The following is a 44,372-nucleotide window of genomic DNA, read 5'->3' as shown; positions in this document are numbered from 1 at the left end:
TGTCACTTCCGGTATCACCCACCGGTGAGATACACATCCATCGACATATCCTGATTGTCGATAAAAAAGATTTTTACCGTTTCATCAGGGATTACGCCCTGATAAATTTCTGAAAGCATCTCGCTTGTGCCATTCCAGTGATTTGCTCGGATTTTTGCTCTTAATATGAAGCGGTAGGTTTCGTCATCAAGCTCAGTAAAACCACTATCAGCATCAAAGCGCCGTTTCCAGCTCCCCTGGTCAAAGCCACCTTTTCGGTATCCAGTGAAAAATAGACCCCTTTTATCAGCGTTTGACAAAACGTGATAAGCCTATCCATTCGCCGACGGCATCCAGTTGTTTACCCGTTGCCGTATCAATACTGAAAAACGCATTAAGCTGTGAGGCTAAGGCTGAAATATCCCTCAAAGAGCGTGTCATTAACTCAATATGTTGTGTAAACTTATCTGCTTGACGATGTTGTGGGGTGATGTACTCGGTGTAATCTCTCATGAGGCCACCACCAGTTTGACGTTATCCTCACGACAACTAACGGCTTCATTAAAAGCCACGATTAAATTTTCTCTTTCACGCTTTCTGGTGTTCTACCAATCTTTAACGACGTAATATCAAACGTTTTCCCTTCTTCATCGCGCAGGTAGATTTGCCGGTGAATAAAGACGGGTCAGATACAGATTGTCGCCAATGAGTTGTTGGTTGATATAGCCTGCAACTTTACGTCGGATTTTATCACCGGTGAGGGTGGTAAACCCCAAAAAAGCGGTTAAGTCGATTTCCACAATGCACATCGACAGTTTTAGGCCGGGAAAAGCGAATCGTAATTGGCATATCGTAACGGTCTTTTACTGTCACGGCGGTATCACCATACGTGCCTGCCCCTGGGGTTTTCTTTTGTGCGATTGCGTTGGCAATCGTGTTGACATCGCCACCGTCCACAATCATCGCAATGGAATGGGGAGAAATACCGTTTTTATCCGTTTTACTAGTGTCATTCTCAAAACCGCGTTGCCTCGTTACCCCTGGTATCAGGCTAATCGCGCCCTGTATACCTTCCAGTACCGTACGTGAAGGGAGTGAGACCGATTTGCGCTGCCGCTCCCGTAATTGATTATCCGTTTCAATCGGCCTACCTTGTGTTGCGGGTTTGGGATTGTTCACCGTTTGCCAGCCTCGTGTGGGCGTGGCTATCTCGGTTATTTCACCCACTAATGCGGTAACACTTCCAGCAACCAGACAAACCGCTGTCACCGTCGCTTCGCCATGGATGTCCAGTGTGACGGTTTCAGGTAATCGCCAGATATTGCCGTTTTTATCCCGTACGCGCCCATTCGTAATCAAAGTGCCGACCTGACCGGTTAACACCACGTCCACATTAGAGTAGCCTGATGCATGACGTGAAATGCCATTAATGGCGACATTATTTGATAGCGCAGCCCCTTTACTGGTACTTGGGCTAAAACTGTTATAGGTGGCGATAAGCGCATTATTCGCATCATGGATGGCTAACGCGTAAATCGCTATCATCTGGCCATCTTTACTGTCCGGCGTTAAATACGCATCCTGCCCATAAATTTGATGAAAAAAATCAGTTAATCGCATCAGTATGCTTTGATAATCGGGCGCACTGATGCCGTCGTCAGTGACTTTCGCTGACAACCCTAACGTATCAAGATTTAACATTATGCCTCGTGGATAAAGGAAGTTTCGCCATATTGGGTTTGTACTTTTGCGGTGATGGTGAGTTTTCGCGCCGTTGAGTCTTGGCTGACATTGAAATCGGTTAACGTGGTTACGCCCTGTGTACCTAGTATGCGCTCTTTGATGGTCATGCCGTAAGCATCAAGATAAGGTTTTCCCAATACCGATTGTAACCAGGGCGTACCTTCCTCACTGTCTAAAAACCATTGCCCCTGCCAGAGTGACAAACGGGTTTTAATCGCCAGAGCGACAGCATCAGGCGTATTGGTTAAAAATGTGTTATCCCCTGACCAAAGCTGTAGTCACCTTTTTCTGTTTCTCGTCGATAACGCATCAATCGCACCCTTTTAATGTTGTTTTTTATTTTTTTCAACTACCTTGATGTCTTCTAACTTTAAGGATGGCTCTTCATTGATTATTAATAAAAAAATCACGCCCATAAGTCGCCATGCGGTTTTTAGTTTGTGTAAATAAGAACCGCCAAAAAAAATGTTAACACTTTCTTTCATTTAATTTACCTCACCTGAATTATCACCACCGGCTTTGACACCTTTGTGGGTATGTGTTTCGTCAATCCGTTTGCCATTAGATGTCAATGTGCCCAAAAATTCAATCGCACCGGTGATTTTTGCAGCCACACCGGAGACCGCCGAACCCACCATACCACCTAACCAACTCAGTAATCCTTTAATGGTGACTCTATCCGAAAATGTAGTCTCTGGTGTCACAATTTCAAGCCCCCCAGGGGCAACAATTTTCATTTTTTGCGTTGTCGGGTTTAATTCAAAATAGGTTGCGCCATCGTCACTTCTTAACTGCATCGCATCCGTGCTAATTTGGCTTATCTTCTGTTTTTGTGATTGCACACCGATGAAAGCGAAGGCATCCGATAAATCATGTTGTCTTGGGTCAATCGCTTCTTGTACTCCGCCGTTTTGCCACCAAAAATCAATGCATCTATCTGCAAAGACCACCAGACACTCATCACCGCTTTTGACGGGGAAAGTCATTGTCACACCGCCACCACGCGGGAACACAACTGGCACGTCAACCAGTAGCGGTAAATTTACCGACTGCACATGCCCTTGGCTATCCGTTAAGGTTCCTTTAATCGCCGGCTGAACCACACAAGTGACTTTGCTGGCATCAAATGACTGAATAATCCCCGGCATCGCAACACGAAGCTGTGATGAGATTGTATGGCGAAAGACTTCAAGTAGTTGTTGTGGGTCACCGGTACGTGCTGCTACAGAAATCGCCATTATCCCACCTTTTTAATATCAATTCGATCATTCGACCCTTTGGCAATACACACCAAGTCCATGTACCACGGTTTACCGCGTGTATCACCGGTGTAAGTGATATTTTTCACAATATAATCCCCATCGGTGGAAAGACTCGCCGGTTGTGAGACAGCGCCTTGCGTTTGCCGCAAATTATTGTCATCGCTTTCACTAATTTTGCTATATCCCAGGGCGATATCACTGTTGGGTAACATCGTCCTATAGATTAACGCCTGGTCAAGACGGATAAGCCCGTTTATTTGGATGTTTGGATTAATCAAACAACGCACATTTACCCCCGCCTCAATCGTTTGCTGAGGAAGACCGATCAAACCGGTTGCGCTATTAAGCACAATTGCCTCTTGGACGTACTTGTTTTCTGGCACCATCACAAGCTGGCCGTTAAGGTATTGCCACGAGGCAAAGCATTGCGCTGCCAGATTATCTGCGGCATTTCTGACCATACCAAAGTACACTTTACCCCGAGGAAAGCGGGTATTATCGAACTCCGGCGTCACCCCTTTGACAATCCCATAAGGCGCAAGCCCTGTGAGTAACGTGTTATGTTGTTCTGACTGAGTATGCCCTGCGCTTAATGTGGTATTGAGTGTGGCATAATCATAAGCCTCGTGCGAGTCAATCGCCTGAACAATCACAAACGTATCGGTGGGGTTATCTCTGCCTGAAATCGTATAGCGGATTTTCCCGGTAAATATCAGACCCACGTTATCCTGATAGCCCGCCATAAGCTGCACGTTAACAAATTCCTCGGCCTGAATTTTGCTAACGGTTTCTTTTTTTAGATTCCAGACTTTAAACACCGCCGTACGAGGGTAACGCGTATCTGGCCAGGTGATATTGAATGTAGTGCGAAAATTTGACAGCTCAATGCCTTCACCCTTTTCATCACTGATAATCAGTGAGCATTTTCGTATCCAGTTTTTTGACATGGAGATAGATTCACTTATTTATCTGCCAGCGCATTAATAATGTCGGCGTATTTCTGCTGAGTTAGCTGCAACGCTTTTTCGAAAGACATAAAAGTATTTTTACGTTCAATTATTTTATTTGCCTGCGGTGTTTTAGGCAGTGATTCACTCATTTTTTTATTCATCATCCCGTCAATCCTCAATCGGTTATCCAGTACAATTTTACGGTTGTGCCCAAGGTATTGGGATTGATGTCGCTTTCCTCATCCGACAGCAAGACAAGCTTCCCTTCACTGATAAGGTGTTGATATTGAGCCAGTAGATTTTCACCTATGACTAGCGGAATACCCTGTATCACTCGTTGATTATCAACCGTGAGTATATCCAGCACCCATCCTGCACTTTCACGCCAGATAAGGTGAAACTGCCAAACAGTATCGGATAGCTTAATCGTAAACTGCTGGTTGGTGGGAGTAAGCGGTATTTCGTTAATTTCCATTTAGCAATCCTAAACCTCGGTTTAAAAGGCTGCGATTATCAACGGGTTTTGGCGTTTTCATACCGGTATTGCTCACACTACCGGTTGTGTTACCTTCTCGCATATTTTTTGCATCGGTAGATTTGATATTAACCGTTTGGGTTTGGGTGATGTTAAGCTCCCGTAAGGTTAATATCGCCATCAACACGGTTTCCGTGTGTTTATCGGTGGTCACTTCGATTGCCCGAATGAGCATATTCTGGTATTTGCGCTTACCTGTTATCACATCAAACGGTTGACGGCTGGCTTGAAGTGATAAAATTTGCTGGTAAATTTCTGGCGCGCTTAACCCAACGCGAATACCCACTTTTGCCGTGTCCCAAAAATCCAACAGCGATCCACTACTTGAAAACCCAACCTCCATCGTGACTTCTGCTGGACGCTTATAAGCGTGATCGGCAATTTCAGCGCCGAGTTCAACCGGATGTTCTGTTATTTCTAACGTATCTTGATGTTTTTCAGAAATCACCACATCCGGTACTAGTAAACCAATTTTGCGCGATCGTTGTGAAAAAAGCGTAGAAAGGATATCCATCAGTAGGCTCGCTGGGTTAATTGTCCAATCAGTCTGGCGTTAACGCCCGTTTGTTTATCGGCAATCGCATTGGCAGTAGAGCGGGGATCTAAGGCACCTTGAACATAAATATTCGTTTCCTGAGCAACTGAATTTCCGCTAGATCCAGGCATGTTGCCTAATACTTTCGGAATGTAATTGCGGGTTTCCTGTGGCATTAACGCCATACCATGCCTTTGCACATTGCCAATCCCCCAATTGTAAGAAGCTAATGTCTTTTCAATATCCCCACCGTTCATCTTAAACAGTTGAGCGAGATAACGCGCGGCCGCTTGCGCTGATTTAACCGGATCAAATACCTCATTCCCGTTTAGCCCAAGATCACGGGCGGTGCCATCCATTAACTGGAATAATCCTTTTGCGCCAGCGCGGGAAATCGCAAACTGATTGCCGCCAGACTCTGTGATGGCCACACTGCGAAGTAAGCCTTCAGGGAGTCGATAAAGCTGCTCCAGTTTGCCCAGTGTCGGTTGTAGCCATCCGAGTAATTGCCTGCCTGATGTACTGGGTTTAGGTCTTCCCGTAGGCACATCAGCGATATTATCCGGTATATTGCCACCTTGATTTTTGTTTGCCCAGCTATTATCAATGCCGAAAAAATCCAAACCGTTACCAATCGCGCGTTTGACTTGACGGGTGTTGTAATCCCATGATGCGTTTGCGCTATCGCTGATATTCTCTTTATCTGAAATCAGATACCCTGCATAGAGACCCCACAATTTCAGCCAGGGTGGGATAGGTAACTTGGCAATTTTGCCAAAAGCCGCTAACACCTTGCTCACCCATGCACCCGCGATAAAAATAGCCAATAGCTCAAGCGCATTTTGCCAACCACCTACCAGGTCAACCAATCCTGTTAATTTTTCACCTAACCACTTAAATGCCGCTTTTACTTGGTTTATTTCACTTTCCCACTTAGACCAGTTGATAAAGGATTTTCCACCTTCTTTCCACGTCTGGTAGTCTTCCCAAAGTAACAGTAAAGCAGCAATCAGGCCGGTGATAATCCCGATGGGCGAGGCAAAAAACGCGCGATTGAGCAACCAGATAGCCGCTGCCAATCCGCTAAAGGTAGTGATGAGGGTTTTAGATTTTTCGTCTAAATTGCGCCACCAATCAAAAACCTGTCCTATCACCTGACTGACTCGCCAGATAACCCGACTCACCATTCCACCGGCCTGATTGCTGCCTTTGATTATACTGGTTAATACCCGCTCAATTTTCGGGAAATTATCCAGTAGTCTTTTTTGGAGATTGTCTATCTCTCTGCTCAATCCCCCTGCAAGATGAGATCCGATTTTATCGCGAAAAATGCCAAACAACCCCGTCAATCCTTTCATCGAGATCATAAACTGGTTTGACTGTTTGGCAGCAAGATCGGCGGTAAATCCCGTTTGCTTGAGCATCCGCTGGTAATCCGCAGAAAAGGCATTAATGCCTCTGCGCATTGCCATTAGCGTATTTTCATCAATGCCGAGTAGTTGAGCATATTGATTGGCGCGGTAATAAGGCATGGAGGTCAGTTTATTACCTACACGGGTAAAAATAGCGCTCATATCCTGCAAATTGCCATTGGCATCTCGGGTCTGCACCCCAAGGCGATTTAAAAACCCCTCCGCACCCGGACTGTTTCTTAAAAATCGTGCCAGATTTTCAAGTGAACCGCTTGCCGCTTCTGCGCTACTACCGGTGAGACTGGCGGCATACCCCAATGCTTTTATGCCGGCGACACTGGCGCCGGTACGCTGTGACGCCCAGTACATCTTATCTAGTCCTGCCGCAATTTGTGTGGTAAACCCCACGACGGCCAGCGCTGCTCCCTCAACAGTCGCCCCCAGTTTGATAACATTGGCACTCACCCCGGTAACAACGGACTGAAATTTTCGCATGCCACTGTCATCAATTTTAAAACCTAGGCTGATGAGAAAGTCCCGCAATGTTTCAGCATTCGCCATGGCGATTCCTCCAACGCGCAATTCGCGCTTCGTTATCTTGCTTAATATCTATCCAATCGTTAATTTCGGCTAAATCTGCCAGGTCAACCGAGCCGTCTTTTAATGCGGTAAAGGGAATGTAGCCATACTCAACGGGGAAGCGTAAAAAATCTTTGCCGTCAGGCAGTGAATCGAGGGTTAGTCCTGCGATGGGAGGCTGGCTGTCTCGTCGCCTTGGGGTGCGTGAAAAAAATTACCGAGGGAGTCTCCAATCACCTGCGCCACAATCTCAAGCAGGCTCTTCAAGTTAATATCATCAAACATCAGTTCACCCTGGCGAAAAATCGGCGTCCATGCCTTGGCATTTTTGCGTGAAACCACGGCTAAACAAGGGTGTAAAATCGCGTTACAGTCTTCATCGCTCATTTGGGCAATGGCATTAGCCATAACAGGTAACACCGCTGCCATTGGCATTTGCCCTTGCTGTAATTTTTGCAATTCACCCGTTAAACCGGATAATACGGGTAATAATTTTCGCGTTACTTTAAGCTGGTCAAAGACACTCAGTTTCGTCGCGCGATACTCGTGACCGTTAATTTCAATTTCCATTAGAATTCTCCTAATAAAGCGTCGATCTTAATGCAGTCAAAAATCCAAGCAAGCACATTCGCCTCTTTTGCATTTTGCAAATCCGGTATTTTCTGAAAAGCACAACTACGCGCGGTGATGATATCGCCGGATACCGGATTACGTATCACAATCACATTATTACCCCAAAGCGCTGATGACACGCTTTGCGCGTTATAGGCGATCATCAGTTTTTTGTTAACAGGCGAGGCTTTAATCAGACTTACGGTTACCGTACCTGACTTCCCCCCGTGTAGTGTGTGCATCCCTTCTCCATCAGCACCAATGGTCATGGTGTTTTTAGCCTCGGTCATCGTCACCACAATGCCCTCTTCTGAGTTGGCTGAACCTGCACCTAAATCTATCACCCCCGTGGGGCCGGTTAGCGTGGCGGAAACATCAATAAAACTATAAGCGGCCATTTTCTCTCCTTATCGAACAATGGTAATCAGGACATCCGCGAAATGCACCGCACCCGCTAACTTACAGGCAACCTGAATCGGCGGCGCTTTGCGTTTCTCTCGTTCAGATTGCGCCTGCTCCGCAAGCGGTTGGATATAGACGTAATACCCTTTGGTGAGCGTATCTCCGCTTGCCAATTGACCTATACTGCCGCCGTTCCAGATACCCGGTGCAAGTAATCCATTAGTGACCGCCTGCGCTAGGGATTGCTCAACATTGGTTAAAAGCGTCGTGCTGCCTTGCTCCGTTTGAGAGACTTTGGTGGTACTGGTATACAAAAGATTGTACAAATTGGTTTGCACAAAATTTTGCAACCAATCCAGGCCGTGGCGTTCATCGAAAAAATCACCATTGGTCATCACGCCTTCCTGCATGATGGCGGTGTCGTTATCGTAATTAACAAACACATTGCAGTTTTTTGCTGCCAGCGTATTCGCCTGAGACGTAGTCAACGTCTCCGCTTTAACACCAGGCTCCTGTTTGAATTTGAGCGTAATGGTGGTGTTATTGCCGCCAAAATTGACAGAAAATGCACGACCAAAAGCAGAGGCTGCTGCATAGGGGGTTGATGAAGAATATTGTGTAAAGACCCGTTGATATTTCGCTTTTTTCAAAATCGAGGCGATATCATCTTCTTTCGTACTATCCAGTACGGCGGTATCTTGCGTAGTGTAACCAAAAATGCGTGAACTGCCGGCCGCACCAATAAAGTTGGCAATACCTTTGACTTCATCGGTAGAAAGGGCAGCGGTTACCACCAGTCCATACCAGTTGCTCGAAAAATCCGCCAAGGTTGTCACCGCCTCAACGATAGTTTCACCGTCCATACCTGAAACAGGGGTTGCGCCACTCTCTTGGGTGAGTTTCAGCAACGCCGATAAATCGGTACCTGATTCCGGTGCGGAAGCAAAACCCACTGCGCTTGTTTTGCCAGCCGTATTCGAGGTGACAACAAAGCGGTGATCACTGTTATTCCACGTCATCGTGGACGTGTTCATTTTTTCACTAATTCTTGCGGCAACCCCGTTTAAATTGGTTTCTTGTGAAAAATCAATACCGGTTAGTTTCACATTCTTGCCATTAACACTGATAACCATTGCACCATCAGTGATCGCGTTGAAGTTGCGGATTTTAGCCTCATCTTCGGACAAAATGCCACCGCGCAATAATGCGGGTGAGGCTGCTTTTACCCAGCGTCCCACGTATAAATCGACGGGCTTTGGTGACTGCTGGTAATAGAGTGAAGCCGCCTGATACTCGGGTGCGGTTGTACCAAAATCATTGGCGACTTCCTCAATATTGGAATACGCCCGTAATCGCTCAAGCGGATCGATAACGGGTGAGTCACCGACAATTAGCAGTGAACCAAAATTACGGCGACTTGCGGCACGCGGTGACATATCAAGCGTGACCTTAACCACCCTTGAAACGGGTAAACCTGTTGACATTATTTGTCTCCCAAAAACGTGACGTGGGCATCTGTCACTGATTTTATGTGATAGCGACGCACCACTTTGCGACGTAGATAAACGGTTATATCAAACCGGTTTACCCACTGATTGTTGATAAGCTCAGGAAACGCCGTAATTTGACTGTGGCTCCCGAGTGTAAGATTGGACTTATTCAGTTCCGCGTTATTTTGACTGAGCATAATGCCATCTCGAAAACGGGCGGCATAGACCATGCCGTCTTTTCCGTAGAAAGAGGCCATACACGTTAAGGTCTCGTACTGCCAAAGTTCGCTTAGTTCATCACGTTGATTGACCATGGAGGGGTTTGGCTCACTGGTAATATCAATGATACCGAAGGCACACCAGTTAGTATCAGGGGATGGCAACGGTGCCGGATCGCGTTGCCAGCGGGGTAAAACATGTTTCGCTGGCAATCCAGAAACGCCACAAACCCAAAGACTTAACAGACGATTTAAGCCTTCATTATACAGGGCATTCTCATCAAAGGGCGTTAGCCATCCCGCCTCCGTACTGCTGTTATTGCTCATGAGAGATTCCTCCGTCAAACGGCATCAGTTCACAATGCGCCTGAACAAATCCCGCGCCATAAGCAGTGTAAGGATCCACGGATTTCACCAGATATTTGCGCCCCTGATAGGTAACTATATCGCCAATATGATGGGTTTCACCGGCTATTAATCGGGTGGTGGTCACCACCAATATTCGACCACTAACGAGTTGTCCGGATGTGCGTATTTGCGCTTCAATTGAACTATCTACAGTAACGACACCTGAAAAAGGGTAAGTACTTTCTTTTGTCGAGGTAATACCTTCATCATCAATCAAAATTTCCCGTCGTGTGTAAGTGAGCGAGGTATCGCAAAAATCTGGATCAAAAAGCACATCGGTTACATCAAGCATTGGCATTTTTCTTTCTCACTAAATAGGTGATTGCACGCCGATAGGTTCCTGTATCAATCAGTGGTCTGGCATTGGCATTATCCGGCGGTAAACCGGCTTTTCGATTTTCAAGCGCTTGTGCCGCACCTTTGCGTCCCCGTCTTGCCCGGGCAGCTAATGTACTGTCAGCCAGTGGGGTAAAATTGCTTTGGGTAATGACGGTCTGTACCCCTTGAACGGCGATTTGACCTGCTCGATTTAATCCTTGCTCTGCTTTATCCGGTTGAGAATCCAAAATGGCTTTAGCGGCTATTTTAAGTTCCGCGCTAGTTTTGGTGTGCACTGAACGAATACCCGGTATTAGATGGGGTCTTGCCGGAATGTTTTTAGCGGGCGAACCAAATTCGTTGAGATATCCAATCGCCGCATTGCTAAAGGAAATATCCTCGCGTTCACTCTTTTCAGCCGGAATACCGACTAGCACGTCCTGTTTGCCAAGTTGAGTAAGGGCATCAAATAATTTACCCGTGTTGTCAATGCTTAAGGTGACGCCACTTTTCATAATTGCCGTCCCCCTGCGCCAAACATCAGTACCCACTGATAAAACTCCGCGCCAAATCGGGTATTATTCCAAAATCCCGCATTGGGGTTGAGTGTCATACTGTTGTCATAACTGACGCTGACCTTATCCACTGACTTAGCGGTTGCCACGCCTGAACTTGATCCCCCGACTCCCCCTGCCTGTAAAGATCGTGTATCCATGGCATAAAGCGTGAGATAATGCGCAACAAATAACCCCACCCAGTACGGAAAAACATCACTCCCTGAAACATTTTCACTGAGAAATTTGTCTGCTAAATTTAAACGAAGCTGAATTTGCGCGTCAGGAAATTTAACCGCATCCTGAAACGGGGGAAAATCATTACGGAATTGCTGTATCGTTGGCAGGTGTTTGTTCCGTTGGCTCATCAATACCCTCTTTATTTTCAGTTTCCTGGTTGATTTTCTCTTTCCCTTTTTTCCCGGTCTTGGTACTCACGTTTTCGTTGGTTTGCGCTTTAACGGGATTAAGCACGATGCTATGTACCTTGGCAAACCAATGCTCCGCCGTGCTTTTACTGACCTCATGAATACCCACATCAAAATCGGTTCGATCACCCGATTCATGAGTAAGCGTAAAAGGGGTATGTACCTGAATTTTCATAATCAACCTCTAAAAATGAAGCCCCATATTGGGGCTTAGATACCATCACAGTAAGCAAGTGTTTCCGGATAAACCGCTTCAACCGCACCCAGACGACCATAATAAGTCACCAGTTGATACAATCCGCGGTATTGGATAGGGATACTCTGTAACGGTACCATTGGGAAGCGAACATACTGTTTATCATTGGTATACGCGATCATGCGATCTTTGTTGCTGACACCTCGCCCTTTTAACCATTTCACCGCATAAATATTGAGTGGCACTCCGTTTTGATGATACGCAATGGTATTAGTTTTGAGATATGTCAGTAATGACTGGTTACCCGCACTAGAGACGATAACACTAGATATGTGAGCAAACTGTTCTGGCGGAATAAGTAAGTCTGTGGGAACCATCGAGTAAGCCGATGCAGCCCATGCATCGCTTAAGATTTTGTTGATACTGTCGCGAATTTCATCGGCAGTCGACTGGCTCCACGCTTTGGCAGCATTGTTAGTCTTGATATTGTCAAGATTGAGCAAGCCTTTAATACCCAATCCGGTATCACCAATATAGACCTGTTCGTCCATATCCATATTCCATTTCAAACGCATCCCTTCATGTTTCTGTGCATCCACGGGGCGACCTACTTGTCTGGCGGACTGTAATTCCACGACCGTCCAGCCCAGCTCCATTCCCCAAAGCGGCAAAGGGAAGCCATATTTTTGAATATCAATATTGACACCCGCTAATGCGGTGGAATCTATGCTAATCCAGTTTTTACCGTTAGGATTAGCGCCACTGCCTGCTGCTGCAAATCCTGTACGGGTAAAGCTCGAAATTTCATCCGCAATCGAGACATCTTCACGACGTTGGACATCCCGACTGTTGGTGTATTGCACCAAAGGCATATTAATCGTTTGGTCTAAACGCTCGAGTTCCCCAATCAAAAAAGCACCGGTTGAGTCAAACGTGCGTTGGTCATATGTTAACATGGGTTAATTCCTTAAATTTTGTACGAGATTTCAACGTTGCCGTCAGCATCACCGTGGCCGGTAAACTCAGCATTCGCCAATATCACGGTATTGATTTTTTCTGACGCCCCTGACCCCGTTTTTTCTTCGGCAATCAAAATAGCACCCAGTGGGCTTTTATCCGTTGCTCCTGCCACTCGCACATAGACCTTGGCGCCTTTTTTAACCTGTTGACTATCCACGCCAACATTCACCACGACATAGCCTCGCTTTAGCGCATCGCCGGTAAAGTTCTTTTCAGTGCCAACCTGCCGGATAAAATCTTGTGTTTGCGTGGTGGGATACGGGCGAATATAAATGCCTTTGATAACGTCTGCGGTATCATTTTCAGCAAGCGGCACAAAATAATCGCCGTCATATTTCCCTGCCAAGCCATAGGCGGGAAAACCATCTTTAGATTTTAGTAACACCGGTTCAGTGGTTAAATCACGGTAACGGGAGATTGCACCGGCGATACCCACTGGCATCCGGTATAAATAAGGTTTCATCATCATCATAGATTTTTACCTCGTGTCGCCCAAAATTCGGCATTTGACTTGTTTAAATCCGCAATCGCATTGCCGGATTTTCGGATTGAATCGATAGTGGGGGTATTGGCGATATTGCGGTTTTTCGAAAGTTCTGCGACCGCATTAAACGCCATATCCACGGTGCGCCTGGGTAAGCGGTTAATTTCCGCATCGCCGACAATAGCGCGCACAATAGTTTGGTCTGCATTGGCTAACACCTGACGTTTAAAGGCCGTGGGTTTTACCGGTGTTGAAAGGGCTACCCCTGGCATAATCAACTCTGCTTTATATGCCGCATCGCCGGTGATGGTTTCTGCCTTTTCGTTTTTTTCCTCGTCATCAACAGTACCTGTTGTTTTATCCTCCGGTTTATCGCCACTATCAGCGGTTTTACCCTCAAGGGCATCTAACCTTGTCAAAATGGCTTGAATGTAATCCGGTACCGCCTCATCACGGGTCAATTCTTCGGGTTTTTCCGCTGGCATCGGATGTTGCGGACTAATATTAATGTTGATTGCCTTGGGTAATTCACCCGTGCCTTCATCCCCAGTAAGGGATTCAGGCGGATTATTTAAGGCTGATTCCATGGCTACGGCGTCTTTCGTGCGATGGGCACTTAGCAGCCGTTTGAACCAGGTTTGTGTTTTGTTTGACATACTGTCTCCAATTGCACATCGTATTCCCGCTCGGCCTTTAGGTACCAGAGCGACATGATTGCCAACGATTTCATACTGACGGGCGATGCCAGGCGCAATCTGTTCGTATTGCGCGTCATAGCCACACGAGACTTCGTCGTTGCCGTGATTAATTTCCTCGATTGCGAGCGCATCTTTGATAATTAAATCCGCGATTATCAAATCCGCCTGTTCACCCTCTCCGCGTCTCACATTTTGCACATGCCCTTGCGCCAAATCGCGCCAGTTGTCGGTATCCACAAAAATCACATTGCCTTCTGCATCTTCGGGGTGGCTCAACGTGACGCTCATCCCCTCAAAAGAGGCCAGCGTTTCAGGACGAAAGACTTCATCTTCGCTTCTTTCAACTAGAATTTGGCCACGATTGTCAGGCGTCAGATTCGGCAAATCCAATGCGGAGTAAACTTGCGTGCCTGTTCGAGCTATCGGTACGTTTTTACACAATAGCGAGCCATCCGCCATTTGGTAACGGGTGTTACCAAGACGGGTTTTAAAGAAATATTTCATATTTTTTTCATTCAGAAAAAGAGACTTCACAATAACAGCGGCAATTCGGCAACGCACCCGCGTGCCCTGTCATCCCGTCAAGTGTGGGTGGGTTATGCCAATCAATAAATTGACCTTCCAGTTTTTTATGCGAATGGCGTACATCACCATCATTAGCCGTGCGCCAGATATAGCCTGTTGAGCCTATCGCTAATGCTCTCGCTTGTGTCAGTGCTTGTGTTGCGCGACCTAACTCGGTGCGGGCTATCATTTTTGCCCGCGATGCCGTCACATTGCCGGAATTCGCTATCATTGCGGTAAAATGTTCAGGGCGCTCACCGTTCACAACCGCCTCAATCGCCCGGTTTTGAATGTCATAGACTCTATCGGCAGCCTCAATCGGTAAGGATTTGATATACTTGATTTGCTCATGAACAAGTGATTGCATCACATGACCTATTGGCGCTTGAGCAATCAACTGTTTGAGTTCTTTGCTCATTTCACGGCTAGTTTGCTGCCACAATCTCGCGTTGTCTTGTGATACCGTGTCGACAAATTTTGTCGCTATCCGCTTTGCCCAGCTATCAATGAGTGCGCTGTAATCCGCTAATGCTTGCTGAATCTCCAGCACTGAATCATTCGTTCCGTCGTAACGCTGATTGATGATAGCCCCAATTTCGTGGGCGACCTTACTCAGGCTCATTCGATATTGGGTTTCCGCCCGTTTTGACCGTTGGTGCGTGGACAGAACTGAGCCTTGGCGGTGCTTCTTCTTCCGCATTCGCTATGTCCTCATCGGTGATGGTACTGCCTATACTGATTACATCGGACAAATCCCGTAGCGAGGACATGGCCGCTTTTACTGACAGCATGCCGCCATCCTGCGCGGCATTGAGCGCATTAATCATGTTAACCGCGACGTTAGACTTATCCATGTCTGACATTTGCCACAGCGGATTAAAGGCAAAACTAAAATCATCCGGTAAGGGTTCACCTAATGCCGATTGATGGAGGATTTCAAAGAGTTTGCGTAACGGTTGCTTGAGTCGCCTTGCTTGTTGTGTCGCGATATTGTCATAATAGTTAGCTAAATCCGCATCGCCGGTATTGAACCCTGACGGTGATTGACCAAACAATCGGACTAAGGGAATACCAGTTGCCCCACTGATTTGCTCAGCAAAGCGCGCCAGCACGTTATCCAATCCTGAAAACGAGTAGCTATGCGTTTCAAATTCATCGTCAGAATCCATCAGCGTCATCCCTTCATTACTTTGGTACTGACGTATCATGTCCATGTGCTTCATCAGTGCTTCATAACGTTGACCACCGGTGCCAATGATTTCACGTAATTTTGTTACCTTAAAAGTTCGTAAATGCGCTTTGTATACCAGTTGCGCAATACCGGTTGTGGTGCTGTCAAAGGCGGTTAACCGGTCAAAAATACGTTCAATGACCGACATGCCCCACTCATTCTCGGTTTTGGCTTGCTGATAAGGGAGCGTCACCCCATCAAAACGGATCAAGCGGCTATGATGCACTTTCCAGGCGGGGATACCATTCTCAACAGTCACAATGTCGTAGAACTCTGGCTTGCCTAAGTCCTTGCTTAACGTTTTGATACGACGATTCAAATCGGGGTTAACCTGCCAACGGTCAAGCGGTAAAATCCCTTTAAATTTACCTTGCCCTATCGTCTCGACGCGCAAGGGGGTTGAAGGCGCTTGCCCTTCTATCATAATAAGCCCTAATGCGCCGCCGTAGAGCCGTGACCACTTAATGGCGTTATTCAGGCTTTCCCATATTTCCAGTTCATCAAATAAGGATTCGATTGCACCTTTATCGCTCGACTCCATTTGCGAGGTGATCCGCACGCCTTTTCGGGTCATGTCATCAGCGACGGTATCGACCGCCGCACCAATGATCCACGATGAGCGGTAGGCATATTCCAGTAACAACCGGTTTCGACTTGTCCAATCAGGGCGATAAGTGGAATCAGCATGTTGATTGGGTGTTTGCATCCCGACCCGGGCGGTAAAATTCTCATACCCATCAACCGTTCTTTGATGACGTGATTTTTTCTTTTTTGTCATGCGTTTCTACCCAATAATGACCAAATTTCAAGTGCCGTATTCATCGGCGCAAAATTAATCATCACCGAATCCGCCAGATTGGGTGATTTTGTCCCATCCGGTTGTTTATCTATCACGATTTTCCCCACGGCGTTAATGGAATAGGTTGGCTGCGATAGCTCAACAATCAGTTTGTCTTTGAGTCGCATTGCACTATTAATGGCAATGAGTTCATCCGGTTTAAATGGCTGTTTTTCGACTACCGCTCGGTAAACATTTTGAAAGCGTTTGCGTAAATGCCACCAACTTTGTGCTTTGGCATTGGCGAAAAAATCCTTGTTTAATCGCGCATTCTGGCCGTCAAATCCAGCGACTGCCTCCTCCTCGGGATCAAACACGCCACCACTGCCGCGAAACGGCACCGCGTCGATGCGTGTCGCTCTTTTTTGTCTGCGCTGGTCATTGATAATTCGCGCATCGCCTCGTACACCTGCCCCGAGTCCATCTTCATCAAAGCGAAAACTTTCAAGCTGATATTTATCGGCTAAATTGAACACCTGCTCAACGCTGCCAAAAATATCACTGCCTTTTCCCGACCATTCCTCAATACCTTCAAGCAAGAAGCCATGGCGCCAAGAAAAAGCGTTCTTGTCTCTGCCTTCGTCCGCCACATCAAAGGCACCCAGGCGAATACCGGTTGGGTTAATGCCAAGTTTCGTGTGGGCATCAATCGCCGCCTGTACCCATTCTGCCGGAATCAACACTCCTTCAACCGACGCCTGATAGTTCAAATCCAACTCTTGCGCCACAATGACCGGATTATCAATTTTCTGGCACTCTTTTTCGTACCACTGCTCATCTTTACGGGGGTCACTGCGCCAATGAAAGGTAAACACCGGAATACGGCCACTATGACGTTTTTGAGCAAACGGATTAGCCATGCCATTGACCGAGCTTAAATCAATGCGACAACGTGTCGTTTGCGATAAGGCGGCATCAATCAGTAACGGACGAGGCAAAAAAGCGGCTTCATCGACAAAATAGAGTGTCGTGCGGTCACCCCGTCCGATATTATCCCCTGCTTCACCTTTGATAATTGCTCCCGTATTTGGAAAGTTGACCCGCATATAAGGCGCATGCTTTTTCGCTTCCCATCCCCCTCTGAACTCTTGAGGGAGCGTTTCAACAAATTTACGCGCTTTCCAAAATAGCGCTTTCGGGTCACCGGTGCTGTCAACGTACTCTTCTTTGCGTGACCCAAAGCCAATCACCATTTCATTGTTGAAGAGACACAACGCACAGGCTAACGCAATTGACGTCCAGCTTAACCCCATCTCGCGGCTTTTTTCGGTAATACCATTTTCACGCCCACGCCAACGGGTCATTATCCAATCAATCCATTCTTCCTGTTTGGGGAACAACAAAAACGGGATGGTGACCGGTAGCCTATAATCAATGTTACGTGGGTCTGTGGTCATGCCCCAGTCGATAATAAACTGCGCGGGATTGTCCTTGTAAAATCGGGTTAATGGTTTAAGTCTTTCGGGCTGCTCACGAAGGCGTTTTAATCGCTCAGCGCGCCACTCAAACACCTGGACATAATCCGGTTTTTTAAAGTCAAAAGGAAACGGTAAAGGCATGGAAATTTGTCCGGGAAAAGGGGAGTCAAAAAAATATATCGCACATAAATGCGTACATAAAAAATATAAAATAGGAAGTTAATTTACATAATATATTGATATTAATTGATACTTTTACTTTAACATTATTTGTAGTAGAAATAATATATCCATTTTAACCCGTTACCCCATCAATTTTTTATAGGCTTCTGCTGCCTGTTCAGGGGTCATGTCATGGGTAATATACTCGATATGATTACCCTCTTTTCCTGTGTGCTCATTACTGACCTGTTCACGAAAAGCCTGAACAGTGATATGCTTGCCGAGTAATTCAAGGTTCTTGATTTTATCCGGCCACTTTATCTTTTTAAGCAACGCATCTTTGCCTTTCACCTGAATAGTCGCTATATCCAAACCGCTTAATGTTGTTCGCCAGACTTTAGGCCATTCTTTTATTGGTTTTAAATCGCCTGACTCGTTCAGAATGTCTAATACGTCCATCTGGTCGATATCAACCAGTCGCTTAAGAACGTAGTCAGCATTAACCTCAATGCGATTTTTGCGCTCCTCCATGAGGTCTTGTATGCGTTTTTGGATGTCTAGTTTTGTAACGTTCTCACTCCCTATTCTACGGGCTGTTTTTTCGCTATAGCCTGCTCTTATTGCCGCCTGTGTTGCGTTTAAATCAATCAGATACTCTCGACAAAAGGCTTCCTGTTTATCTGTGAGAGTCATAATAGCTACCTTACTTAATGTTTATTTTTAGCCGCACTCTTCGCCCATCGTTTAGCCTGATTGAGACAATCCGCTATCATCTTTCCTCGTCTGCTAGCTGGCTGTTTGCGGTAATACCGGATAGCTTCACTTGTGGCTAAGCTAGCGACAGAAGAAGAAAAGCCGAGCTTGATTAACTCGGCCTTAACATTGGCTTCGATGAATTGCTCAGGAGTCATCCTTCTAACCTCATGCTCCCACCAATTAAATCAAGGGGGATTTGAGATAACTCCATTACTGTTTTTTCAGCTTTTTTAAGAATGGGTAAATCATCTTGACGCTTACGTAATCGACGACCAGCATCCGAAGAGTCTTTATCAGACTCTTTTCTGGCTGTAGCAACAATATTTTGTAATTGCTCAATAGTAAAAGCTAATCCTTTATTTTCTTCCAACTCCGTCATGTAGTCATAGATTTTAGCCTGCAACTCATAGCTGTAGCTCATTGCCATTAGACAGGCTTCACGTTTTGGAAATCGGTAAATTTTTCGAATAGACTGGGCACCGTTTCCAGTGGTGAAAATATCATCAGCTAAAAATTTAGCAGATGTTTCTCCAAGAACTTTGGGTACTTTTGCCATAAAATTATTGTGCTGTAATTTACGATATTTTTTGCAAGGAAACGTTAATGCTTCTGCTTCCGCTTTTGATTTCCGGTCAGCATTAATGTAATCCACCATTTCCAGACTGGTCATTGTTGGCATTTCTGTTACTAAAAAATTGTCATTTTTAGTTGTTACTAATTTCATCGTACTTTTCCTTATAGACAATCGAACCTGCGCGCACAGAACAGCCGCCCACAGAAAAGCACCATTTTAAACGGCGTTCTTCAGGCTCGACTTTCTATAAGGTTCTGTGTTTTATTGATGCGCGTGCGTGGCGCTGAGATTGTTAAGATTTGAACGTGCCAATGACCGATTCAGTAACACTGTGTTTTGATGTACTGCTGTAGATATTCCGTCTGCTTTTCGTTCTCAGCTATCATCGCTCTGAGACGGAAATAATCTTCTCGAGCTGCCTTACTAAGTTGTGGGGTGGCTTCATTATGTCGGCTCTGGGTGGTAGCGGTTTTGGGTATTGGACACACGGCATTGACGTGCAACCGCTTAACGCCAGCACGCACAGCATCATTGAGCTTATCAATTTCCGCTTTGGCATTATTGAGTTCCTCGGTGTGTTTAATATCGAGTTGGCGCAAGGCTTCTATCTTCTGCTGCTGCAATTCCAACGCTTCAATTTGCTCGTGATATTTCTGTTTTAGCGTTTGATAGTTTTGCTTGACGGTTTTGTAACGGCTGTTGAGAAAAACGAGTGATAAAACCAATGCGACAATCATCGCTACGACAAATGCGTAAGGTCTCCATAACATATTACGCTCTCTATTTCCCGACGGGTCATTAGCCCTTTCCAGACTTCGCCTTTTACGTAAATCCATCGTTTCATCTCATCACATGCCCCTTTTCGGTCATTGTTGTTGAGCTTTTTGAACAAGGTCGATTTGGCAAAATTACCCACTCCCACGTTATAAGCAAATGAGTAAAGGGCTGCCTGTGTTAGCGTGTTGATATTGACCTTAATCAACGGGTCAACATAACGTTTAACGGCTTTTAAATCGTCATTAAGCCACTTATCGCAGTCTTCTTGCGTGTACATCCGGTTACGCACAATATCCTTGCCTGTGTGCCCGTAGCAAACAGAAAGAATACCGCCACCGTCAAAATAGGGCTTAAGTCTCAGCCCTTCGAAATGCGTTATCATCGCTGAGGCTAAAAACAGCGCACTACCGCCCGTTGCCATCAATATTTTTTTCGGTATCTTCATACTGACGCTCCTTGAGTTTGTAATCCTTTTTGCGGTAGTACACGTTGATAAAAAATGTCCCTATCGTGCAGACAATACCCATCACAGCTACCCACTGCTCAAGGGTAAAAAAATCAAAAATCGTTGTCATGACTCCCCCGATGGTGGTCATGATGCCCCACAGATAGGCGGCAGGTGTTGAGTATTTTTCAGACATGCGCATATACCCTACCTTTGAGGGTTCCATTACTTTAAATTAAACAGGGGAGCCAACCGCCTTACTCGTTTTGATTATTGAATGTGTCAGTTTTGCGGTGGCGTAAAAACAAAAAACCTCGCAAAAGCGAGGTGAGCAAAAAATACTTAATCGAGGTTTCATTTATCAGCGTACATTTCTGCTGGACGCAAAAATTCATCTTGGGCACTTTAGCATACCTTTTGCGGCCGCACTAGTGTTTGATAACTGTTTGTATGATATTTGTACAATATGTCGATATCTAATTGAATATCAAGGGTTTCTAAGCATCCTAGAATAAATCCTTCCGCAATTTGCATTCTTTTTCGCACCTCATCCTCTCGTACCGAAAACTTTCGCGCAATGGCACGCTTGGATATCCCTCGGATGTAATAATCCTCAATGTAACTCAACTCTCTCGCCATTCCCACCGTCTTAAGGCGACTGACGCACACATCAATCACCAGCCCGTCCGTATCACTGCACGATAATCGGGAGGTGGAAAATGGCATGAAGCGATTAAAACCTGATGCCACTGACAACCAGCTCACCGAGGCATACGGATTGCCCGCACACCAGCCTCCCCAGTGTAGTAGTATTTTTTCGATGTCTCTGCTCATGATCTTTTCGCTCCTGTTGTGAACGGGGATGTTTTTGCTTTACCCCAGCAAGACAACCGAGACAACCAAGACAACCTATTTCTATTAATACTTTTTAAGGACATATATTACTAGCGCGCGTATTGGTTTCAAAAAAGGTTGTCTTGGTTGTCTTGGTTGTCTTACACCTTTAAAATCAATTAGTTAAACAAGACAACCTAATTAACCGAGGTTGTCTTGGTTGTCTTGTTTTGGTGAAAAAACGCGCGTTTGTATGCCATTAATATAAATTCTTTCCGTTTTATACCCACAATTTTGTAAAACATTACCAATGCGCATTTGTTCCCGTCGCGATATATTTTTTGGTTCCAGGTTCAATGCTTCACGCAAAATATCCGCTGTACGTAAAAATTGCCGTGCCCGTGGTTTTTGTCCTGTCATTAAATCTGGCTCATCTAACCAACGTTCGATAATTTCCTGCCACGCATCTTTGATGAAATATTTTTCATGCACCTGATTGGCTAGTTGCCCTGCTTCTTTAAATTGAATCCCTGTTTTGGTAAATAGCTCTCGCGCTTCCGCCCAAAACTGAATCACATCCTTTTTGATACCTTCTACATCCATTTTTCCAACTTCAACAGGCAACCAACGACGATTACCGGTTTTGTCGCCTAAAAATTCGTCTTCATTTGTCGTACCAATACTCAAAGAGCGTCTTGGAAATTGTGTGGCGAATTCCTTAAACTTAGGGATCCACTTTTCATGTGTCCGCGTGACAAAGGCTTTGATGGATTCTAGTTCTTTGGTGTTAAGTCCGCGTAATTCGCTAATTTCTGCCACCAGACAGCCTCGCATCTTACGCGCTAGATCATCATCTTTTTCAGCAAAGGAAATTTCAGTAAAAAAAGCCGGATCAGGGGATAATGCCGCCACGCCAGAAGATTTTCCAGCACCTTGAGCACCCACCAAGATCGGCACCATATCCGCTTTGATACCGGGCTTTAACACGCGTCCAGCAAGGGCTGTCCACATATAGCGCGATACCGCACGCGTATAAGCACTATCCTCAGTGCCAAAATGGGTATGATAAAACTTTTCGATACGCGGTATGCCGTCCCATTCGAGGCTTTTAAGCCATTCCATGGCGGAATCAAAAGGATTTTCATCCGCAGCCAGTAATACCACATCACGGATTAACTCACGTCCAACCGCTTTAAAGCCTCGCTTTTCCATTGTGATACGCAATCTGGAATAATCAGCATCAGTAAAGGTTTGCCACGCTTTAGTGCCAACAGGCGCAAACATGATCTCATCACGAAAAGTATCAAACCGAATTTCTACCCCGACAAAATCAGGGCACATAACCGCTTTAGCCGCATTGTCAATGGTGGCTTCTATTTGGCCTGAGGTTTTATTGCGTTTAAACGTAGGCCATTTTGAATTTTCAGTAGGGTTTGTTAGGTCTTCGAACTCATCAACTGTAGCAACCGCCGTTTTCAATCGCTCGACACCAGGATTTACCCATCCTGCTTTTTGCGCTAAACTGAATATCGCTTGATAGCCTGTTCTTTCGGCACGTAGTTCAGGCCATTTGGCTTCTGCAGCGGATATGTCTCCTTTGTCTGCTGCAGAAGACCAATCAAGCCACATCTTTTTAGCTTCCTCCTCAAAGTGAGTGTCTTTAAACCAGGCGAGACGATTGCCCATATCCACCCATGAAGGGTAGTTCTCAGCCTGGTTTAACATTTTCGGATACCATAGTGCAGAACGTAAATCTTCAAACGTCTGGTCATTGATATTTTGCAAATCGACTAAACGGGTTAAATCGTCACTATCGGTCTTAGGGAGATCAACCTGCTCAATAATAGGCGTATTATCCGAGGCTAAAAGCGTATCCACATCAACCACGGTACCTTCAAAACTTTCGTATTTAGCCCCTTCATGCGGTGCAAAAACCATATGCGAAGGCTCATAAACTGAGTTATCCCACTTGATCGCAAAATCGCTGAGCAATTCGAAACAATCCATTAATTCCTGCTCAATCCTTGGGCCTAGCGCTTTGTACTCAGAGGCGGTCACATCACGGGATAACAAAAAACCAATCCGCCAGCGTTGTTCACCCTGAGCAACAGGATGTTCGTGGCTAACAGTGGTATAGGCAAAACATTGATAAAATCCGAGAATGCCTGTAAGCATTTCCCACGCATCCAGGGTACAACCATCTATGTCAAGCCATAGCACGCTGCGGTTACCCGCATTAAGCGCATTACGCCCTTTTTTGGCATTTTTCATCGCGCCCCAGATATAATTAAGCGCTTTTTTCTTTTTGTCGAAAATGGCTTTTGTGTCAGAGGGACTAATATTAATATGCTTGGTTAATTTTTTTATTGCCTGCTGATACTCGGCAAAAGAGCCAGCAACAGCAGGACTCGGGCGCTGATCAGTAACACTACGCCCGACAGAATAATTGATTTGCATGGGTTATTTGGCCTTTAAGGTTTTATGAATTAGTTTTTGGAATCCCATCCGTTACATTAGGGTAATCGTCACTGTTTAACTCGTGTGGCGTCACGAGCCATTCAGTAGCTCGTGACCATTCAATGGCTTTACATCCTTTAGGTTTATATTTGCCCGCTATTACTTGACTGATAAAACCTTGTGATACCCCAACAATTGTAGCAAACGATGTTTGACTAATTTTCTTATGCAAAAGATATTCATTGAGTGTCATATTGGCTCCTCCTAAAATTCAACAATATTAGTATTGCTGATAACCTTAGTCAATAGCGTTACTATTTGAAAAATATTAGTAACGCAAATAAGGTATATAATATGAGACGAATAACTCCTGAAGATAAACAAGCTGCGGCGCGTTTAAAAAAGCTATGGAACGAAAAGAAAGAAGCGCTTTCTCTAACTCAAGAAAAAGCGGCGGAAGAGCTTGGCTTTAACACTCAGGGCGCTGTTAGCCAGTATTTAAACGGAAAAGTTCCTCTAAACACAGATACAATAATCAAATTCGCTAAGATCCTTCATGTTTCACCTGAAGCTATAAAACCTGAGTTATCATCACTTCTCAGTTATGTCAGGGAAACAGACTCAAACACACCTATTCAACAACCAGAAATTTCAATCACTAAAAAGGAATTAGCTTTATTGAAGCTTATAAATCAATTACCTGAAAGTGAACAAACTTCACTTCATGAATCCCTTCAAGAAAAAAAACGGTATTATGACCGTTTATTTGAGGAAATTGCTAAGGCGAAAGGATTGAAAGTAGGTTAATACATAATCCTTTAGGCTTACAAATTTAATTATTAAGTCGGTTTATTCCGGCTTTTTTAGTACCCCATATCTAAATAGAAAAATTTTAACTACTCCATTAGCATTACTTCACTCAAATATATTAGCTTTGCTATTGACAAATAAATCAGTATAGCTAATATTAAATAAGCAACGCTCTTTAACAATTTAGAAAGTCGGAATGTACAGCGCGTTATGTCTGTATGAGTGCAGCGATGCACGTTGCATTGAGTGCGATCCACTCTTTGCAAGACAGCAATGTCAAGGGACAAGCAGCCATACCAGACTGTACAAACGCAAAAAACACTAATTATAGGCCATTTTGCGAAGTGGCCTATGGTGAGTGACGACAGTTAAGCCGAGGATATAAATTCATGAATAAAAAACCTTATTTTTTCAACCCGAATTTAAGCAGTGAAGAGCTTGAGGATTGGTTGGCTGAGCAAAAAATCGCCTTAGCGCATTACAACAATCTAAAAAAAGAAAGAGTCGCCTTGACTAAGCGGCTATCAGAGGTAGATCGGATGTTAGAACGTGGCACTAATTTCTTTAAGTCAGATAAACTGAGTTTTCCTTGGGATCCCAGTCCGCTTCTAAAGGTACATCAAAAATGAAAAAAAAATTACCCAATATTTATATTTCACCGGCCAGGCATCAAAAAGAGCAGATCACGTATTTTAATAAACATGTCTGCTCAATCATCACTGAAGAGTTAGAAGATGGCACACCGCTATCACATATTCATCTTAGCAATGGACAGGTTATTGATTGCCGTATTGACCACCATTCATTAGTTGGTTTAATCGAGTATTACAAACAGCTTGATTAAATTAATCGCTGGAAAGAACATTTAAACCATAACCTGTAATCTCAACCATATCAATGCTAAGCAATGGGTGACTACCATCAGCGCCATAATTAACACCGCTAATAACCAGTCCTTTTTTTTCCAGGTTATACAATGTGTCTATAAGAGAACGTTCATCAGCTAAAGATAAAGAATTTTCCTTATCTTCAATGTTTTGAACAGGTGGATTTTTAGTCGCAAGAAATTTGAGTATTTTTAATTCCAGTTCTTGAAGATGCGATATTAGTTTTTCCTTATAAGTTAGACGAACTATAAGGATACCACCTCGCCTGACGTGGTTAAAAGCAGGCAATGAATGAATTGTGATTTAACCGAACAATACCGCGCTTCAACACTATTTCGCTGAAAAATCGAACCACAAAACACCCAAACAGTCGGTTTTGGGGTGTGTGAAATAACCAAAATACAGCCATTAAGTTGAAATCAACACCAGGGTACTACCATTATGACTGTAAATATAATCCGGATACCTCCGGCACACACCACCAAAACCGATTGGTATTTAGGAGTAATGATGAAATTTAAAGAATTAAGTGAAAAATCTCAAGAGAAAACCAGCGAAGCGTTACTGTATGCATTACAGGCAGAAATGGATTCAAATCGTACTTATTGATAATGTCAGGGCGAAAGCGCTTGCATCGGCCATTAGAGATGGTTTTATTGCGCTGGAAACAGAGTAAAGATAGACCTATTTTATTTTTGAAAAAAAAGTTGATTAACCTCTAGCTAATACTTTTAGCTAATTCAGAAAGAATTTGAGTGACTACTCCTGCATTAGCAAATAAGGTATCAACACATTTACCTACAACAGATTCTGCGCCTTTTTCTTTTAGTAGTTTTAACAGCGTTTTCTTTTCTGATTGTGGCAAATTCGTGTTATTGATAATGGTTTCTAGCTGCTCAAGGGTATTTTTGTGAATTTTAATAGTGACGGCGTTTACTTCACTGCCGATGGTATCGGTATTGGCGTAATCAAAACCTTTGGCAGTTAGCGCCATGTAATCGATATTAAAAAAAGGTTGTCGATCAATACTAAAAGAAACAGCTTTAGGTTCAATTAATCCTATTTTCATCAAATAGCTGGTATCTGCTGCCAACTGTTCCCAACCTAATTTATCTGCCAAGGTATTCAGCTGTTCTCTATTAATGGGCTCCATAGGTCTATTAGGATTATTTAGTGCTCGAATTATCATGAGATGTCTCTCTTTAATTGCCGTCATTACAATTCTTATTCCTTTTTTATGTGCTGTGGGAAACACATAGTAACCGGTTTTGTGTGTTGTGGGAATACACAAAAGGGGGCGAGCCTGACGCGCCAGAAATATCAGGCATACCCTATCTAACCCATCCCATCGGAAAAACCACCATGCAAAAAGCAAAAATCCTGTCATCGGAGCGATTTCCGATGAACAACAACGTCCGGCGTTTACGCTATTTACAAAAATTAGAAGCGCTAAAGCGCAATGTTAATCAAGAATTCCCTGTCACTTTATACCGTTGAGGTTAACGCATCATGTTTACCGAAAATACTCCCCTGCTGGCAAGACTGGCAGAAAACCACACGCAAATGATAATAGCTCACAATCAACTGGCCGAAGCCCATAAAATGTTAATCAGTCAGTTGGTCGGACATACTGAAAATGACCCGAGTGACCCAAATGAACCGACAAGGGTGAAAAAGCCGAAACCTTTTGCGCTGGATGTTAAGCCTCAACCTGTTGCGCCATCTGCTATGGTCGAGTCTCAAGAAACGATTAAGTCTGAAATTACTATCGACGTACCCATTAAAGCCGAAGACAAACCAGCACCGGTTGTCGCCGAGAAAAAGGTTCAAACCCCCAAGGCAGAAACGAAACCTGCTAAAGCCGTTAAACCGATTGTTGAAGTGCCTAAAGTAGAGCCTGAAGTAGAACCGGTTGATATTGAATCGCTTGACTTGCGTTGCGTAGTTGCCCTGTCCGTCTTGTTTGGGGACAAAGCACTTAAACCTGACAGTACGCAAGTCGCTAAAGCCGAAGCGACTTTTGCATCCGAAAAAGCTGATAGCGTCACTGGGCAAATTGATGCGCTGTATTGCGCCTTGAATGGGTTACCTAAAGTGACATTTCTTTCTAAAGCCAAGATTTTTACGATATGCCTAAAAATACTGGCAAATTGGGGCAATCTTCATGGACTTACCGATCGTCGCGAATTTGCCTTGTCATTAGTGCGTGAATTGCCTACCCCTGCAGAAGCCAAACCGATTGATTTTAAGACACTTCGCAGTGAGGCTTCCGCCTGCATTACTCAACTGGTCAAAGGCGGATATCGCAATGAAGCACTGGAAATACTCGCATCGTTCAACGCTAAAAAAATGGGTGACGTTACCGATGACAATCTGGTTCAGTTTATCGAGAAAGCCCAACGCGTTTTAGCCGATGATAACGCCGAGAGTAGCGATGGCTGAACATGCAAAACTTTCCCCCTCCTCAGCACATAGGTGGATGAGATGTAGCGCCAGTCTCGCAGTAGAAGCCACCTTACCCGATAAAACATCACCGTTTGCCGAAGAAGGCAGTGCAGCGCATGCCTTAGCGGAAAGCATCTTAACAATGCGTCAAAACCCGTTTAGTGACGGGTGTAAGCGAACATCTGGCTTTGATGCAAAGGATTATATCGGTACGTATCCGCTGCTAAAAGCCAACTCACCACAAGTGGATGAGGATATGATTGAGCACGTCCAGACCTATGTTGATACTGTCTGGCAACTGGCAGACGGGAAAATCTTACAGGTTGAAGAACGAGTTGATTTTTCAGCGGTCATTGGCGTAGAGAATTCGTTCGGCACCGCGGATGCGATTATTGTCAGCGAGGATGAACTACAAATCCATGACCTGAAATACGGTAAAGGCGTTAAAGTATATGCCCAGAACAATGAGCAACTTATGCTCTATGCACTGGGCGCTTTATATCAGTTTGACCTTATTTATGATTTCAAAACCGTACGGCTTTTTATCCATCAACCCCGCCTTAACCATCTGTCTGAATGGGCGCTATCGGTTGAGGACTTAAAAGACTTTGGGGACTTAGCCCGATTGAGAGCGCAAAAAGCCATGGAGATGGCAACCCTCGCCGAGCGCAACGGGCTTGATACGCTACCGGATAGTGCCTTTTCACCGGGTATCAAGCAATGCCAGTTTTGCAAAGCAAAAGGCGGATTGTGTTTTGCTCAGGCGCAATTTGTCCATAATGAAGTCAGAGGCGATTTTGTCGATTTAACCCAGCCGTTGACACCCCAACTAAGTGATGCCCCCAAACGCATTACGCTGCTAACCCCTGCGCAAATGGCAAAACTCTACCAGCATGCCGATTTGATAGAGAGCTTTTGTAAAGCCTTACGAAATCGGGTCGCCGAAGCCTTACACAACGGGCAGTCGGTACAAGGCTTTAAACTGGTGACTGGCAAACAGGGTAATCGCACCTGGGGTGATGAGCGTGAAGCCGAAGCGCTGTTAAAAGGCGCCAAACTTAAACAGGAACAAATCTACCACAAGAAAATTATCAGCCCGCCACAGGCTGAAAAACTACTTAAAAAAGACAAACCGAGTCGCTGGGCAAAACTGGAAGCGCTTATTGCGCGAGCAGACGGTAAACCCGTCATCGCACCGGAATCTGACCCACGACCTGCCATGGTTATTAATCCCTTAAACGACTTCGACGATGTGACCGAAACGTCACTCGCTGATAAATCCATCTAATTAAAAGGTAACGTGATGAAAATCAAATTAAACAACGTACGTCTGGCTTTTCCCGATTTATTTGAACCTTCTCAGTTTAGTGGTCAGAGTGAATTTAAATACCGTGCCACTTTCCTAATCGCCAAAAATCGTACTGACCTGATTGAGGAAATCAAAACCGGGATCAAACACGTGATTGGCGAGAAATGGGGCACCAAGGATATCGAAAAAATCTATAACAGCATTTGCAATAACCCTAACCGTTTTTGCTTACGCGATGGGGATAGTAAAGAGTACGACGGGTACGCCGAAAACTTGTATATCAGCGCCAGTAATAAATCCCGTCCGTTAGTGATTGACCGCAATACTTCACCCCTGACGGCACAAGATGGTCGTCCCTACTCAGGCTGCTACGTTAACGCCACCATTGAATTTTACGCCTATGACAATAACGGTAAAGGCGTCTCCGCCTCATTAAGAGGTGTTCAGTTTTTCCGTGATGGCGATGCGTTTAGTGGTGGAAGCGTGGCCTCCGTTGAAGAGTTTGACGACCTGAGCATGGCTGAGGAAGAAGATATAGCCTTTTAAAACACCGGGGAACTACCGCGGCCTGAGGTAGTGAAATAATCAGGCACCGCTCAAAAATATGAGTAATTTTTACTCAATTTATCTTAAGGAAAATTTGATATGTAAAGTGTAAATAACCCGAGGAGGCTTAAACATGAACTTAGATAATATGTGTAGAACCATTACGCTCACTAATCCCTGTAACAACCACCATTATCTGCTTAACCTGGAACAACCCGTTTACGCCGATGAAGAAACCAAAACATTAATCAATATGATCCAACTACTGGCAGAAGAAAACAAATACCTGAAAAAAGAGAATAAGCGATTGGCAAAGAGCCATCGGTAAAATGGTGGGCTATGTAAATGTTAAAGGCACAATCAAGGAATAAAGGATGAATTATCTTACGGGAAAAGAAGCCTCTATGGATTCAGTATTAAAAGATATTGAGGCCTTGAAAACAGCAATTTATGGATTACACAAAATAACAACAATCAAGACTAAACATATAGAAATACAAGGTGTTTTTATTGAAAAAATCAGGATTGCAGTAATTATCAGAGAGAAAATCTCAGTTTTATTACACAGTATTGCTCAAGACGTTGACAGCCTTAAAAGAAACATTTAAGCAATCAACACGCTTATTACTGGCATATTGAGAAAATTAACCGCCCCATAATTTAGGAATTATTTCTTTAAATAGTAAGCCAAGAATACCCGCCAATAAGAACCATTGCAGGCGATCAAATTTTTGTTCTAATCTATCAAAACGTTTTTCTGAAAAATCCAGGCGCTTATCTATCTGAGCAATATCTTTACGGACATCAGCAATCTCAGCCGATAAGTCTTTACGGACATCAGCAATATTGCGGTTTACCTCAACAATATCAGCTTTAGTTGCCACATCAGCAACCTCATGCGATTTACGTACTACCAGTGAAATAGCCCTAGCTTGTTCTCTGGAAATGCCAGCACCTTCTAGTTCTTCTGACGCTTGTAATGTATCAAATGCAACTTGACCCATAGTAATAATCCTCCCGTATTTAGGTAAGTATAACGGGTTTAGGGCTCAATCTGCAAAATCTTTCATCAATTAACTTTGAGGAATTTCTACATGCAAAATTTAATGAACGCACAAAATATCACACTATCCGGCAGTGAAACGATCGATTCACAACAATTACTGGTCATGGTTAATGAAACACGAAAAGAATATGGTGAGCCACCGATTAGAAATAACGTCTTCATCGATCGCATTAAAGATGAACTGGAAGGAGAGACCTACAAAATTTTTGTAGGTCAAAAAAACGGCGCTGATATTGAAATTATCGAAATGATGCTTAAGCAAGCGCTCCGCGTCGCTGCCCGTGAGTCAAAAGCTGTTCGCCGCTCGCTGATTGATAAACTGGAGCAGCAAAGTAAACCACAAAGCGCCAATGAAATTATTGCAGCAATGGCATTAGCTAACGTTGCACAGGAGCGACGGTTAAAGAGTATCGAGCATCAGGTAGAACAAGTCTCGGAAGAAATCGAGCACATCAAGCAAGGCACTATCCCAGCAGGTTTCCAGGGCTATAGCTATCTTAAAACAAAGTATGGCTTGAGCGATGCGAAATGTCGCCAGTTAGTCATGGCGTGGAATGTGCCTTGCAAAAAAGTGCCCCATGTTGCACCAGGCGGACAGATTACCCAAATGTCGGTAGTTGAGGAAGAAGCATTTAAATACGCGCTGGACAAGACGATGCTTGAGTCTGAGAAACGTGGCAGTCAGTGGTATCACCCTAAAATGGGGCGTTTTTCCGTTACCGCCTGATAAGGATAGATTATGCAAAATTTACTATTTTGCGATTTAGAAACCTACAGCGACATCCCGATTAATTGTGGCACGCATCGCTACGCTGAAAATGCAGAAATATTACTTTTTGCCTATGCGTGCAACCATGAACCCGTAAAGGTTTGGGATGTGACGCAAGATAAAACGATGCCAAAGGATTTAAAAACCTGTTTTGACGACCCAGAGATTTTAACCGTTTGGCATAATGGCGGTATGTTTGATACGGTACTTTTACAACACGTGTTAAATATTGACTTACCCCTATCCCGCGTTCATGACACATTAGTACAAGCACTGGCACATGGCTTACCTGGCGCACTTGGTTCGCTTTGCGATATCTTCAACGTCAATAGCGATAAAACCAAAAATAAAGAGGGTAAAGCGCTCATACAATTATTTTGCAAACCACGCCCTAAAAACAGCAAAATACAACGCGCCACGGCGGTAACACATTTTGAAGAGTGGCAACGTTTTAAGCAATACGCTGGCTCTGATATTTTAGCCATGCGCGAGATTTATCAACATTTACCGCGTTGGAATATGAATTTTAATGAAACAACGTTATGGCAGTTAGACCAAAGAATTAATCGCCGAGGGATGTGTATGGATGTTGAACTGGCGAAAAGCGCTTTGACCGCGGTTGAAAGCGAGCAGAAACGGTTATCAACCGTCACACAGCAATTAACAGGTAACGCTGTACAGGCTGCGACCCAACGCGATGCGCTGCTACAGCATATCACCGCGTCATTTGGTATCACATTACCGGATATGCAAGCCAGCACGCTACAGCGACGCGTTAGTGACCCTGATATTCCACGGGCTTTACGCGAATTGTTGTCAGTTCGGCTGCAATCGTGCACAACCAGCACCAGTAAATATAAAGCGCTGTTGAAATCGGTGAGTGCAGATGGACGACTTCGCGGGACTAAACAATTCTGCGGTGCCTCACGCACTGGACGTTGGGCGGGGCGGATTTTCCAACCGGATAATCTTCCCAGACCTACGCTTGACACAAACACCATTGATAACGGTATTGAGGCGTTAAAAGCCGGTTGCGCCGAGCTGATTTGCGATGACATTATGCAACTGACCAGTTCTGCGCTTAGAGGATGTATTATTGCCCCACAGGGTAAGAAGCTGGTTATTTCCGATTTATCCAATATTGAAGGTCGCATGTTGGCATGGCTGGCGGGCGAAAACTGGAAAGTCAATGCTTTTAGCGAATTTGATAACGGCAAAGGCGATGACCTCTATAAACTCGCCTACGCGCGCGCGTTTAATCTTTTACCTGAGAACGTCACTAAAGCTCAACGACAAATCGGTAAGGTAATGGAGTTAGGCTTAGGCTATGGCGGTGGGGTTGCGGCATTTCTAACGTTCGCCCTCGCCTACGGGCTGGATTTAGATGAACTGGCGGAAGCCGCATTACCTAACATACCGCCTAGCGTTAAGCGAGAGGCAATGCGCTGGTATCAAAAATCCGTTGAAACGGATAAAACTTATGGCCTCAGCGAAAAGGTTTTTGTTACCTGCGATGCCCTTAAGCGCATGTGGCGCAATGCCCATCCGCAAACCGTATCATTCTGGTACGATATTGAAGAGACAGTAAAACAGGCCATTCGTTCACCAGGGATAGCGTTTAAGTGCCGTAAACTTAGCGTTCGTCGCGATAAAAGCTGGCTCAGGATTTGTTCACCATCAGGTCGTAGTCTTTGCTACCCTTCTGCACGAATAGAGAATGGACAGATTACCTACATGGGAACTAATCCCTACAGCCGAAAATGGGAAAGGCTAAAAACCTACGGGGGGAAAATTACAGAGAATATCTGTCAGGCGGCCGCTCGGGATGTATTAGCCTGTAACATGCCGTCTATTGAAAAGGCGGGTTATGAGATTGTCTTAACCGTCCATGATGAGATTATCAGCGAAGCGCCAAATACCCCACAATTTTCCGCTGAGGGGTTAAGCATACTATTAAGTGCCAAGCCTTACTGGGCTTTTGATTTACCGCTTAGTGCAGCTGGGTTTGAGACTTATCGATATCGCAAGGAATAAATAATACACAGGATAAAACAAACATCATGGCCTTTATAAAAAACGACAGCCCACTTTATTTTAAGGCGGCACAGGATGCAGTTCACCTTGAGCAGTCCGGACGATACCATGAAGCCGCACGCGCATGGTCACAGGCAAATCGGCTGGCGCGTAATCGCAATAACCGTATCTGGAGTGAGAACCGTGCCGATTTTTGCCTGATGCAAATAAAACGGGAAAATATTAAAAGGATGTATTCATGCGGTTAATCAGGGAAAAAAGCATCGAAAAATATTTGGTGCGTGAAGTGCAAAAAATCGGCGGCATTGCCTATAAATTTGTTTCCCCCGGACGACGAGGCGTGCCTGACCGATTAGTCGCGCTGCCCAATGGCAACATTATTTTTGTGGAGTGCAAAGCACCGGGCGAAAAGCCCACTCCCTACCAATTGCGCGAACACGCACGGCTTTTTGCCCTGGGTCATCAGGTCATCGTCCTGGACAGTCAGAATTTAAGCAGCATCTTACCCTCTATCCGTTGAAAACCATTTAAGTAACTTATCTTGTTGATCCCCTTGTTTAACTACGGAGGCATACTCTTATGTCTAAATTAGTTGTTATCGAAAATACCATTGTACGCCAAGACGCTTTCGGACGATATTGTCTAAATGATCTACACCGTGCCGCCGTTGCACAAGGTAAAGCGACAGAATCTCAGCGGCCATCAAACTTTGTCAGAAGCAAAGGGATTTCCATAATAATAAAAGTATTGGGTAAAAGTTCAGTACAAATAATGCATGGTGGTGTTGAATCAGGAACTTGGGCTGTAGAAACATTAGCTATCCGCTACGCTGTGTGGCTTAAGAAAGAAACAATTATCGAAAAAAATAGAGCTACAACGGCCTGTAATTATAACGTAATAACTCATCAACAAGAATTTACCGATAGGATTAATGCGGGGCTTATGTTACTCGATTTTGCAAAAACAGAGCTGAAGCTCGAGCCTTCTGAAATAATTAACGCTACAAATAAACTTAGAGAGTTCATAGACGTAGAGAATATTTTATTAACAACAAATTCATAAAATTGCTGAGCGTCATGATGAACGGAATTACAGCAGCATAGTAAAACATTGACCTTTTAAATCACTATTGACGAAAGAAGAAACCATGCGCTATAGTTTACTTGCATCTGCAAAATCAGATGTCGGGATTAGCGTTCCGCTGTAACTAAGAAGGCGCATAGCACGCCAACAGCGTGTTTTTTTTATGCGTCAGTCTGCCATATCAAGAATCAATGGTGGGCTGGATGGGGGAGCCGTAAGGCTCGCCGGGATCCTTCTTAGCCGGTAACGCTAACTCCATTCAGTTCGCCACCAATCAGAGGTTAGCGTCTCTCGGTGGTGATTATCCTAATTTAAGAAGGAAATCATTACTATGACTACTCTAGTTTTCCGTAATACTATAATTGAAACTATTTCTCGTAATGGGCAGATTTGGTTTACTTCCGCTGAACTTGCTAGAGCTTTGCAGTATGCAACTAGCAACGCAGTAACTATGTTATATAAACAAAATTCCGACGAGTTTTCTGTAGGAATGTCCGAGATAGTCGAATCAACTCTCTCGACGAATTTAAAGGCGCGAACTCGTATTTTTTCTCTACGAGGTGCACATCTAATCGCTATGTTCGCGCGTACACCTATAGCAAAAGAATTCAGAAAATGGGTGCTGGATATTCTCGATAAACAAGCCGTTAACCAAAGCCCTAACTTTACCCCTCAACCCCACCCAAAAGCCGTAGAGCGTTTTAGCCATTCAGACACTCGTAACTTAACACATTTAGTCTGGTGTATGACGAATGGCTTCCGGTTTGAGCGTTCATGGAGTAATGCGGTGTGGCTGGCACTACGCGAAGTAACTGGCACGCCATCACCGGAGCGTTTTCAGGTGGAGCATATACCCTTAATGGCTGACGAATGTCGGCGCATTTACTACATCACCGAGTCATTACGCCAGATTATTAATGACGCTGAAAAGCAAGTTATCAAACGACTTTTACGTAAGCGTGAGAATATCAATACCGTTTTAGCGGAAATAAAACAGCTTTTTGAACAATTTCACCATCAACAAATCGGGATAATCACCGCACGCACCGATCAGTGGTACGAAGGTGAATTGACCCATTTCATAAAACGTCACTAATTAATCTTAACGCCCCTTTTTAAAGGGGCAATCTTTCATCAATTTAAGTATTGAGGAATAACCTTATGTCAAATTTAATCAACATCGAAACCAAAAACATTAACGGCGGATTAATCCAGACGGTTAATGCCCGTGATTTACATGCGTTTTTGGAGATTGGAAAAGATTTCACTACGTGGATAAAAAACAGAATTAAGCAATATGGATTTGCTGAAAATATCGACTTTATAGTTTTCACCAATTCTGGGGAAAACCCCTTCGGAGGCCGTCCGGCAAAGGAATACCACATTTCCCTCGACATGGCGAAAGAACTATCTATGGTTGAGCGCAATGAAAAAGGTAAACAGGCCAGACAGTATTTTATTGAATGTGAAAGACGTGTTTTACAACCTCAAACATTACTACCAACAGCAAAAGAACTGGCACTCATGGTTGTTCGTGCAGAAGAAGAGAAAGAACAGTTATTACTGGAAAACAAAAGCCTCTCAACCGAAAACGATTGTCTTAAAAATCTCTTCAAAGAAGGTATGACCCCTACCCAATTTAGCAAAATGCTTAACGGGGTAAACAGTCAACAGATAAATCATTATCTTGCAGCGAAAAACTGGCTCTATAACGAAAGCAAATCCGGTAACAATTTACGCTGGCGTGTTGCCGCTACCGCTCGGGATAAATATTTAACCGAAAAACAAAACGAAATAAGCCCACATGGTGCGAATAGTTTCATTAGTTATCGCCCTGTTTTACTTAGAAAAGGCGCACAGCGACTTTATGACCAGTATCTGGCTGACAAACTCCCTATGAAAAAGAACTGGAACGGATTACATACCCATGACAAAACTATCCAGATTGTCGCCTGAACAAAAGACAATCGCTAAAACCTTCACCCATCGCCCTTACCAAAATCTCATTATCAATCACCTACTCGATATAAAACGCTCAAATATATGGGCGGGTATGGGCATGGGAAAAACAGCAGCAACCCTGACGGCATTAGAAAATCTCTATTTATCAGGCAGTGAAACAAAGCCCACATTGGTGTTAGCCCCTTTACGGGTAGCCCAATCCACCTGGCCTGACGAAGCGCTTAAATGGAACCACCTGCATAATATTGAAGTGCAACCCATCATTGGCAACGCCAAAGCACGGATGGCAGCACTCAAAAATACCCATGCCAGCGTATTTACTATCAATTATGACAATCTCGTCTGGCTGGTTGACATCCTCGGAGACAGCTGGCCTTTTGGCACGATTATTGCCGATGAGAGCACCCGGTTAAAATCATTCCGGCTACGCAAGGGTGGTAAACGCACCGCTGCACTTGCTAAAATCGCGCATAAATCGGTTCATAGATGGGTGAACCTAACAGGCACGCCTTCACCGAATGGTCTGATGGACTTATGGGGGCAAGCGTGGTTTGTTGACCAGGGCGAACGACTAGGCAGAACGCATAGTGCGTTTACGTCCCGCTGGTTTAATCGTATCCAGTTCCCCGGACAACAGTGGAGCAGATTTGAGCCTTTGGGGTTTGCACATCTTCAAATTCAGGCAGTTCTCAGTGATGTCACCTTATCCCTTAACGCCGCTGACTGGTTTGATATCGACGAACCGATACACAACGTTATCAACGTTGAGCTACCTGCAAAAGCGCGAGCACACTATCAGGCGATGGAAAAAGAACTGTTTCTTGAGTTGGGTGATAGCGCTATTGAAGCGTTAAATGCCGCTGCCAAAACAATAAAATGTTTGCAAATTGCGGCAGGCGCTATTTATAGCGATGACAATCACAACTGGACAGAAATACACGATGCCAAAATCCAAGCACTGGAAAGTATTGTCAATGAAGCCGGGGGAATGCCAGTACTGGTTGCTTATCACTGGAAGCATGACCTGGAGCGTTTATTAAAAGCCTTTCCAAAAGGCAAAATGTTAGATGCCAACCCACAAACCCTTACCGACTGGAATAATGGCAAAATCCCGTTACTTTTTGCCCACCCCGCAAGCTGTGGACACGGCTTAAATTTACAGGACGGCGGTAATATTCTGGTCTTCTTCTCCCACTGGTGGGACTTGGAGCAGTACCAGCAAATTATCGAACGTATCGGCCCGACCCGTCAAACGCAAGCCGGACACAATCGCCCTGTCTTTATCCACCATATCGTCGCTAAAGATACACTCGATGAAGTGGTCATGGAAAGGCGCAATTCAAAACGGGCAATACAGGATTTATTACTGGAAGCGATGAAAAGGAAATAAAGCAATGGAAACATCAAAAAAGACTGACGGATGTATAATAGTGGTTCTTGCAATAGCCTTAATAATATCAATTTTCCTGTTCCTATCAATTGAGATACCGGTACCGTTCTATTCATTATTTTGTATGTCATGAAATCCATTTTTAACCGAAAAAGCAAATAACCTTATTTTTAATTAAAGGAGAACTCACCATGTGGATACTAATCATAGCCATGTACGCCAGCCATTACGCCTCAAGTAGCTTTGCAAGTGTCCATACTCAGGAATTTGACACTGAAAATATGTGCCAATTCGCCGCCAAACAGTTTGAGCGGGAGTTTGAGACTTTCAAGGATATCAACGCCAAAGCAATTTGCGTTAAGAAATAAGCCAATTTTAAAAGGTTCAACCATGAAACTTAACATCATTAAATTATTAATCACGACATTTTTGTTTATCGGTGCAGCGTTTGCCTTCGAACTCATTGTTGGACATCTTGCGCACGCCGATACCGTCATTGACCCACAAATCAGGTTTAAACGTGGTGAATTAGGCAATATTCATTTAGGGGGGCAAGAGATACTGGTTATCGGCATTATGATAGTGCCAGCCCTTATGGTCTATTTGGGGGTATTTCTCGACACATTGAAGAAATAGTTAGAACGAATAAATATTATCCCACCTGAATTTACCCCACTCAAACTACCCATACCAACATTGAAGAAAATCATTGTATAAAGGTTTTAATATCATGAAAAACGAAAATGATGTAATAAGCGATACCGATCTCATATCGCTAACCGGATATAAAATTCCATCTAAACAATGCGAAATTTTACGTGAAGCGGGGATTTTTTTTATAATTCGCCGTGATGGTCGCCCACGTACAACATGGACGCATTTTAATGACCCTATGAAACAAAGAAGTGCAATAAATATTTCTAAAAATATCGAACCTAATTTTGGAGCCTTAGATTAATGGGACGAAAACGTAAGAATAGTGCCGACAATTGGCTACCCCCACGGGTTAGCAGAGGTAAATCTGCTTTTGAATTCAGACCCAGATCAGGAGGAACGGTAAGACTCTGTAGTTTTAATGCAACTCCAGCTCAAGTTTGGTCAGCGTATGAAGCCTATAATAGTAATCGCAGTAATGAATCTCTTTTTGAGGGGCTTATTGAGCGATTTTTTACATCAGGTGATTTTATGGAATTAGCCGCTGAAACCCAAAAAGATTATCGAAAATACTCTCAAAAAGTTATTGCTGTCTTTGGAAAAGTAAACTCTGATGATATTAAACCTGAGCATATTAGACGATATATGGATAAGAGGGGTTTAAAGAGCCGGACACAAGCTAATCGAGAAAAAGCTTTTATATCACGGGTTTTTCGATTCGGTTATGAACGGGGATTAGTGAAAGGTAATCCATGCAAAGGTGTCCGTCAATTTAAAGAATCGGCGCGCACACGATATGTAACCCATGCTGAATATAATGCAGTTTACAAAACAGCCCCGACAATAGTTCAGATCGCAATGGAGTTAGCGTATCTTTGCTGTGCTCGTCAAGCCGATATTCTTTCATTAAAGAAAAGTCAATTACTGGGGGAAGGAATATTAATTCAGCAAAGTAAAACTGGGGTTTCACAAATTAAAGCATGGTCACCAAGACTAGAGAATATTATAGAACTGTCTAAGAAATTACCATTAAACGAAGGAATGAGCAGTATATATGTACTGCATCAGTCTTCGGGCGCTCGATATACGCGAGATGGTTTTAATACTCGATGGATGAAAGCAAAAAAAGAGGCAAAGGAAAAATACCCAGAGCTAGATTTAGATTTCACCTTTCATGATTTAAAAGCCAAAGGTATTTCAGATTTGGAAGGGAACTTATACGAAAAACAATCAATATCAGGCCATAAAAATGTCGGGCAAACCGCAAGATACGATAGAAGAATTAAAGTTGTCCCTGTAGTAGATGGGCAGCAAAATGGCAAAAATATTACGAAATGATATTACGAAAAAGGACTTTAGGGCTAAAAAACCAGCGCCAAACGTCTAACTTTTTATCACTTAACTTATTGATAACCAATGGAAATTCTTATGGTGCCCAGGGCGGGACTTGAACCCGCACAGCCTTAAGGCTGAGGGATTTTAAAATCATTGTTATTTACTTATTTATCAAGTAGTTACGCTCACTTTTCGCTATATAACTTATATCTACGGCCTAGAAAAATCAATTAATTACCACTAACTATATACTTAATATAGCGAAAAAATCAACGCTTAAATTCTATACCCACATCTTAAGTATTTATTAAATCTGTTTAATAAAAAGCTGAACAAAACCACCGTAACCATTCGTTTAACTACGGAGAAATTGTTATGTCTAAAATTACTCACAATTCAAAATAGTCAATTATTCGTTTAGCCGGACTTACACAAATCCACTTACATGCAACCAACAACTAATAGTTAACAACTTCCTCCAGCGCTGCTAATATGGTGCCATTAAGTGGGACTGAGTATCCCAACGATGAAATTGTCCACGGGTTTTTTGAAGCGGAAAAAAAAAGCCAAAGAGACAGGCGCGGTGCTTGAGAAACGAAGTCCATACCGATTTAGCCCGAGTCATTAAGAAAAATGCCCCTGAGCAAGTAGAGGCGTCTCCTTGCTAAAGCTGGGTTGTGATGAAATAAATAGCGTACTCAATGTACCTTATTTGTTTTCAATAACGCAACGGGATGTTAACAACTGTGAAAGAAATCGGATGAGTAAAAAATTCACCCCAACGCCCCATGATGCGGTATTTAAGCAGTTTTTAAGTGAAAAAGAGACCGCTAAAGATTTCTTTGATATCTGGCTACCGGATGAGATTAAAGCATTGTGTGATTTGGATAGCCTCAAAGTGGAATCTGGCTCATTCGTCGATAGTGAGATGAAAAGCTATCAGAGTGATATCCTGTATTCTGTCAATACCCAGCAGGGACAAGGTTATCTCTATCTGCTGATTGAGCACCAGTCAACACCGGATAAACTCATGGCTTGGCGATTAATGCGCTATAGCATGGCAGCCATGCAGAAGCATTTAGAAGCCGGACACAAAGAACTTCCTATCGTTTTTCCTATTCTGTTTTATTGTGGCGAACAAACTCCTCATCCTTACAGTACTGACTGGCTAGACTGCTTTAGTGGCAGAGATATTGCGGAAAAGATATACACCAAACCGTTTAAGCTAGTCGATGTCACCACGCTTGATGACGGTGAGATTATGCAACATAAGCGAATGGCGTTATTGGAGCTTATCCAAAAACACATTCGAAGACGGGATATGGCCGAGCTACTGAATAGTATTGTTAAACTGTTGTCGTATAATTATTATACTGATAATCAAGTTATTACTATGTTTAACTATCTAATCCAAGAAGGCAATGCTGAGCAACCAGCAAAGTTAATCAAAGAGATAGCCAGACAGACAGAGAAACATGAGGGGGCATTGATGAATATTGCACAAGGTATACGAGAAGAAGGCATACAACAAGGCATACAACAAGGCATACAACAAGGCATACAACAAGGTATACAACAAGGTATGCAACAAGGTATACAACAAGGGAAAGTTGAGGGCGAAAAACAGGCTTCCATGAAGATAGCGCGCCAACTTCTTGAGAAAGGCGTTGAAAAAGAAATCATCAAATTCTCTACAGGTCTGTCTGATGAGGAATTAAATCAGTTAACCTGACACCGGAACCTAACTCAATCATTCGAGTGTCAGATTTGGGTTCTTCTCAAAATCTGTCAATCCGGTTTTTTCGGCCAGTCAATATCGGGTGCAGCTGAAACATCCGTACGGTTCACAAAAACCCGATATTTTTTCCAGGCTATCAGTCGTTTTTTCTCGTCTTCGGTGGCCATTTCTAAATCGACTGCATCTTGAAGGGGTGCAATTTCACGAGTGGCATCATATAATTTTTGTTGTTTGATGCCTTCTAATTTTTGTCTTTCTGCTAATTTTTCAGCTTCTGCATCCTTGACCCACTTTTCACCATCCCAAACATCATATTCGCTTTGAGGGGCTAATGATGTTAAATATTCCGGTACCTTACCTAATTTTTCAAGGGTGACAGATTGACGGCTTTTCGTATCAAACAAAACCAAACCGCGATGATCTTCCTGATATTCCCATTCCTGATTTTGTTCATTAAAAACAACAGCGAAACCTTCCTTTTTGTCAATTGGTTTTTTCTCAGTATGAAAAGGCAGTATGTCATGAGTTTCATCCGTGTAAGCATCGCAAGGACCCAGCAACTCATGTGTATCACTCGTGTAGGTATAGGCTTTAAAAATTCTAAACATTTTTGATTCCTTAACTGATTCTGTACCAGCCCATTAGCGTAATAAAAGCATTCGTTATATTAATTTCGCTACTACTTCCCGTCTTTCCCGTTGTACCTGAAACAGAATGGGTGTGTGCACCGATAGTAACAGTATGTGAGTGGTTCCCCGCTTGTGATGTATTTTGAGCCCTTGGTTTCCATTGATTAGGATTACCGTCATCGCCTCTTGCATTCCATGGGTCACGTACAACGCCTGCAAAATTATGTGCATGATTACCCGTTGCATTCGTATTTTTAGTACCATAATCATAGCTACTGGTTGTTGCTGAAAAAGTGTGCCCGTGAGCGGGTAATTGGGCTTCTGTCAGCTTAATAGCATCAGCGCCTCCGGTAGTGAATACATTAGAACCATCTGCTTTTGCTAAACGAATGGTTTTATTTTCACCAATGTATTGCCATTTTGTATTTGGAAATAAGGTATTGGGATTTTTATTTTGAGCAAACCAGACAACAATCCCTACCGGATAAATTCCGTCAATACTTACGGTTTTCGCCAAGTCATAAGCGGCTTTGACGGCTTTGGGTGTGGCGGCCAGCGTTTCATCATTGCTGTCAGTGGCGCTACTTAACCGTGTGAGACCGTGTTGAGTGAGCGACGCAACGAGGATAGCAAAAATAATCTGTGAACCATCGCAACGGATAACATTTCTGCCACTGGGCAGTACAACACCAGTCCCTGACAGGGGTTTACAGGTCAGGGTGAAATTCCCCTGACAGTGATTGGTGACAGTCCAGTTTCTTATCCATGGCGGGAAAATTACGGTGGTATCAGCAATAAGATTGCCACTGAAGACCAGTTCTTCTTTTGCGGCCTGTAAGGTAGTCAAGGTTATCGTGCCGGTTTCCAGTCCGGTTATACTGGTGATGCCGTAACTATTCACGGGTACCCACCCTGTTGCGGAGGCATCCAACACTTCCGGATTGGTCGTATTCCCGTCTATTGTATTTAGCCAAAAACCGTCATTCGTGGAATTGGGCACTTTCGCCCCCGCCGGATAACCACCAATCGCCGTGGCAAAATCGGCATCAAAAGGGTAACCCGCGCCCGCATTATGCCAACGATAGCCGGTGTATAGTTCGTTAAGTGCCTGATTCATGTCACGGCCATCAGGGGGCAAGCCGCCTGCGGCTTTAATCGTCATGGTAATGGGAGGAAAACCGGCATCATAAGAAGCCTGATTACTGCCGGTGGCGTTTTCGCCGTTAAATCACGCCGTGAACCATTCGCCCCAAAGGGCACCGGTTTACGAGCGGGCAAGTCTGTTTTTTTCATAAAATACTCCAAAAAATTCTACTGGATGATTAACGCCCGCCGTAAAAAACATCCCCTCATTAAACGGATAGGCATCCTCGGCAAAGCCAAAGTAGGGGGCGACGACCTGATTGATATTCATCAGTACCCCAGAAGGTAACGGGGTGACCTCGCTGTTTCTCAATACCGCCAATTCAAAGGGTTCTAGGGGAAAGGCGGTGGTAATACCAATAGTCATGTCACGATAATTCACACAAAACGCCTCGCCGACGTCCCTTAAACAGAAAACGTAAGAAGCGATTGATTTCAGGAATAGTCGCAATACTGATGTTAGAAAACGCCTTGCTGAGTATCAAGGTTCGATAAGCGTTGTCCGCTAGCCGGATTTTTCTGGTTTCCTGCACACCCGCGTAATAAGGGGCATCACTGAACGGGGTGGGATAATCCGCTTTCCTTCGTCTGCCTGCGCAAACCCAAACGCGCTGTTATCGACTTCCGCCGTGAGTGTAACGTGAAATGTTGACGATTTTCCCCCACATATCCAGACCAAAGCGGTTGCAGGTG

Annotated in this window: 64 protein-coding genes and 3 pseudogenes; 23 read left to right on the top strand and 44 right to left on the bottom strand. The window is 44.1% G+C overall.

Going from position 1 to position 44,372, the window contains the following annotated elements:
* Positions 1-14 precede the first annotated feature (14 nt).
* The 35 genes and pseudogenes from AYJ55_RS34465 to AYJ55_RS07315 form a co-directional block, all read right to left on the bottom strand.
* A complete protein-coding gene (locus AYJ55_RS34465; RefSeq protein ID WP_281181105.1) occupies positions 15-299 on the bottom strand; it encodes a baseplate wedge 1 family protein in 285 nt (94 codons plus the stop codon).
* A complete protein-coding gene (locus tag AYJ55_RS34460; protein WP_281181104.1) occupies positions 286-492 on the bottom strand; it encodes a baseplate wedge 1 family protein in 207 nt (68 codons plus the stop codon). The genes AYJ55_RS34465 and AYJ55_RS34460 overlap by 14 nt, the downstream gene beginning before the upstream one ends.
* Positions 489-1,680 (bottom strand): annotated as a pseudogene (locus AYJ55_RS07460) (baseplate J/gp47 family protein). Before AYJ55_RS07460 ends, AYJ55_RS34460 begins: the two are co-directional and overlap by 4 nt.
* A pseudogene (locus tag AYJ55_RS07455) lies at positions 1,680-2,032 on the bottom strand (contractile injection system sheath initiator). The pseudogenes AYJ55_RS07460 and AYJ55_RS07455 overlap by 1 nt, the downstream one beginning before the upstream one ends.
* Positions 2,033-2,045: 13 nt before the next feature.
* Entirely contained in the window at positions 2,046-2,207 is a 162-nt protein-coding gene (locus AYJ55_RS30585) for a hypothetical protein (RefSeq protein WP_187153199.1), read from the bottom strand.
* Positions 2,208-2,960, bottom strand: a complete 753-nt coding sequence (locus tag AYJ55_RS07450; protein WP_063655246.1) for a Gp138 family membrane-puncturing spike protein — start codon at positions 2,958-2,960, stop codon at positions 2,208-2,210.
* Positions 2,960-3,931, bottom strand: coding sequence for a phage protein (locus tag AYJ55_RS07445; protein ID WP_063655244.1), 972 nt, complete (start codon positions 3,929-3,931; stop codon positions 2,960-2,962). The genes AYJ55_RS07450 and AYJ55_RS07445 overlap by 1 nt, the downstream gene beginning before the upstream one ends.
* Before the next feature lie 14 nt (positions 3,932-3,945).
* On the bottom strand, positions 3,946-4,083 hold the full coding sequence (locus AYJ55_RS30580; protein ID WP_187153198.1) for a hypothetical protein: 138 nt from the start codon (positions 4,081-4,083) through the stop codon (positions 3,946-3,948).
* Positions 4,084-4,109: 26 nt separating this feature from the next.
* A complete protein-coding gene (locus AYJ55_RS07440) occupies positions 4,110-4,409 on the bottom strand; it encodes a phage baseplate plug family protein (RefSeq protein WP_063655242.1) in 300 nt (99 codons plus the stop codon).
* Positions 4,399-4,983, bottom strand: a complete 585-nt coding sequence (locus AYJ55_RS07435; RefSeq protein ID WP_063655240.1) for a phage baseplate protein — start codon at positions 4,981-4,983, stop codon at positions 4,399-4,401. The genes AYJ55_RS07440 and AYJ55_RS07435 overlap by 11 nt, the downstream gene beginning before the upstream one ends.
* The gene (locus AYJ55_RS07430) at positions 4,983-6,977 is read right to left on the bottom strand and encodes a transglycosylase SLT domain-containing protein (RefSeq protein ID WP_063655238.1); all 1,995 of its coding nucleotides are present in this window, start codon (positions 6,975-6,977) and stop codon (positions 4,983-4,985) included. Before AYJ55_RS07430 ends, AYJ55_RS07435 begins: the two co-directional genes overlap by 1 nt.
* Positions 6,964-7,143, bottom strand: coding sequence for a DUF6889 family protein (locus AYJ55_RS32805; protein ID WP_074167969.1), 180 nt, complete (start codon positions 7,141-7,143; stop codon positions 6,964-6,966). The genes AYJ55_RS07430 and AYJ55_RS32805 overlap by 14 nt, the downstream gene beginning before the upstream one ends.
* An 11-nt stretch (positions 7,144-7,154) precedes the next feature.
* Positions 7,155-7,565, bottom strand: a complete 411-nt coding sequence (locus tag AYJ55_RS07425; protein WP_063655236.1) for a phage tail assembly chaperone — start codon at positions 7,563-7,565, stop codon at positions 7,155-7,157.
* Positions 7,565-8,005 (bottom strand): phage structural protein, encoded by a 441-nt coding sequence (locus AYJ55_RS07420; protein WP_063655234.1) that lies wholly within the window; start codon positions 8,003-8,005, stop codon positions 7,565-7,567. Before AYJ55_RS07420 ends, AYJ55_RS07425 begins: the two co-directional genes overlap by 1 nt.
* Positions 8,006-8,014: 9 nt before the next feature.
* Positions 8,015-9,493, bottom strand: a complete 1,479-nt coding sequence (locus AYJ55_RS07415) for a DUF3383 domain-containing protein (protein WP_063655232.1) — start codon at positions 9,491-9,493, stop codon at positions 8,015-8,017.
* The gene (locus AYJ55_RS07410) at positions 9,493-10,044 is read right to left on the bottom strand and encodes a phage neck terminator protein (protein ID WP_063655230.1); all 552 of its coding nucleotides are present in this window, start codon (positions 10,042-10,044) and stop codon (positions 9,493-9,495) included. The genes AYJ55_RS07415 and AYJ55_RS07410 overlap by 1 nt, the downstream gene beginning before the upstream one ends.
* A complete protein-coding gene (locus AYJ55_RS07405; RefSeq protein WP_063655228.1) occupies positions 10,034-10,423 on the bottom strand; it encodes a hypothetical protein in 390 nt (129 codons plus the stop codon). Before AYJ55_RS07405 ends, AYJ55_RS07410 begins: the two co-directional genes overlap by 11 nt.
* On the bottom strand, positions 10,410-10,958 hold the full coding sequence (locus AYJ55_RS07400) for a hypothetical protein (RefSeq protein WP_063655226.1): 549 nt from the start codon (positions 10,956-10,958) through the stop codon (positions 10,410-10,412). The genes AYJ55_RS07405 and AYJ55_RS07400 overlap by 14 nt, the downstream gene beginning before the upstream one ends.
* A complete protein-coding gene (locus AYJ55_RS07395) occupies positions 10,955-11,365 on the bottom strand; it encodes a DUF4054 domain-containing protein (protein WP_063655224.1) in 411 nt (136 codons plus the stop codon). Before AYJ55_RS07395 ends, AYJ55_RS07400 begins: the two co-directional genes overlap by 4 nt.
* Positions 11,319-11,600 (bottom strand): STY1053 family phage-associated protein, encoded by a 282-nt coding sequence (locus AYJ55_RS07390; protein WP_063655222.1) that lies wholly within the window; start codon positions 11,598-11,600, stop codon positions 11,319-11,321. Before AYJ55_RS07390 ends, AYJ55_RS07395 begins: the two co-directional genes overlap by 47 nt.
* A 35-nt stretch (positions 11,601-11,635) precedes the next feature.
* The gene (locus tag AYJ55_RS07385) at positions 11,636-12,577 is read right to left on the bottom strand and encodes a DUF2184 domain-containing protein (RefSeq protein ID WP_063655221.1); all 942 of its coding nucleotides are present in this window, start codon (positions 12,575-12,577) and stop codon (positions 11,636-11,638) included.
* An 11-nt stretch (positions 12,578-12,588) separates the two neighbouring features.
* Positions 12,589-13,107, bottom strand: coding sequence for a structural cement protein Gp24 (locus AYJ55_RS07380; protein ID WP_425393781.1), 519 nt, complete (start codon positions 13,105-13,107; stop codon positions 12,589-12,591).
* Between the two features lie 2 nt (positions 13,108-13,109).
* The gene (locus AYJ55_RS07375; protein WP_063655293.1) at positions 13,110-14,327 is read right to left on the bottom strand and encodes a DUF2213 domain-containing protein; all 1,218 of its coding nucleotides are present in this window, start codon (positions 14,325-14,327) and stop codon (positions 13,110-13,112) included.
* A 7-nt stretch (positions 14,328-14,334) separates the two neighbouring features.
* Positions 14,335-15,009: a phage head morphogenesis protein gene (locus AYJ55_RS07370; RefSeq protein WP_245677303.1), complete on the bottom strand. Its 675-nt coding sequence runs from the start codon at positions 15,007-15,009 to the stop codon at positions 14,335-14,337.
* On the bottom strand, positions 14,996-16,396 hold the full coding sequence (locus AYJ55_RS07365; protein ID WP_063655220.1) for a DUF1073 domain-containing protein: 1,401 nt from the start codon (positions 16,394-16,396) through the stop codon (positions 14,996-14,998). Before AYJ55_RS07365 ends, AYJ55_RS07370 begins: the two co-directional genes overlap by 14 nt.
* A complete protein-coding gene (locus tag AYJ55_RS07360) occupies positions 16,393-18,015 on the bottom strand; it encodes a terminase large subunit (RefSeq protein ID WP_063655219.1) in 1,623 nt (540 codons plus the stop codon). Before AYJ55_RS07360 ends, AYJ55_RS07365 begins: the two co-directional genes overlap by 4 nt.
* 162 nt (positions 18,016-18,177) lie before the next feature.
* Positions 18,178-18,729, bottom strand: a complete 552-nt coding sequence (locus AYJ55_RS07355; protein WP_063655218.1) for a terminase small subunit — start codon at positions 18,727-18,729, stop codon at positions 18,178-18,180.
* 14 nt (positions 18,730-18,743) lie between these two features.
* Positions 18,744-18,947: a hypothetical protein gene (locus tag AYJ55_RS07350; protein ID WP_063653409.1), complete on the bottom strand. Its 204-nt coding sequence runs from the start codon at positions 18,945-18,947 to the stop codon at positions 18,744-18,746.
* Complete coding sequence (locus AYJ55_RS07345; protein WP_063655217.1) at positions 18,944-19,516, bottom strand: hypothetical protein; 573 nt, start codon at positions 19,514-19,516, stop codon at positions 18,944-18,946. Before AYJ55_RS07345 ends, AYJ55_RS07350 begins: the two co-directional genes overlap by 4 nt.
* Before the next feature lie 170 nt (positions 19,517-19,686).
* Positions 19,687-20,136, bottom strand: coding sequence for a lysis protein (locus tag AYJ55_RS07340; RefSeq protein WP_063655216.1), 450 nt, complete (start codon positions 20,134-20,136; stop codon positions 19,687-19,689).
* Entirely contained in the window at positions 20,106-20,588 is a 483-nt protein-coding gene (locus AYJ55_RS07335) for a lysozyme (protein ID WP_063655214.1), read from the bottom strand. Before AYJ55_RS07335 ends, AYJ55_RS07340 begins: the two co-directional genes overlap by 31 nt.
* Positions 20,548-20,784, bottom strand: coding sequence for a phage holin family protein (locus AYJ55_RS07330; RefSeq protein WP_245677302.1), 237 nt, complete (start codon positions 20,782-20,784; stop codon positions 20,548-20,550). The genes AYJ55_RS07335 and AYJ55_RS07330 overlap by 41 nt, the downstream gene beginning before the upstream one ends.
* A gap of 209 nt (positions 20,785-20,993) precedes the next feature.
* Positions 20,994-21,422 carry an antiterminator Q family protein gene (locus AYJ55_RS07325; RefSeq protein ID WP_187153197.1) on the bottom strand — a complete coding sequence of 143 codons (429 nt, stop codon included), beginning with the start codon at positions 21,420-21,422 and terminating at the stop codon, positions 20,994-20,996.
* A gap of 201 nt (positions 21,423-21,623) precedes the next feature.
* A complete protein-coding gene (locus AYJ55_RS07320) occupies positions 21,624-23,879 on the bottom strand; it encodes a virulence-associated E family protein (RefSeq protein ID WP_063655207.1) in 2,256 nt (751 codons plus the stop codon).
* Positions 23,880-23,901: 22 nt separating this feature from the next.
* Positions 23,902-24,132 (bottom strand): helix-turn-helix domain-containing protein, encoded by a 231-nt coding sequence (locus tag AYJ55_RS07315; RefSeq protein ID WP_063655205.1) that lies wholly within the window; start codon positions 24,130-24,132, stop codon positions 23,902-23,904.
* A gap of 101 nt (positions 24,133-24,233) precedes the next feature.
* Between AYJ55_RS07315 and AYJ55_RS07310 the strand changes: the two genes are divergently transcribed.
* From AYJ55_RS07310 to AYJ55_RS07300, 3 genes are all read left to right on the top strand, one after another.
* On the top strand, positions 24,234-24,686 hold the full coding sequence (locus AYJ55_RS07310; protein ID WP_063655203.1) for a helix-turn-helix domain-containing protein: 453 nt from the start codon (positions 24,234-24,236) through the stop codon (positions 24,684-24,686).
* 392 nt (positions 24,687-25,078) lie between these two features.
* Entirely contained in the window at positions 25,079-25,318 is a 240-nt protein-coding gene (locus AYJ55_RS07305) for a hypothetical protein (RefSeq protein ID WP_063655201.1), read from the top strand.
* Positions 25,315-25,533 (top strand): hypothetical protein, encoded by a 219-nt coding sequence (locus AYJ55_RS07300; RefSeq protein WP_063655200.1) that lies wholly within the window; start codon positions 25,315-25,317, stop codon positions 25,531-25,533. The genes AYJ55_RS07305 and AYJ55_RS07300 overlap by 4 nt, the downstream gene beginning before the upstream one ends.
* Position 25,534: 1 nt before the next feature.
* Here AYJ55_RS07300 and AYJ55_RS07295 read toward each other — a convergent pair whose 3' ends face one another.
* Positions 25,535-25,864 (bottom strand): hypothetical protein, encoded by a 330-nt coding sequence (locus AYJ55_RS07295; protein ID WP_063655199.1) that lies wholly within the window; start codon positions 25,862-25,864, stop codon positions 25,535-25,537.
* Between the two features lie 153 nt (positions 25,865-26,017).
* On the opposite strand from AYJ55_RS07295, the gene AYJ55_RS30575 reads away from it, so the two are divergent.
* A complete protein-coding gene (locus tag AYJ55_RS30575) occupies positions 26,018-26,185 on the top strand; it encodes a hypothetical protein (protein WP_187153196.1) in 168 nt (55 codons plus the stop codon).
* Positions 26,186-26,294: 109 nt separating this feature from the next.
* Here the strand turns inward: AYJ55_RS30575 and AYJ55_RS07290 are convergent, their stop codons facing one another.
* Positions 26,295-26,963, bottom strand: a complete 669-nt coding sequence (locus AYJ55_RS07290) for a hypothetical protein (protein ID WP_162505387.1) — start codon at positions 26,961-26,963, stop codon at positions 26,295-26,297.
* Between the two features lie 122 nt (positions 26,964-27,085).
* On the opposite strand from AYJ55_RS07290, the gene AYJ55_RS07280 reads away from it, so the two are divergent.
* From AYJ55_RS07280 to AYJ55_RS07260, 5 genes are all read left to right on the top strand, one after another.
* Entirely contained in the window at positions 27,086-28,018 is a 933-nt protein-coding gene (locus AYJ55_RS07280; protein WP_063655195.1) for a hypothetical protein, read from the top strand.
* A complete protein-coding gene (locus AYJ55_RS07275; protein ID WP_063655193.1) occupies positions 28,011-29,309 on the top strand; it encodes a DUF2800 domain-containing protein in 1,299 nt (432 codons plus the stop codon). The genes AYJ55_RS07280 and AYJ55_RS07275 overlap by 8 nt, the downstream gene beginning before the upstream one ends.
* Positions 29,310-29,324: 15 nt before the next feature.
* A complete protein-coding gene (locus tag AYJ55_RS07270; protein ID WP_063655191.1) occupies positions 29,325-29,876 on the top strand; it encodes a DUF2815 family protein in 552 nt (183 codons plus the stop codon).
* Positions 29,877-30,009: 133 nt separating this feature from the next.
* Positions 30,010-30,204, top strand: coding sequence for a hypothetical protein (locus tag AYJ55_RS07265; RefSeq protein ID WP_074167968.1), 195 nt, complete (start codon positions 30,010-30,012; stop codon positions 30,202-30,204).
* Positions 30,205-30,250: 46 nt separating this feature from the next.
* Positions 30,251-30,484 carry a hypothetical protein gene (locus AYJ55_RS07260; protein WP_063655189.1) on the top strand — a complete coding sequence of 78 codons (234 nt, stop codon included), beginning with the start codon at positions 30,251-30,253 and terminating at the stop codon, positions 30,482-30,484.
* Positions 30,485-30,520: 36 nt separating this feature from the next.
* Here the strand turns inward: AYJ55_RS07260 and AYJ55_RS07255 are convergent, their stop codons facing one another.
* Positions 30,521-30,880, bottom strand: coding sequence for a hypothetical protein (locus AYJ55_RS07255; protein WP_063655187.1), 360 nt, complete (start codon positions 30,878-30,880; stop codon positions 30,521-30,523).
* Between the two features lie 90 nt (positions 30,881-30,970).
* On the opposite strand from AYJ55_RS07255, the gene AYJ55_RS32800 reads away from it, so the two are divergent.
* From AYJ55_RS32800 to AYJ55_RS07190, 14 genes and pseudogenes are all read left to right on the top strand, one after another.
* The gene (locus AYJ55_RS32800) at positions 30,971-31,669 is read left to right on the top strand and encodes a hypothetical protein (RefSeq protein ID WP_245677301.1); all 699 of its coding nucleotides are present in this window, start codon (positions 30,971-30,973) and stop codon (positions 31,667-31,669) included.
* A 12-nt stretch (positions 31,670-31,681) separates the two neighbouring features.
* Positions 31,682-33,745, top strand: coding sequence for a DNA polymerase (locus tag AYJ55_RS07240; protein ID WP_063655185.1), 2,064 nt, complete (start codon positions 31,682-31,684; stop codon positions 33,743-33,745).
* Positions 33,746-33,771: 26 nt separating this feature from the next.
* A complete protein-coding gene (locus AYJ55_RS07235; RefSeq protein WP_063655183.1) occupies positions 33,772-33,993 on the top strand; it encodes an ANR family transcriptional regulator in 222 nt (73 codons plus the stop codon).
* Complete coding sequence (locus AYJ55_RS07230) at positions 33,984-34,265, top strand: PDDEXK family nuclease (RefSeq protein WP_063655181.1); 282 nt, start codon at positions 33,984-33,986, stop codon at positions 34,263-34,265. Before AYJ55_RS07235 ends, AYJ55_RS07230 begins: the two co-directional genes overlap by 10 nt.
* 59 nt (positions 34,266-34,324) lie before the next feature.
* Entirely contained in the window at positions 34,325-34,807 is a 483-nt protein-coding gene (locus tag AYJ55_RS07225) for a KilA-N domain-containing protein (protein WP_063655179.1), read from the top strand.
* A gap of 352 nt (positions 34,808-35,159) precedes the next feature.
* Positions 35,160-35,399: pseudogene (locus AYJ55_RS35685) on the top strand (BRO-N domain-containing protein); the annotation flags it as partial.
* Between the two features lie 6 nt (positions 35,400-35,405).
* Complete coding sequence (locus AYJ55_RS07220; RefSeq protein WP_245677306.1) at positions 35,406-35,924, top strand: BRO-N domain-containing protein; 519 nt, start codon at positions 35,406-35,408, stop codon at positions 35,922-35,924.
* A 65-nt stretch (positions 35,925-35,989) separates the two neighbouring features.
* A complete protein-coding gene (locus AYJ55_RS32790) occupies positions 35,990-36,784 on the top strand; it encodes an antA/AntB antirepressor family protein (RefSeq protein ID WP_063655175.1) in 795 nt (264 codons plus the stop codon).
* Positions 36,756-38,180 (top strand): DEAD/DEAH box helicase, encoded by a 1,425-nt coding sequence (locus AYJ55_RS07210; RefSeq protein ID WP_162505385.1) that lies wholly within the window; start codon positions 36,756-36,758, stop codon positions 38,178-38,180. Before AYJ55_RS32790 ends, AYJ55_RS07210 begins: the two co-directional genes overlap by 29 nt.
* 191 nt (positions 38,181-38,371) lie before the next feature.
* Positions 38,372-38,548 (top strand): hypothetical protein, encoded by a 177-nt coding sequence (locus AYJ55_RS30570; RefSeq protein ID WP_187153195.1) that lies wholly within the window; start codon positions 38,372-38,374, stop codon positions 38,546-38,548.
* Between the two features lie 22 nt (positions 38,549-38,570).
* A complete protein-coding gene (locus AYJ55_RS07205) occupies positions 38,571-38,816 on the top strand; it encodes a hypothetical protein (protein ID WP_063655173.1) in 246 nt (81 codons plus the stop codon).
* A 94-nt stretch (positions 38,817-38,910) separates the two neighbouring features.
* Positions 38,911-39,138: a DUF4224 domain-containing protein gene (locus AYJ55_RS07200; RefSeq protein WP_063655172.1), complete on the top strand. Its 228-nt coding sequence runs from the start codon at positions 38,911-38,913 to the stop codon at positions 39,136-39,138.
* Complete coding sequence (locus AYJ55_RS07195) at positions 39,138-40,172, top strand: tyrosine-type recombinase/integrase (RefSeq protein WP_063655170.1); 1,035 nt, start codon at positions 39,138-39,140, stop codon at positions 40,170-40,172. The genes AYJ55_RS07200 and AYJ55_RS07195 overlap by 1 nt, the downstream gene beginning before the upstream one ends.
* 757 nt (positions 40,173-40,929) lie before the next feature.
* Positions 40,930-41,901, top strand: coding sequence for an Rpn family recombination-promoting nuclease/putative transposase (locus AYJ55_RS07190; RefSeq protein ID WP_063655250.1), 972 nt, complete (start codon positions 40,930-40,932; stop codon positions 41,899-41,901).
* A 56-nt stretch (positions 41,902-41,957) separates the two neighbouring features.
* On the opposite strand, the gene AYJ55_RS07185 is transcribed toward AYJ55_RS07190, so the two are convergent.
* From AYJ55_RS07185 to AYJ55_RS32775, 6 genes are all read right to left on the bottom strand, one after another.
* Positions 41,958-42,515: a tail fiber assembly protein gene (locus AYJ55_RS07185; protein ID WP_063655168.1), complete on the bottom strand. Its 558-nt coding sequence runs from the start codon at positions 42,513-42,515 to the stop codon at positions 41,958-41,960.
* Positions 42,516-42,525: 10 nt separating this feature from the next.
* Positions 42,526-43,674, bottom strand: coding sequence for a phage tail protein (locus AYJ55_RS28300; protein WP_187153194.1), 1,149 nt, complete (start codon positions 43,672-43,674; stop codon positions 42,526-42,528).
* 20 nt (positions 43,675-43,694) lie between these two features.
* Positions 43,695-43,829: a hypothetical protein gene (locus tag AYJ55_RS34455; RefSeq protein WP_281181103.1), complete on the bottom strand. Its 135-nt coding sequence runs from the start codon at positions 43,827-43,829 to the stop codon at positions 43,695-43,697.
* On the bottom strand, positions 43,801-44,061 hold the full coding sequence (locus AYJ55_RS32785) for a hypothetical protein (protein WP_063655166.1): 261 nt from the start codon (positions 44,059-44,061) through the stop codon (positions 43,801-43,803). The genes AYJ55_RS34455 and AYJ55_RS32785 overlap by 29 nt, the downstream gene beginning before the upstream one ends.
* Positions 44,048-44,212, bottom strand: coding sequence for a baseplate wedge 1 family protein (locus tag AYJ55_RS32780; RefSeq protein ID WP_245677300.1), 165 nt, complete (start codon positions 44,210-44,212; stop codon positions 44,048-44,050). Before AYJ55_RS32780 ends, AYJ55_RS32785 begins: the two co-directional genes overlap by 14 nt.
* On the bottom strand, positions 44,185-44,372 hold a 188-nt coding region (locus AYJ55_RS32775), incomplete at its 5' end, for a hypothetical protein (protein ID WP_245677305.1). The genes AYJ55_RS32780 and AYJ55_RS32775, both read right to left, overlap by 28 nt.

Origin of the sequence: Candidatus Arsenophonus triatominarum (genome assembly GCF_001640365.1) — a bacterium.
Lineage (GTDB): Bacteria > Pseudomonadota > Gammaproteobacteria > Enterobacterales > Enterobacteriaceae > Arsenophonus > Arsenophonus triatominarum.
Note: the sequence above shows the minus strand (reverse complement) of the source record. Positions and strands in the feature narration are given on the sequence as shown.

Bases quoted from the DNA above. Each gene is read 5' to 3' on its own strand.
- AYJ55_RS07185 (WP_063655168.1), bottom strand. From the start codon at position 42,515: ATGTTTAGAATTTTTAAAGCCTATACCTACACGAGTGATACACATGAG.
- AYJ55_RS07320 (WP_063655207.1), bottom strand. From the start codon at position 23,879: ATGCAAATCAATTATTCTGTCGGGCGTAGTGTTACTGATCAGCGCCCG.
- AYJ55_RS30570 (WP_187153195.1), top strand. From the start codon at position 38,372: ATGTGGATACTAATCATAGCCATGTACGCCAGCCATTACGCCTCAAGT.
- AYJ55_RS07435 (WP_063655240.1), bottom strand. From the start codon at position 4,983: ATGGATATCCTTTCTACGCTTTTTTCACAACGATCGCGCAAAATTGGT.
- AYJ55_RS30580 (WP_187153198.1), bottom strand. From the start codon at position 4,083: ATGAGTGAATCACTGCCTAAAACACCGCAGGCAAATAAAATAATTGAA.
- AYJ55_RS07410 (WP_063655230.1), bottom strand. From the start codon at position 10,044: ATGAGCAATAACAGCAGTACGGAGGCGGGATGGCTAACGCCCTTTGAT.
- AYJ55_RS07440 (WP_063655242.1), bottom strand. From the start codon at position 4,409: ATGGAAATTAACGAAATACCGCTTACTCCCACCAACCAGCAGTTTACG.
- AYJ55_RS07190 (WP_063655250.1), top strand. From the start codon at position 40,930: ATGAGTAAAAAATTCACCCCAACGCCCCATGATGCGGTATTTAAGCAG.
- AYJ55_RS07205 (WP_063655173.1), top strand. From the start codon at position 38,571: ATGAAACTTAACATCATTAAATTATTAATCACGACATTTTTGTTTATC.
- AYJ55_RS07415 (WP_063655232.1), bottom strand. From the start codon at position 9,493: ATGTCAACAGGTTTACCCGTTTCAAGGGTGGTTAAGGTCACGCTTGAT.
- AYJ55_RS07325 (WP_187153197.1), bottom strand. From the start codon at position 21,422: ATGAGCAGAGACATCGAAAAAATACTACTACACTGGGGAGGCTGGTGT.
- AYJ55_RS07340 (WP_063655216.1), bottom strand. From the start codon at position 20,136: ATGTTATGGAGACCTTACGCATTTGTCGTAGCGATGATTGTCGCATTG.
- AYJ55_RS07380 (WP_425393781.1), bottom strand. From the start codon at position 13,107: ATGATGAAACCTTATTTATACCGGATGCCAGTGGGTATCGCCGGTGCA.
- AYJ55_RS07280 (WP_063655195.1), top strand. From the start codon at position 27,086: ATGTTTACCGAAAATACTCCCCTGCTGGCAAGACTGGCAGAAAACCAC.
- AYJ55_RS07220 (WP_245677306.1), top strand. From the start codon at position 35,406: ATGTTCGCGCGTACACCTATAGCAAAAGAATTCAGAAAATGGGTGCTG.
- AYJ55_RS07350 (WP_063653409.1), bottom strand. From the start codon at position 18,947: ATGACTCCTGAGCAATTCATCGAAGCCAATGTTAAGGCCGAGTTAATC.
- AYJ55_RS07420 (WP_063655234.1), bottom strand. From the start codon at position 8,005: ATGGCCGCTTATAGTTTTATTGATGTTTCCGCCACGCTAACCGGCCCC.
- AYJ55_RS07390 (WP_063655222.1), bottom strand. From the start codon at position 11,600: ATGAAAATTCAGGTACATACCCCTTTTACGCTTACTCATGAATCGGGT.
- AYJ55_RS34455 (WP_281181103.1), bottom strand. From the start codon at position 43,829: ATGAAAAAAACAGACTTGCCCGCTCGTAAACCGGTGCCCTTTGGGGCG.
- AYJ55_RS07235 (WP_063655183.1), top strand. From the start codon at position 33,772: ATGGCCTTTATAAAAAACGACAGCCCACTTTATTTTAAGGCGGCACAG.
- AYJ55_RS32800 (WP_245677301.1), top strand. From the start codon at position 30,971: ATGCAAAATTTAATGAACGCACAAAATATCACACTATCCGGCAGTGAA.
- AYJ55_RS07195 (WP_063655170.1), top strand. From the start codon at position 39,138: ATGGGACGAAAACGTAAGAATAGTGCCGACAATTGGCTACCCCCACGG.
- AYJ55_RS07240 (WP_063655185.1), top strand. From the start codon at position 31,682: ATGCAAAATTTACTATTTTGCGATTTAGAAACCTACAGCGACATCCCG.
- AYJ55_RS07425 (WP_063655236.1), bottom strand. From the start codon at position 7,565: ATGGAAATTGAAATTAACGGTCACGAGTATCGCGCGACGAAACTGAGT.
- AYJ55_RS07385 (WP_063655221.1), bottom strand. From the start codon at position 12,577: ATGTTAACATATGACCAACGCACGTTTGACTCAACCGGTGCTTTTTTG.
- AYJ55_RS07335 (WP_063655214.1), bottom strand. From the start codon at position 20,588: ATGAAGATACCGAAAAAAATATTGATGGCAACGGGCGGTAGTGCGCTG.
- AYJ55_RS34460 (WP_281181104.1), bottom strand. From the start codon at position 492: ATGAGAGATTACACCGAGTACATCACCCCACAACATCGTCAAGCAGAT.
- AYJ55_RS07305 (WP_063655201.1), top strand. From the start codon at position 25,079: ATGAATAAAAAACCTTATTTTTTCAACCCGAATTTAAGCAGTGAAGAG.
- AYJ55_RS07265 (WP_074167968.1), top strand. From the start codon at position 30,010: ATGAACTTAGATAATATGTGTAGAACCATTACGCTCACTAATCCCTGT.
- AYJ55_RS07315 (WP_063655205.1), bottom strand. From the start codon at position 24,132: ATGACACTCAATGAATATCTTTTGCATAAGAAAATTAGTCAAACATCG.
- AYJ55_RS07200 (WP_063655172.1), top strand. From the start codon at position 38,911: ATGAAAAACGAAAATGATGTAATAAGCGATACCGATCTCATATCGCTA.
- AYJ55_RS07230 (WP_063655181.1), top strand. From the start codon at position 33,984: ATGCGGTTAATCAGGGAAAAAAGCATCGAAAAATATTTGGTGCGTGAA.
- AYJ55_RS07355 (WP_063655218.1), bottom strand. From the start codon at position 18,729: ATGACTCTCACAGATAAACAGGAAGCCTTTTGTCGAGAGTATCTGATT.
- AYJ55_RS07310 (WP_063655203.1), top strand. From the start codon at position 24,234: ATGAGACGAATAACTCCTGAAGATAAACAAGCTGCGGCGCGTTTAAAA.
- AYJ55_RS07290 (WP_162505387.1), bottom strand. From the start codon at position 26,963: ATGACAGGATTTTTGCTTTTTGCATGGTGGTTTTTCCGATGGGATGGG.
- AYJ55_RS07210 (WP_162505385.1), top strand. From the start codon at position 36,756: ATGACAAAACTATCCAGATTGTCGCCTGAACAAAAGACAATCGCTAAA.
- AYJ55_RS07370 (WP_245677303.1), bottom strand. From the start codon at position 15,009: ATGAGCCTGAGTAAGGTCGCCCACGAAATTGGGGCTATCATCAATCAG.
- AYJ55_RS07270 (WP_063655191.1), top strand. From the start codon at position 29,325: ATGAAAATCAAATTAAACAACGTACGTCTGGCTTTTCCCGATTTATTT.
- AYJ55_RS07360 (WP_063655219.1), bottom strand. From the start codon at position 18,015: ATGCCTTTACCGTTTCCTTTTGACTTTAAAAAACCGGATTATGTCCAG.
- AYJ55_RS07260 (WP_063655189.1), top strand. From the start codon at position 30,251: ATGAATTATCTTACGGGAAAAGAAGCCTCTATGGATTCAGTATTAAAA.
- AYJ55_RS07255 (WP_063655187.1), bottom strand. From the start codon at position 30,880: ATGGGTCAAGTTGCATTTGATACATTACAAGCGTCAGAAGAACTAGAA.
- AYJ55_RS07450 (WP_063655246.1), bottom strand. From the start codon at position 2,960: ATGGCGATTTCTGTAGCAGCACGTACCGGTGACCCACAACAACTACTT.
- AYJ55_RS07395 (WP_063655224.1), bottom strand. From the start codon at position 11,365: ATGAGCCAACGGAACAAACACCTGCCAACGATACAGCAATTCCGTAAT.
- AYJ55_RS07445 (WP_063655244.1), bottom strand. From the start codon at position 3,931: ATGTCAAAAAACTGGATACGAAAATGCTCACTGATTATCAGTGATGAA.
- AYJ55_RS07345 (WP_063655217.1), bottom strand. From the start codon at position 19,516: ATGAAATTAGTAACAACTAAAAATGACAATTTTTTAGTAACAGAAATG.
- AYJ55_RS07330 (WP_245677302.1), bottom strand. From the start codon at position 20,784: ATGTCTGAAAAATACTCAACACCTGCCGCCTATCTGTGGGGCATCATG.
- AYJ55_RS07405 (WP_063655228.1), bottom strand. From the start codon at position 10,423: ATGCCAATGCTTGATGTAACCGATGTGCTTTTTGATCCAGATTTTTGC.
- AYJ55_RS07365 (WP_063655220.1), bottom strand. From the start codon at position 16,396: ATGACAAAAAAGAAAAAATCACGTCATCAAAGAACGGTTGATGGGTAT.
- AYJ55_RS07225 (WP_063655179.1), top strand. From the start codon at position 34,325: ATGTCTAAATTAGTTGTTATCGAAAATACCATTGTACGCCAAGACGCT.
- AYJ55_RS30585 (WP_187153199.1), bottom strand. From the start codon at position 2,207: ATGAAAGAAAGTGTTAACATTTTTTTTGGCGGTTCTTATTTACACAAA.
- AYJ55_RS07275 (WP_063655193.1), top strand. From the start codon at position 28,011: ATGGCTGAACATGCAAAACTTTCCCCCTCCTCAGCACATAGGTGGATG.
- AYJ55_RS07400 (WP_063655226.1), bottom strand. From the start codon at position 10,958: ATGAAAAGTGGCGTCACCTTAAGCATTGACAACACGGGTAAATTATTT.
- AYJ55_RS07430 (WP_063655238.1), bottom strand. From the start codon at position 6,977: ATGGCGAATGCTGAAACATTGCGGGACTTTCTCATCAGCCTAGGTTTT.
- AYJ55_RS32790 (WP_063655175.1), top strand. From the start codon at position 35,990: ATGTCAAATTTAATCAACATCGAAACCAAAAACATTAACGGCGGATTA.
- AYJ55_RS07375 (WP_063655293.1), bottom strand. From the start codon at position 14,327: ATGAAATATTTCTTTAAAACCCGTCTTGGTAACACCCGTTACCAAATG.
- AYJ55_RS07300 (WP_063655200.1), top strand. From the start codon at position 25,315: ATGAAAAAAAAATTACCCAATATTTATATTTCACCGGCCAGGCATCAA.
- AYJ55_RS30575 (WP_187153196.1), top strand. From the start codon at position 26,018: ATGACTGTAAATATAATCCGGATACCTCCGGCACACACCACCAAAACC.